The organism is Pannonibacter sp. Q-1, assembly GCF_054073275.1.
Genome location: NZ_JBSXNB010000002.1, coordinates 169996 through 225326 on the forward strand (window position 1 = coordinate 169996; position 55331 = coordinate 225326).

A 55331-nucleotide genomic window follows, 5' to 3' on the forward strand; every position below is an offset into this window, starting at 1 on the left:
CGCCCTACTCTGCCGGCTTTGACATGTGCCCGAGCCCGGACCTTGCCGCGGCTGCGGCCACGGCCTTTGACCGGGCGCTTGAGCTTGGCCGGCGCTTCGGCTGGCGCAATGCACAGGTCTCGCTGCTGGCCCCGACCGGAACAACCGGGCTGGTGATGGACTGCAGCACGACGGGCATCGAACCGGATTTTGCCCTCGTCAAGTTCAAGACGCTGGCGGGCGGCGGCTTCTTCAAGATCATCAATGCCATGGTGCCGCTGGCCTTGCGCAGCCTCGGCTATGGCGAGGATGCGATCACCCGTATCGTGCAGCATATCGTCGGACATGGGTCGCTCAAGGATGCGCCGGGTGTCAATCTGGACAGCCTGCGCCAGCGGGGGCTGACCGAAGCCTGTCTGACACGGATCGAGGCTGCTGTGCAGGGCGCAAGCCATATCCGCGATGCTGTGAGCCAATGGATCACCGGTCCGGAGGAACTGACCGGCTGCCTCGGGATCACGGCAGCAGAAATGGAGCAGCCGGGATTCGACCTGCTGAACTGGCTGGGCTACCTGCCGGAGGAGATCGAAGCGGCCAATGCCCATGCCTGCGGCGCGCTGACCATCGAGGGGGCTGCGGATCTGGACCCGCAGCATCTGCCGGTGTTTGACTGCGCGACGCCTTGCGGCCCCAGGGGCGTGCGCGCCCTCAGTCTGGAAGGCCACCTGACGATGATGGCTGCGGTGCAGCCCTTCCTCTCCGGTGCCATCTCCAAGACGGTCAACATGCCGCGCAATGCCTCTGTCGCCGATTGTTCCGCTGCGTTTCTCAAGGCGTGGGAACTGGGCCTCAAGGCCATTGCGATTTACCGGGATGGCTCCAAGCTGTCGCAGCCCCTGTCGGCGGGCAGCCTGGACCAGCTTCCGGCCGTCAACACAGGCGGCAGCAGGGTGGACCGGGTGGACCGGGCGGAAATGCCCCAGGAGCCCACAGCCCAGTCCCCACAGGATCAGGCCGCTTCTGCCGATTCCCCGGTTTCATCGCGCTCGCCCGTCAATGCCTGAGCGAGCTCGATATAGAGTTTGCCGGGCAGCGGCGGCGCAAAGAGATAGCCTTGTGCCGCCGTCACGCCCAGTTCCCGCAGGCGCTCCACCTGCTCGACCTTCTCAACGCCTTCGGCGATGATGCCCATGCCGAGATTGTCGGCGAGTTCCACCATCGAATCCACAATCGTGGTGGAGCTGTCATCCGTGCCGATGGCATCGATGAACATCTTGTCGATCTTGATGATGTCGATGCCCAGCTTCTGCAGATAGGCCATGCCGCCATGGCCGGTGCCCACGTCATCCAGCGCCACACGCACGCCAAGGGCCTGGATCTCCGCGATCAGCTTGCGGGCCAGCTCCAGATCCTCCAGCGGCATGCGCTCGGTCACTTCCACCACAAGCTGCTGATAGGCGATGGCGGAATTGCCGTAGATTTCCTTGATATCGTCGATGATCCGCCGGTCATTGAAGTGGCCCGCAAACAGGTTGACCGACAGCTTCAGATCCGGGTTTTCCGCATAGAGCGGCCCAACCTCACGGACGGTCTCACGCATCATGATGCGGGTCATTTCAAAGATATGCCCGGTGCTTTCGGCGTAAGGCATGAACTGCGCCGGCGGGATCAGGGTCCCGTCCCGGTTGCGCCAGCGCATCAGCACCTCGCAGCCGCGCAGGCTTCCGGTTTCGATATCCATGACCGGCTGATAATAGGGAATGAACTCCTTGCGCCGGATGGCGGCGGCAAATTCGTCATCCGCATCCTTGTCGGGCCGCCAGGAGAACCAGACGCCGATCGCAATGAAGATGATGGCCAGTCCTGCGCAGACCACGGCCACCATCATCTTCAGCCCGGCGACCAGACTGATGGCGGCAGAGCGCGGCACCGCGATGACGGATTTAAGCGGATAGCGGTCCGAGCGCACCTCGACCGTCAGAATCTCGTCGCTTTCCAGAAGCTCGGAGCTGAAGCCGCCGGTGGAGAACCAGGGCACATCATTGCCGAGGCGCAGTTCGGCACGCCGGAAGGCGCGCAGATACTCCGGCCCCGGATCGATCGACACCGCAGCCGGCGATATTTCGGCAAAGAGACGGGTCGAGTTCATCAGGTCCCAGCTGACGATGGCAACATGGGTGCCCAGAAACTGGACGCCCATGACGCCGATGCCCACCAGCGGCGCATCCGGCTTGGCGGCCGGCAGGATCGCCTCGCCGTTGATCTGACCGTCGGGAACAACACACATGCGCACGCCGTTGCGGTCGACAAGGCCGATGCGCTGCAGAAAGCCAAGCTGGCCGACGGCGGCCAGAAGCATCTGCCGGTCCTCGCGCGAGCAGCTGGTGGCAGAGCTGCGCTCAAGGCGCTGCAGCGTGGTCACCGCATCATTGATCGCGAACTCGCCGCGCATCACATAGCGCCTGGCCATCGCCTCCAGTTCGGTGCGGGCGTTGGTAATGGCATAATTGTCGAGGACGAAATTGGCTGCGACAAGGGGCGCCAGCGCCAGCATCAAGGCGACGCAGACAGCCCTGATAAAGATCATGTAGCGTCGTGTCATTGCGCGGCCTGATTCCCGAGGGGTTGCTAACCACCATGGTACAGGCCAGTAAAAAAGAACTGAACACTCCATATGCGGCCGAATGTGCCGGCCGCAGCGGATTTACTGCCGGGAGGCGGACACTATGAAGGCACTTTTCATCGGGCAGGCCTATATCGACATCACGTTCCTGGCCGATCAGATCCCCACCGGCGACGAAAAAGCCATCGCGCAGGACTATGCCGTGAGCTTCGGCGGCAATGCGGTCACGGCCGCCTTCTGCTGCGCGAAACTTGGGACCGCTCCCGATCTTCTGTGTTCACTTGCCGATGACTGGCTCGCCCGCATGTTCCTCGACATGGCCGCGCGCTACGGCATCTCCGTGCATGGGCGCAAGGTGCGCGAGTCGTCCCTCTCCTTCATCATGCCGCATGACGGCAAGCGCGCCATCGTGCGCTGCCGCGACAATGACTTCCTGCATCCTTTCCCGCCGCTGAACCTCAATGGCTGCAAGGCGCTGCATCTGGACGGGCACATGCCCGATGCCGCGCTCCACTATGCAAAGACCTGCCGTGAAGCGGGCATTCTCACTTCGCTCGATGGCGGTGCCGTGCGGCAGAACACCGATGAGCTCTTGCATTTCATCGACGTGCCCATCGTTTCGGAGCGGTTCTGCGAGCAGCTGAAGCTCGACATTCCCGGCACCCTCGCCTATCTGCGCGCCCATGGCTGCCCCGTGGGCGGCGTCACCGCCGGGCACCGTGGGCTCTACTGGTATGAGGGCGATGGCCCGGTGCAGCACATGCCGTCCCTCGCCGTGCCGAAGGAGAAGGTCGTCGACACCAACGGGGCCGGTGACACATTCCACGGCGCTTATGTGGCTTCCTATCTGCAGAACCCGGAAGGCAGCTGGGAAGACCACTTCCGCTTCGCCCGTGCCGCCTCGGCCCACGCCATCCAGCACCTTGGCAACGAGGCCAGCATGCCCACCCGCGAAGAAGTCCTCGCCGCCATGGCCACCTGGCCGGAGCGGGAAGAGTAAAGAAACGCAGCGCCCTCGCCCGTGCCAATCTGCAGCATGTCTCCGCACGGGCAGGCCTGTGCGGGGATGCGTTTGCGCCATCATGCAGCTGTTTCCGGCGGGCATCTGCAAGCTGCAGCCGGACATTTGCCGAGATCAGAATGGCGCTTCTGCCGGTGGTAGCTTGATCTTTTTTGTCTTAGATCATTGCACCCGCTCCGGCACTTCTGGACGTTTTCGTCAGGCGGGCTTCTTTCCCCTCCACGATGGAGGGTTTCGTCTCCCCCCGCCAGCGCCCATCAGAAGGCAATATGCCAGACAAGCAACACTGGCAAAACTCCGGAAGATGAAAAACGGACAAAGAATCCGGGCCGCAGCTTCAGCTGCTGCAGATCGAGGAAACGTCAATGAAATCTTTAGAAAACGCCGGACCAAGCACGTCAACAGCCGCAGCAGCGCAAGCGTCCATTCCCCTTCCCGGCCTTGCCCGGCGGCAGTTCCTTGCCGGAGCAGGCGCCTCCCTGGCGGCAGTTGGTACCGGCATTCAGCCAACCTGGGCCCGGGCAGCAGAGAACACAGGCATGCCCGGCATTGACCTGTCCTGCAGCGTAACCGCGCAGCGGCTGGACGCAGAGGTTGCCAGGGCCTTCTCATTGTTCAACACTCCAGCAATCCTCCCGGACTTTGACGCAGAAAAGGATGGTGCCCGGCACGACGTCGACCTCCACCGGATCGTCACTCACACGATTGTCCCCGAGACCGGGGAAAACCTGAAGGTCAGTGGCCTTCTTGCCGTTCCCGCCGGCGTCAAGGGCGAAATCCCCCTTGTCTCCTGGCAGCACGGGACGATCCTTTCTTTTGATCAAGTGCCATCGAATCTCACCAAGCTGGCCGATCCGGCCTATGAATTGACGGATGCAGCAGATTCTCTCGAGACACTGTTCAACATCCAGCGCTTTGCGGGCCGCGGCTTTGCCGTGATCGCTGCCGACTACGTGGGCAAAGGCCCCTTCCGGGACGGACGCGGTGAAGGCTATGGCGTCAAGGATGTGACCGTTCGGACTTGCCTCGACATTCTGGAAGCTGGGAAAACGTCCATGCAGTCCCTGGGTCTGACGCCATCCCGGCTTTTCCTGAATGGATGGTCTCAAGGTGCAATCAATACACAGTGGCTTCATCAAGCCTTGCAGGCTCAATCCACTCCGGCGGCTGCGGCGGCGGCTGCCAGCCCGTTCAATGACCTGAACGAGGCATGGAGCTTCTGGGCGGGGCAACTGGCCTTCGCACCGCCAGCAGGGACAAGCTCATACCCTGAGGTGCCGAACTGGGTTTCGCTCTGCATGATCATCGCGCTCGGCAGTTACGAGCTTCAGTATGGTTTGCCCGGACTGCTCCAAAGCGCCATCCGGCCTGAATTTCATGACATGGCGCTGAAATACTGGAAGACCTACGACAGCAATTTCGATCCGGCTCAGCCTTTCCCGTCCGCATCAAACCTTCTGGTTGATGGCTTCTTCGATCGTATGACGGATGACCGCAACAGCGCCTTCCTCCGCCATCTAGCTGCCAACCGGGCATCCTACTGGCCCTATGAAACGCCGATCCGCCTTTATTATGGACTGGCGGACGAGGCCATTCATCCTGCCATGGTCTACCGGGCCCTGTCTGCGGGAGGAAGTCAGATGGCAGGAATACCGGTCGCAGACGCAAGCCATAGGGGAACTTTCCTCGCCAGCCTTTATGGGGGTGGTTCGGCACTCGCGGGCACGGAGAACGTGCTGGATTGGTTCAACAGCCTCGCTTGAGCCGACAGCAGCTCATGCCGGCTGACAGGTTGTTCGTCCGGCATGAGCTGCCTTGTTGCGCAAGGTCAGGCTCCACCCTTGTATACGGAGAAATTAAACCAGCACCCAGCCGGCGCCGGCATTACCGCTCCGCGACGCTCCTCTCTTCTTCTTTTTTCTTCTTTTCTTGCGCTACAAAATAAAACCGGAGCCTTGATTTTTTCATTATTTTGGACCATATTGTTTTTGCTGATTTGATTGATATGGCTTTGCTATGCAAAAGCCTCGCTGTGTTTTCTCAAATTCCGGTGACTGGACGCGCCTTGTGACGCATTCCGAGAACCGGCTTCAGGACCGGAACATTTTTCTGCGCTGACCACGGATGTACTGGCAGACAGACTGCGTTCCGGCCTGGAATGGCACTCGCCAATCCGGCATCCGGGCCGTCCGGAAGCCTCGTCTTTCAGATAGACACTCTGCTCTGTGACCCGCGCCACTGCCGGACTGCGTCTTACGATGTGCACATATGCCTGCGTTCATTTGGTGCATGGCGGCGGCACAGGACTGACGCCTGTCACCGGGGAACGGCGCAGCTGAAAGCTTCTTCGGTTGCGGGGCAGCGCCGCGCGGCAAGCATGCCGTCAAGGCTCGATGCCTCAGCGCCTGATCCAGCTTCCGGCCAGATCCCGGAAAGCCTGACTGACCGGCACGTGTTCAAGCCCGTGAAGGACTCAAGCCCGCCAATGCCCTGCGGCGCAGAAACTGGCTCGCAAGGCGCGCAGGCGCTGACCTGAAGATAAACCGGACTTTTTGGAACTGTTCCTGCTGCCGTTCCGGATCACCTGACAAAGGACCCAACGACCCATGACCTCCACTGCCCGTCCCCGCCGTCCTGCGCCGCGCCCCGTCAGCCATGACGCGCCGGCCTATCTCTACAAGGTCGGGCAGGATGTCCGGCTGAACGGTGGCTCCATGGAGCGGCTGCATGCCGCGGGCGTCTATCGCATCACCGCCCGTCTGCCCATCGAGGGCGACACCCCGAAATACCGCATCCGCAGCGAGGACGAACGTCACGAGCGGGTCGCATCACAGGACACGCTCGTTCCGGCAGGCCCGGCCTCCGGCAGCGCAGACAGCTCTCTTCTCGAAAGGACATTCCGTCATGGCTAAGGGTCAGAAGCGCAGCACGCGCGAAATCAGAAAGCCGAAGCAGGACAAGACCGCCGCAAAGGCAGCCCCCGTCCCCTTCGCCAACAGCAACAAACCCGGCACCAGCCCCTTCCCGAAACTGGGCACCGGCAAGAGCTGATAACATCTCTCGATGAGCTTGGCTCATTGAGTGGTGGTCAGGCCCGTGCGGCGTCTGAGCAATTTCAAGGCGTAAGGCGTCAGCACCGGAAGGCTTGGTAAGAGAGTGATTGGGCGGGGCTGGATCAGCCGCCGCCTGGTCCTTCGGCTTTTGGCTTTTCTGCACCAGGTTCAGGCAGGTCAAGCGCCGACATCGGCACACCCTGCCCCCGGCGGTACAGCGTGGCATAGGCTGCTGTTTCCAGAAGATCGGGCCATGGCACGAAACCGGAAACGACCTTGTTGAAGGCAACGGCGCCACAGCCCGGCGTCTCGCAATCGGGCTTGCCCTTCGGGCATTGACTGAAACTGCAGAGCCGCCCGAGATACCGGTCCGTCTCCGGCTCGAACAGGAAGACCTCGGCCTGATGACCGGTGACGGCCAGCGGAAGCGGACCAAGCCCGTCGCGGAAAAGGTTCCGCCCTGCGGCCGCAAGAGACTGATCGCGGGCCTGCCGCATCTTCTCCAGCCGCTCACACGAGGTCACCCACACCGCAAGATCCAGATCGCCGCATTCATGCCAGATCATGATCTGCTTGCGCCGGAAGCCCCCGAACCGCGGCACTTCCTTCCACAATGGCCGGGCCACCGACCCGATAACCGCCACGGCCTCGACCTCGGCAAATTCCGACAGGGCCCCCGCGACAACATCGGCCGCCACGCGGAAGGCCTGTTGCCGGCGGACCATGCGGAAGTCCTCCTCCTCAATCCGGGAACGGCGCATGTTGTCGCTCAGTTGCCTGCGAGACAGCCTGATACTGCCTCTTCAACAAACTGATACATAACCACGCCCAGCGGCAACCCGCTTCAGATCACTCCCACTCGATCGTGCCGGGGGGTTTGGAGGTGATGTCGTAGGTGACGCGGTTGATGCCTTCGACTTCGTTGATGATGCGGGTCGCGGTTTCGCCGAGGAATTCGTGGGTGAAGGGGTAGTAATCCGCCGTCATCCCGTCCACGGAGGTCACCGCGCGCAGGGCGCAGGCGTAGTCGTAGGTGCGGCCATCGCCCATGACGCCGACGGTGCGCACCGGCAGGATGGCGACGAAGGCCTGCCAGATCTCGTCATAAAGGCCGTGCTTGCGGATCTGGTCGATATAGACCGCATCCGCCTTGCGCAGGATTTCCAGCTTGGCGCGGGAGATCTCGCCCGGGCAGCGGATGGCAAGGCCGGGACCGGGGAACGGATGGCGGCCGATGAACTTCGCCGGCAGGCCCAGTTCGCGGCCGAGGGCGCGCACTTCGTCCTTGAACAGTTCGCGCAGCGGCTCGACGAGCTTCAGGCCCATCTTTTCCGGCAGGCCGCCGACATTATGGTGGCTCTTGATCGTCACCGACGGGCCGCCGGAGAAGCTGACACTTTCGATCACATCCGGATAGAGCGTACCCTGTGCCAGGAACTCGGCGCCATCGATGCTGTTGGCGTGTTTCTGGAACACGTCGATGAACAGCTTGCCGATGGTCTTGCGCTTCACTTCCGGGTCGGTCACGCCTTCCAGCGCGCCCAGGAACAGCTCCTGCTCATCCGCATGGATCAGCGGGATGTTGTAATTGTCGCGGAACATGGTGACGACTTCTTCGGCCTCGCCCTGCCGCAGCAGGCCGTGGTCGACGAAGACGCAGGTGAGCTGGTCGCCAATCGCCTCGTGGATGAGAACGGCAGCCACCGAGCTGTCGACACCGCCGGACAGGCCGCAGATGACCTTCTTGTCACCCACCTGCGCACGGATCTTGGCAATGGCCTCGGCGCGGTAGGCGCCCATGGTCCAGTCGCCCTTGAAGCCGGCAAGGCGCACGAAATTCTCGTAAAGCGTCCGGCCATTCGGCGTGTGGTGCACTTCCGGGTGGAACTGCACCGCATAGAAATGCCGCTCCGGATCGGCCGTGATCGCAAAGGGCGCGTTCGGCGAGGTGCCATAGACCTTGAAGCCCGGCGCAATGCGGCTGACGTGGTCGCCGTGGCTCATCCACACCTGCTCGCGCCCTTCGGCGAACCATCCGGCGATGAAGGCATCGCTCTGATCGGACGGGGTCACATAGGCGCGGCCGAATTCTGCCGTACCGCCGCCGCCGGAAATCTTGCCGCCATCCACCTGGCCGCCCAGATCCTGCATCATCACCTGCTGGCCGTAGCAGATGCCAAGGACCGGCACGCCGAGGGTGTAGACCGACTTCGGCGGGCGGGGCGAGCCCTCGCGGGTGACCGAATCCGGTCCGCCGGAGAAGATCACCGCCTTCGGCTTGAAGGCCGCCAGAAAGTCATCCGTGACGTTCTGATAGGGGTGGATTTCGCAATAGACATTCAGCTCGCGCAGACGCCGGGCGATGAGCTGCGTCACCTGGGAGCCGAAGTCGATGATGAGAAGACGGTCGTGCTGGGTCATGAGCAGCTTCTAGCGGGTCAGAGGGTGGATTTGAACCGGAATCTTGCGCCTTGCAAAGCTTTTGTGAAGGGCAGCGCCCTGCCCTGTCCCGGCCCTTGAAACGGCAGCCTCAAGCGTCGCGGCGTCAGGCGTTTTCCTTGGTCTGCAGAGAGCCCAGAAGGCTGGCAAGGCGGATGCGGTCCGGCGTGCCGAGGCCTTTCATGATCTCCGCTTCCAGCGGCACCAGACGGGCATTGATCTCATCGGCAAGATCGCGCCCGGCTTTGGTGGGCTTCAGCACCACAAGGCGGCGGTCCTGCCGGTTTTCGCTCTTCTTCAGGAACTTCCGGTCAGTGAGGCGCATGGCAGCGCGGCTGATGGCCACCGCATCGAGCCCGGTCTTCGCCCCAAGATCTCGCACCGAGCCTTCGCCCGCCTCGATCAGTGCCGCCAGAACGAGCCATTCGGCCAGGGCCAGGCTGTGCTGGCTCTGCAGCGCCTTGACGAGGCGGCGTTCCACCAGCCGGGCAGCCGAAATGATCTTCAGCGGCAGAAAATTGTCGAGCCCGGTCTCCGGCACCGTGTCGAAAAGGCTGACCTGACCGGCCGCCTGCGCCGAGGCCGGCCTGGCTGCGGGTTTGGCTTTGGGCTCTTTGCCGCCTGACTGTTTCATGTTCCGTGCCCTTCCGGCGCAGGCCGCCGGTCTTTGTGAATATCCGTGAAGAGATCCGTGTGGCGGCCGGTGATGCAGCCACAGAAGGCCCCGAAGGCAGTTCTACGGCTTGCAGGCCGCCCGCTTAAAACAATTTCAGTTCATCTGAAAAGGCTTTGCCGCATGGCCCGCCGTGCTCCTCCACAGAATTCGCGCAAGCTGCATTTCACGCGCGCAGCAGCGGTCTTCTTCATGCCGGACAGGGAAAAGCCGCGCCATGACAGGCAGGCAGGCGCTCAAGGGATCACAAATGCGGGTGGGCAGGCACGCCTTGGCCGCGTTCCGCCTTTTGACCGCCTCAGAGTGAGTGCTTAGACTGAAGGCAGCTCATGCTTTTTGATTCGATGCGGAACGCATGGGGGTCAGGGGGCAGAAACAGGAATGGCAAGCAAACAGGAGCCAGACGGTGGCAGCACCGGTCAAGGCTCCGGAAATGGTCGTCTGACATGACGGATGCGGAGGACACCCGGCTGAAGGAAGGAACAGCCACCGGCAGTGATACCGGTGGACGGGAACCTGTGCCTGCAAACACGTCCTCCGCCGGCTCGCAAGGGGACGCGGCAGGCCTTGGCCCGATCAGCGCCAGCAGCATCGAGAGCGCCCACCGGCTGGCGCGCCGCCTGCTGCGCGAAGGCCAGTTCGAGGAAGCGGCCACGCACCTGCGCAAGATCGTCTTTGCCGAACCTGCCAACACGCGGGCGCGCGCCAGCCTTGGCAACTGCCAGCTGATGACCGGCGACCTCGTCAATGCCGAAGCCTCCTTCCGTACCGTGCTGGAGACCGACCCCAAGGACCAGAACGCGCTTTATGGCCTCGCCACGCTGCTTCTGCGCCGCGACGCCTATGACGAAGCGGCCATTCACGCGGCAAAGCTGGTCGAAGTGCTGCCGGACAGTGCGGCCGCGCTGTCATTGCTGGCCGAAACCGGCTCCCAGGATGCGCGCCCCGGCGCCGCCATCGCCAATTACCGCCATGCCCTGCGGTTTGATCCGGATTACCAGCCGGCTCTCCTTGGCCTTGCCAATCTTCTGTTGAAGCGCCACCGCTTTGATGAAGCGCGGGAACTGGCCGAGCGTGCCGCCCAGGGCGGCGCCGGACCGGTGGAAGCGCTTGTGGTGCTGGGTGACGTGATGGCTGCCCAGGGGGAGTTGGTCGGTGCCCGCCGCGCCTTTGAAGCTGCCCTTGGCCGCGATGCGCAGCATCATGCCGCGCGCGTCAAGCTCAGCTCGCTGGCGCGCCGCGCCGGTGACATCAAGATGGCCCTGCGGCAGGCGGATGATGCCTGGACCGAGGCTCCCGACTTCCGCGAGGCGGGCAATGCCGTGGGCGCGGCCCTTGCCGCGCTGGGCGAGCGGCAGGCGGCCCGCGAGGTGCTGACCAGCGTTGCCAATGGAAGGCAGGCACCCGACTGGGTGCGCCACGTCATCGAAACCCACCGCAAGGTGGACATGCCCTCCGTCGACTGGGTGGCCAGCGAGGAAGCGCTTCACGCAGCCAAGGCCAGCAAGACGGCGGCCATGGCCGCGCTGACGGCTGCCGCCGAAGCCGACAAGGCCGCCGCCATGGCCCGCGCTGCCGCAACGAAGGCACTGGCGAAAGGCGCCGTCATGGCCGCCAGCGCAGAGCCGGACGAAGGTCCTTTGCCGGCTGATGAAAATGATGAGCCGGCAAATGAACCTCCGGCAGAGACAGCCTTGGCCGGAGAAGCAGAGAGTGCTTCGGGCTCAGTCCATGGCGAAAACGGACCTGAGGAAAGTCCCGCAGAGCCCACGGCTGCCAGTGAAGCTGTCAGTGAAGCTACCAGTGAAACGGTAGCGGAAGCCTCAGCAGAGACCAGTAGCAACGGGCCGGACAGTCCGGATTCAATCCCTGCAGCGGAAGAGGAAGCAGAGCTGCCCTTCCCTGCCGCAAATGCCGGGTTTGAAGCGGAACCAGAACTTGAGCTTGAGCTCTTGCCTGTGTCCCCGCCGGAGACAGAGGCCGGGACGGACTCCACGGCTGACGATGAGGACCGGCTTGAGGCAAGTGCGGATCCTTCCGGCAGCGAGGCGCCCGTGCCTTCAGACGATGAGAGGCAAGCGGCTGATGTTGCGGGGGAAGAGACTGCTGACGGCAGCGCAGGCGCACCGGATGCGGCTGAGCCGCTTGTCCCCTCAGATGAAGTCCCGGAGAGCGAACTGGTCTATGAGCCGGAACCGGATGACAGCTGGACAGGCGAGGATGATCTGAACGACCTCAACCGTCTCGACGGCAGCAAGACCTGACGTTTGAGCACGGAGCCGTCCTGAAACAGCAAGGGCCGCCTGCAAAGCCATCGCAGGCGGCCTTTGTTTTAAGCCGAAGCTTCAGATCAGCGCCAGCGAGAAGGCCGGCACGAAGGTGACCAGCAGCAGCGCCAGCAGAAGCGTGGCGAGGAAGATCCAGCCGTCGCGCAGGAACTCGACCAGTTTGGCGCCCGTCAGGTTGCACACCATCAGCAGCACCGTTCCGACAGGCGGCGTCAGCGTGCCGATGGAGAGGTTGAGGATCATGACGATGCCGAAATGCACCGGATCGATGCCAAGCTGCATGACCACGGGCTTGAGCAGCGGCACGAGAATGATCATCAGCGCCGTGCCCTCGATGAACATGCCCAGCACCAGCAGCAGCACGTTGACGGCAATGAGGAAGACCCAGGGGTCGGTCGTCAGGCTGGTGATGATCTCCGCCATGGCAACACCGGCCCGCTCCACCGAGAAGATCCAGGCAAGGGCGGACGAGGTCATGATGACCAGCAGGATCGAGGCGGTCTGACGGCCGGTTTCGGCAAAGGCGCGGCCCACATCCGAAAGCTTCATTTCCCGGTAGATCAGGAAACCGATGGCGAGGGTGAAGACCGTCGCAACGGCACCGGCTTCCGTCGGCGTGAAGATCGACAGACGGATGCCGCCGACGATGACCAGCACGAGGAAGATGGCGGGCCATGCACCGATGAGCGTCGTTTTCGTTTCGGCGGCTGATGGCCAGCTTTCACGCGAAGGCTTCAGCCCCTTGCGGCGGGCGTTGATCCACACGGCCGTGATCAGCAGGGCGGCGCAAAGCAGGCCAGGAATGATGCCGGCGGTGAACATGGCGCCGATGGAGACATCGGCCACCAGCGCATAGATGATCAGCGCGATGCCGGGCGGAATGATCGGGGTGATCAGCGAGCCGCAGGCGGTGATGGCCGCGGCCGCACCGGCGCTGTAGCCCTGGCGGCGCATTTCCGGCACCAGAATGCGGCACATCATGGCAGCATCAGCAAGGTTCGAGGCCGAGATCCCGCCCATCAGGGTGGAGAGCATGACGTTGGTGTGGCCAAGGCCGCCGGTGAGCCGCCCGACCATCAGATCCGCCAGCTTCATCAGCCGCCCGGCAATGCCGGTGGTGCCCAGAAGCGTGCCAAGCAGCACGAAGAAGGGAATGGCCAGCAGCGAGGGGTTCTGCGTCGGCGCAATGATCCGCTGCACGGAGATCTGCAGGGGCACCGAGGAGAAGAACACGAAATAGGCGACCACAGCCGCGAACATGGCAAGATAGATGCGCATGTTCAGGGCAAAGAGCGCGAACATGAGAGCAATGATGATGAACCAGGTCATGGACGTCTTTCTGAACGCGAATACGTGGCCGTCAGGAAGGAAAGTGAGGGCGGGAGATCAGGCCTTGTGCTCAGGATCGGCGGGCGGGTTCGCCGCCGCATCAGGCCGGTAGAGACGCCAGGCCATGACCAGCGCGGTGCCGCCGGCGCCGATGACAATGGCCAGATCCAGCCAGAACCACGAAATGCCGAGGATCTGCGTCTTCTTGAAAGCCGTTGCCTTTGCCAGCGCCCAGCCCTGCCAGGACATGAAAGCCAGCAGGCCCACGGAAGCCAGATTGACGGCAAACACCAGCAGGCGGCGCGGCAGGCCCTTCAGCGCATTTTCCAGAAGATCGATGGTCAGATGCTGCCGGTTCGCCTCGCAGGCGATGGCGCCGATCATGACGATCCAGATCATCAGGATGCCCGAGACCTCTTCGGTCCAGGCAAAGGGCGTTCCCAGAAGATAGCGCGCGATGACGGCTGCAACGGTCATCAGCACAAGCAGGGCCACGCATACGGCCCCGAAGGCCGAGGCAGCACGGAAAATGAGGGACATGACAGTCTCCGCGAAGAGGGAGGACCGGCCGCTTGCGGGAAGCGGCCGGCCGGAAGGATCACTTGGCGAGTTCTGCCTGGATCATGTCATAGAGGCCCGGCGTCCATTCCGGGAACTGGGTGTAGAAGGGCATGGTCTTCTCACGGAAGGCCGCCACGTCCGGCTCGGTGACGTTGACGCCGGCCGCCTTCATCTCGGAGAGAATGCGCTCTTCTTCCTCGGCGGCAATCTCCTGGCTGTAGAGGCCGGCCTCGTAGCCGGTCTTGTGCAGCATTTCGAGAACCTGCGGGTCGAGGGTGGAGAAGAACTCTTCACCGCCCAGCCACAGGGCCGTGTTGGTGAGATAGCCGATCATGGAGAGTTCCTTGGCCGGCTCATGCAGCTTCTGGCCGTAGAGCACCGGCAGCGGGTTTTCCACGCCGTCGATCACGCCCTGCGTCAGGGCCGGATAGACTTCGCCCAGCGGCATCGGTGTCGGGGTGGCGCCCATCAGCTCGATGGCCTTGATCTGCATCGGGTTGTTCGGAACGCGGATCTTCAGGCCCTTCAGGTCTTCCGGCTTTTCGATCTTCTTCGTCGCCAGCAGCTGGCGCGTGCCATAGAGGTAGTTCGGAATGACGATGTGGATGCCCTTGGCGCGTAAGGCCGCATCCTTTTCCTTGAACCAGTCGCTCTCGTAGATCTTCAGCAGCTGCTGCGGATTGTCGGCCAGATACGGCCCGAACAGAATGCCCAGATCCGGATCGAAGTCGGTGAGGAAGCCGGCATCGGCAATCGTCACGACGTTCACGCCCAGCATAGCCTGCTCGATCACGTCCTTCTTCGCCCCCAGCTGCGAGGACGGGAACAGCTCCAGCGCCACCTTGCCGCCGGACGCTTCCTTCACGAGGTCGGCCCAGCGGTGCATCACCTTGTCGACCGGCTCGCCCGGATTGTTCTCATAGGCCACCTTGACGACCACTTCCTGCGCCGCTACCGGCAGAATGGCCGCGACGCCCATGAGCGCGGCAAGCGCAAGCGATTTCAATTTCATTGCAGATCCTCCACTTGGATGAGTTCAGACGGGATCGCCCGCCTGTTTTGCGAGGGCAGCGAAGACGGCGCCCGAATAGTCGAAATGGGTGTTGAGACTGGCCGTCAGCCCGGCGGCATCCCGCTCGCGCAGCTTGCCGATGATGGCCTGATGCTGGGCATGGGACTCGACCGTCTGCGCCGAGCGGGACTTGCCCACCTCCATGTAGAAGCGCAGCGGCACCGACAGCACCCGGTACATGCGGATGAGCACCGTGTTGCCCGTCGCCTCCACCATGGCCATGTGAAAGTCGTAGTCGTGCCCTGCGGCTTCCGAAACGGTCATGGCCCGGCGCATGCGCTCGTTGGCCTCGGTCATCTGGTCGAGATGGCTGTCCGTCACGCCAATCGCGGCCAGAGGCGCTGCGCCGGTTTCCACGATGCGGCGGAAGTTGAGCACGTCTTCCAGCGTCTTGGCGGAATTGTCGAAATGCTGGGCAAAGACGGAGAAGATCGGATCGAAATCCGGCTTGCGCACCCTGGCGCCGCGCCGCGTCTTCTCGATGAGGCCGAAGGCTTCCAGATGGATCATGGTCTCGCGCACCGTGTTGCGCGCGACGCCAAAGCGTTCGGCCAGATCCCGCTCGTTCGGCAGCAGATCCCCGACCTGCATGCGCTCCACGATCTCCCGGCGCAGAACCTCGCGAATGTCCTCGACTGCTGAAAGTCCCGCCATGGCCTCCCCTCCATTGGCTCTTGGTCCTATGGTTGGACCAAACTCGGCGCTATGAATTCACCGGCGCACGCCGGTTGTCAAGCCTTGTCAGACAAGCTGACCGGAGATTTCTGCAAGGACGCTCACGCCGGACCGGTGTCTTCCGGCCAGATCACCGAGGCCATCAGCGTGCGCCGGGCGGTGGCCAGATGGGCATCCAGCGCCGCCTCAGCCCGCTCTGCATCGCCTGCCTGAACCGCCTCGATAATGGCCACGTGCTCAGAAATTGCAGCGCGGTTGCGGTGCTGTTCGTCGCGCTTGTTCCAGCGGTAGTGGAAGTGCACGATGATGGAAATGGTGCGGCTGAAATCGATGATGAAGCGGTTGCCCGAAGAGGCGCAGAGCAGCTGATGGAAAGCTGCATCAAGCTGTGGAAAGGCATCGAGCCCCTCATCCGGCCCGGCCGCCAGAGCCTGATGCGCCAGCGACAGCGCCTGGAGCTCCCCTGCCCGCTCGCCGCCCGGTCCGCAGACGCTCATCATGCCGGCCAGCGCCTTGCGCTCGAACATCTCGCGCACGGTGAACATTTCCTCGGCAAAACCACGGGTGAAGCCCTTCAGCACCCAATGACGGTTCGGCTGCTTTTCGATCAGGCCAAAGGGCTCGAAACGGATCAGGAATTCGCGGACGGAGGCCACATTGACCCCGAAGCGGCGGGCAAGCCCCGCCTCGCTCAGCACCGTGTTGGGCCGCGGATCGCCGCGCAGCACCCAATCCAGAAACTGGCTCTCCACATGCGCCTGATGGGACAGGGTTTCTGATTCCTCGAACCAGTCGGCCGCTTCCGGCAGGCGGCGCAGGACCTTTTCGCGCCCCTCCCAGTCGAGAATCCCGGCCCCGGCCAGATGCGCCAGCACGGCGCGGACGGTGGTCCGGCTCACGCTGAGAGCCTCGGCCAGCTCTGCTTCCGAGCCCAGCCGTTCGCCGGGCGCCATTTGCTGCAAGCGATCCAGCATCAAATTCACATGCAGTTTGAAGAGGTTGCGGTTGCGCGCCACGGACAGGCCTCTGGTTTTCAACCGGGATCAACCGGATTCAGTTTGACGAAAACGGATCTTTTTCAATAAAAAACCGTAAGCGATCCAAACGCGCATTTCAAGAAACCCGGAAACTGTCCCATGTCCCTGATGAAGACCCTTGTGTGTGCCGAGCCTGGCAAGTTCGAACAAGCCCAGCGTCCGCGCCCCGAGGCAAAGCCCGGCCACGTGCGGGTAAAGATCGGCCATATCGGCATCTGCGGCACGGATTACCACATCTATGGCGGTCATCAGCCCTTCCTCGCCTATCCGCGCGTCATGGGCCACGAGCTTTCCGGCACGGCGGAGGAAGCCTCTTCCGATGGCCGGATTGCCAAGGGCGATCTCGTCGTGGTGAACCCCTACATCACCTGCGGCAAGTGCCACGCCTGCACCATCGGCAAGCCCAACTGCTGCGAGGCCATCGCGGTGCTGGGCGTCCACACGGACGGCGGCATGTGCGAGGAAATCGTGGTGCCAGAGGGCAATCTCTATCCGGCGGAAGGCCTGTCGCCAAAGGCTGCGGCCATGGTCGAGTTTCTGGCCATCGGCGCCCATGGCGTACGCCGGGGCGGCGTCAAGCGCGGCATGAGTGCGCTCATCGTCGGCGCTGGCCCCATCGGCCTTGGCGCTGCGACCTTTGCCGCCATTGAGGGCGCGGACGTCACCCTGCGCGACACGTCACAGTCGCGGCTGGATCTTGCCCGCAAGGCCCTCCCCTCCGCCCGCTATGAACTGGTGGGCGAGGAAACCCCGGGTGCCTATGACGTGGTCTTCGATGCCACCGGCAACATCAAGGCCATGAATGCAGGTCTTGCCCATGTCGCTCATGGCGGCGCCTATGTGCTGCTGTCCGTGGTCAAGGGCGATCTGGTCTTTGCCGACCCCGAGTTCCACAAGCGCGAGACGACGCTCTTCGCCAGCCGCAATGCGCTGAAGGAAGACTTCGAGCACGTGATTGCCAAGATCCGCAGCGGCGAGGTGCCGGTGGATGTGCTGGCGACTCACGAGACGAGCTTCGAGGATGCCGTGACCAACCTGCCGCTCTGGGCAGAGGACCGTGGCACGCTGATCAAGGCCATCATCAAAGTCTGAATCACAAACCGCTGCGCCGGATCAGCCTTGCGATCCGGCGCGCCGCTTCCGGCACCGGCTCGATGATGGGCACGGAAAACTGCCCCGCCAGAGCCCGTGCCGCAACGGCCAGCGGCCCGCCGCCGATGACAATGGCCTCGGCTGCATCTTCCGAAATGGCCAGATGAATGGCCTCTGCCAGCGCCGCTTCCAGCCGTGCCGGATCCGCCATCACCTGATGCACATCGCCCGCCGTCAACCGCACGGAGGTGAGATTGTCTCCAAGGCCATAGGCCTGCGCCCGCGCCTTGATCGGGGCGGCCAGATCCGGTGTCGTCGTCACCACGCAGAACCGCCGCCCGCCCTCAGCCGCTGCCAGCATGCCCGCTTCGGCAATGCCGGTGACGGGCACGGCGAGCGCTGCACGCAACGCCTCCAGCCCCGGATCGCCGAAGGCTGCCGTGATGACGCCGGAAATCCCCTCCGGCAGATGATCCGCCAGCGCCGCCACATGCGCCGCCGCTTCCGCCAGAGCCTTTGGCTCCGTGATCACCGGCGGGCCTTTCGCAACGGTCACGGGCAGAAATTCAATCTCCGGCACCGCTTCTGCCGCAAGCCGCACCATGGCCAGCGTCGTCGCCACGGTGGTGTTGGGGTTGATCAGCGCGACGCGCGGCTTCATGCCAGCCTCCTTATGCGGCAGACATGCGGCGGGTAAAGTCGAGGATCATCTCCTCCCCGCCCCTTGCCGCCACCAGAGACAGGCCGACGGGCGCGCCGTCCACGCTGGCACCGGGAATTGTCAACTCCGGCAGGCCACTGAGACCGGCAATGCAGGTGATGGGCATGGTGGCCCTGCGGTAAAGCTCCAGATCGGATTGGCTGGCATCGCGCAAAGGCGCTGGGCCGGGAGCCGTTGGCAGCAGCAGGATCACGCCGCCGGAAAGCGCCTCATCCATGGCCGCGCGGATGGCAGACCGGTCCTGTGAGACCTTGGCAAACGTTTCTTCCGAAACGGCCTTGGCCGCCGCCAGCCGCTCGCCGACGCCGGGGCCGAAGTCCGGCTGTTCTGCCTCGATCCAGTCCCCCAGCGCGCCCCAGGCCTCATAAGCCTGATGCAGGCGGAAAGTCTCGAACCAGTCGATCTCCCCATAGAGCGGGATGGCATGGGTGAGCGCAGACCCCAGCAGGCTTTCAGCCCGGGCAATACCCGGCGCGAGCGCGCTGCGCATTGCAGCATCCATCCCGCCCCAGATGGTGTCCGGCATCCACAGCCGCACCGGGGCTGTTGCATTATCCGCCTCAAGGCCGAAGACCGCGCTGATCCGCAGCATCAGATCCATCTCCCGGGCAAACCAGCCCGGCACATCGAAGCTGGGGGCGAGCGGTTTCAGCCCCGTGCCGTCAATGCGGCCATGGCCGGGACGCAAGCCGTAGAGCCCGCAGAAGGACGCAGGAATGCGCACCGAGCCGCCCGTGTCGCTGCCAAGGGCAAAGTCCACGAGGCCTGCGGCCACCGCAGAGGCCGACCCGGACGACGAGCCGCCCGGCACCCGCAGCGGCGCAGCGCTGTTCAGCGGCGTGCCCGTATGGGCATTGCTGCCGATCATGCTGTAGGCAAGCTCATCCATTTTCGTGAATCCGGCGAGCGCCGCCCCCGCATTCAGCACCGTTTGCAGCGATGGCGCCGTCACAGTGTCCGGCGCATGGCTCGCCTTCCAGGCAGGGCTCCCGTTACCAGCAACGCGGCCCGCGAAGGCGTAATTGTCCTTGGCGGCGAAGGTGAGGCCGTTCAGCGCGCCTTGGCCCGCCACCAGCGGCGTCTCCAGAACCTCGATGAAGGATTCAGCCGTATCATTGATCATGAAATCATCTTCCTCACGAGGTCAGGTCTATTCCGGCGCGCCGGGCGGCGCCCTGAATGTGGGCAGCCATGGCGCGGCAGGCGGCATCCCCGTCCAGCCGGTCCACCGCCTCCATGATGGCCAGATGCTCGGCTGCGGTTTCCACCATGCTTTCCATACGCACCATGGGCACCCACTGGCTGCTCTGGAACTCCCGCGCCATCAACCGGTGCATGGACTGGAAGATGCGGTTGCCGCAAGCCTCGACGATCAGATCATGGAACAGGGTGTCCTGCGCCGCCGCCTCGACACTGCGGCCGGTGCGGGCCGCCGCCATCAGCGCCTCGACCGAGCGCCACAGCCGCCATTTCACATCACCGGTGAGCGCAGGCATGGCCAGGCGCAGCACCTGCGGCTCCATCGCCATGCGGAATTGATAGGTCTCTTCAAGCGAATAGCCTCTGCCATGCGACCACAGATCGGCCGGCTGCAGGCCGGATGCGCCCGCAACAAAAAGCCCGCGCCGCTGCTCCACCCGCACCAGCCCCAGCGCTTCGAGCATGGAAATCGCCTCGCGCACCGATGGCCGCGATGCGCCCAGAATGCCGGCAAGATCGCGCTGGGACGGCAGGGCATCGCCCTCTTCCAGCCCTTCATCCGCAATCATCGCCTGGATCGCCCGGGCCACGCGCGCCGGAACCGAGGCGGACGCGTCCTCCTCCGGCAGCGCCAGTGTGCCGTCTGCGTCATGTGGTGAAAGAGCGGTCATGTCTGCCTAAATCTTCGCCTTGCATCAAAAATGCGCTGTTCATACGCTCATCTGGTCAGACCAGAAGGATTTGGTAGCGCACGAAAACCTGACCTTCAAGTCAAAAATTCAAATGACTTTCAGATCCTGCAAGCTCCGCAAGTCATGAAAAGTCATTCAATAAAAAACAGATTACACCTCTCAGAGAAGGAAGACATTGATGGCGTTGAAGACATTCCGAAGCGCAGCACTTGCCGCTCTTTCGCTTGCCGCCCTTGCCGGCACGTCAATGCATGCTTTGGCAGCAGGCACGCTGCGCATCGGCATGACCGCGTCGGATATCCCTCTCACCACCGGCCAGGTCGATCAGGGCGGCGAAGGCATGCGCTTCATCGGCTACACGGTCTACAATTCGCTGGTCGAATGGGATCTTTCGAGCGCCGACAAGCCTTCCGTCCTGACGCCGGGCCTTGCCACCGAATGGAGCGCCGATCCGGCCGACACCAAGAAGTGGACTTTCAAGATCCGCGAAGGCGTGAAGTTCCATGACGGCTCGGACTTCACCGCCCATGACGTGGTGTGGAACCTCGACAAGCTGCTGAAGACCGATGCGGAACAGTATGACCCGCGTCAGGCCGCACAGGGCAAGTCGCGCATTCCTGCTGTCGACACCTACCGCGCCATCGATGACTACACGCTGGAAGTCGTCACCAAGGCTCCCGATGCGACCCTGCCCTATCAGCTCGCCTGGATCTTCATGAGCTCCAAGGCCAACTGGGAAGCCAAGGGCAAGAACTGGGAAGAAGTTGCCAAGGAGCCGTCCGGCACCGGCCCGTGGAAGCTTGCCAGCTTCGTCCCGCGCGAGCGTGCAGAACTGGTGCCCAACACCGGTTACTGGGACGAAGCCCGCATCCCGAAACTCGACAAGATGGTGCTGGTGCCCCTGCCCGAGCCGAATGCCCGCACCGCGGCGCTCCTCTCCGGTCAGGTGGACTGGATCGAGGCGCCTGCCCCGGACACGATCCCGGCCATCAAGGCACAGGGCATGACGATCACCTCCAATGCCTTCCCGCACAACTGGACCTGGCACCTGTCGCGCGCCGAAGGCTCGCCCTGGAACGACATCAACGTGCGCAAGGCCGCAAACCTTGCCATCGACCGCGATGGCCTGTCCGAATTGCTGGGCGGGCTGATGATCCCGGCCAAGGGCTTCGTGCCGCCGTCCAACCAGTGGTTCGGCAAGCCCACCTTCGATGTGAAGTATGACCCGGAAGAGGCCAAGCGCCTGCTGGCGGAAGCCGGTTACGGCCCGGACAAGCCGCTGAAGGTGAAGGCGCTGATCTCGCCCTCCGGCTCCGGCCAGATGCTGCCGCTGCCCATGAACGAATACATCCAGCAGAGCCTCGCGGAAGTGGGCATCGAGGTGGAGTTCATGGTGGTGGAATGGAACCAGATGATCAACCTGTGGCGCGCCGGTGCCAAGGACCCGAGCGTCGAGGGCTCCCATTCGATCAACTTCACCTATTTCATCCAGGACCCGTTCACCGGCTTCCTGCGGCACCTGAGCTGCGACCTCGTGGCGCCGAACGGCACCAACTGGGGCCACTACTGCGACCCGGAGATGGAAGACCTGTTCAAGCAGATCAAGACCACCTTCGACCCGGAAAAGCAGGATGAGGTGATCCGCAGGACCCACGAGAAGTTCGTCAATGACGCACTGTTCCTGATGGTCACCCATGACGTTGCCCCGCGCGCCATGACCGGCAAGGTGAAGGGCTTCGTCCAGCCGCAGAACTGGTACCTGAACTTCTCCTCCATCACGATGGAATGAGGCCTTCTGCCCGGCGGGGACCTCTCCGCCGGGCAGGCTCTCCCGAGCATTTGCCACGATCCCGGCCGCAAGAGCCGGGACGCAAAAGACACCGGTTTCCCGAGAAGAGCGGCCCCCGCCCATGTTCATCTATCTTCTGCGCCGTCTGATCTATGTGCTGCCGGTCGCCATCGGCGTCAGCCTGATCTGCTTCCTCCTGGTGCATATCGCCCCCGGCGACCCGCTGACGGCGATCATGCCCGTGGATGCAACACAGGAACAGCAGGCGGCCATGCGCTCGGCCTACGGGCTCGACAAGCCCCTGCCCGTGCAATACGGCATCTGGGTCGGCAAGGTCGTGACCGGTGATCTCGGCAAGTCCATCGCCACGGGCCGTCCGGTGGCGCAGGAGGTGTTCGGCGCGGTCAAGAACTCCATGCTGCTCGCCTTCATGGCCAGCCTGATTGCCTTTCCCATCGGCCTGACGCTGGGCTTCCTTGCCGGATACTGGCGCGGCACCGCCTTTGACCGGCTGGTGACGGGCGTTGCCATCACCGGCGTCTCCGTGCCCAATTACTGGCTCGGCATCGTGCTGGTGATCATTTTCTCCGTCCAGCTCGGCTGGCTTCCGGCCATGGGCGCAGGGCCAGGCGGTTCGGGCGAGTGGGTCTGGGACCTTGAGCACCTGAAATATCTGATCCTGCCCTCGGTCACGCTTGCGGTCGTGCCCATCGGGCTGGTGGCCCGCACCGTGCGGGCGCTGGTGGGCGACATCCTCACCATGGATTTCGTGCAGGCGCTCTATGCCAAGGGCATGCGCCACCGCGAGGTGCTGCGCCACGTGCTGTGGAATGCCGCCCCCACCGCGCTCTCCGTCATGGGCCTGCAGCTTGGCTATCTGCTCGGCGGCTCGATCCTGATCGAGACCGTGTTCAACTGGCCCGGCTCCGGCTTTCTCCTGTCCAACGCCATCTTCCAGCGCGATCTGCCGCTGCTGCAGGGCACGATCCTGGTGCTCGCCATGTTCTTCGTCACCATGAACCTCCTCGTCGACGTGGCACAGGCCGCCATCGACCCGCGCATCAAGAGGGCCTGAGCCATGACCGTGACAAGCCCTGCCACCACTCCAGCCGTGACCGCCGCACCCGTTGTACAGTCCGCTCCCGGTTACTGGTCCGGCGTCGCCCGCCGCTTCCTGCGCGACCGGCTGGCCGTCATCTGCCTCGTCATCCTGATGACGCTCATTCTGGCCGCCATCTTCGCCCCGTATCTGGGCCTTGCCGACCCCTACAAGGCCAGCATGATCCGCCGCCTCAAGCCCATCGGCTTCGACGGTCATCCGCTCGGCACCGACGAACAGGGCCGCGACATGCTGGCCCGGCTCATCTACGGCGGCCGCCTCACCCTGTTTGTCGGGCTGATGCCGGTCGTCTTCGCCTTCTTCATCGGCTCGGCGCTAGGCATCATCGCCGGCTATGCGGGCGGCTGGCTCAACACGGTGATCATGCGCACCGTGGACGTCTTCTTCGCGTTTCCCTCCGTGCTGCTGGCCATCGCCATTTCCAGCGCGCTGGGCGCGGGCATCGTCAACAGCCTGGTGTCGCTCACCATCGTCTTCATTCCGCCCATCGCCCGCGTTGCCGAAAGCGCCACCGCCAGCGTGCGCTCGCTCGACTATATCGATGCGGCAAGAGCGAGCGGCGGCGGGGCGCTGACCATCATCCGCGCCCATGTGATCAGCAACGTCATCGGCCCGATCTTCGTCTATGCCACCAGCCTCACCAGCGTGTGCATGATCCTCGCCGCCGGCCTCTCCTTCCTCGGCATCGGCGTGCGCCCGCCCGAACCGGAATGGGGCCTGATGCTCAACACCCTGCGCACGGCGATCTACGTGAACCCCTATGTCGCCGCCCTGCCCGGCCTGATGATCTTTGCCACCTCCCTCTGCCTCAACCTGCTCAGCGACGGCCTGCGCAGCGCCATGAACGTCAAGGACTGAGGAGCACGCAAATGACAGCCACCAACGCCTTGAACGCAGAAACTCTTGCGCAGACCGAAGACAGGGGTGGCCCGGCCCAGCCCCTGCTGATGGCGCAGAACTTGACCAAGCACTTCCCCATCCGCTCCGGCCTTCTCAACCGGCGCACCGGCACGGTGCATGCGGTGGATGACGTTTCATTCCATGTGAAAAAAGGCGAGACGCTCGGCATCGTCGGCGAGTCCGGCTGCGGCAAGTCCACCACCGCCCGCCTCTTGATCGGACTCATCCCGCATGATGCCGGGCAGATCGTCTTTGACGGCGAGGCGCTAGGCGCGGAACTGGCGCTGAAGGACCTGCGGCGCGGCGTGCAGATGGTGTTTCAGGACAGCTACGCCTCGCTCAACCCGCGCCTCACCATCCTCGACTCCATCGCCTTCGGCCCGAAACTGCATGGCATGGACGATCCGGAGGGGCGCGCCCGCAGCCTGATGGAAAAGGTGGGGCTTGATCCTGCCCGCTTTGCCCACCGCTACCCGCACGAACTCTCCGGCGGCCAGCGTCAGCGCATCAACATAGCCCGGGCACTGGCCATGGCCCCGCGCCTCGTGATCCTCGACGAGGCCGTCTCCGCCCTCGACAAGTCGGTGGAAGCGCAGGTGCTGAACCTGCTCAACGACCTCAAGGCAGAGCTGGGCCTCACCTATGTTTTCATTTCCCATGATCTGAATGTGGTGCGCTACATTTCCGACCGGGTGATGGTGATGTATCTGGGCGAAGTGGTGGAAATCGGACCTGCAGAGAGCATCTACGAGCGGCAGGCCCACCCCTATACCGCCTCGCTCTTTGCCGCCATGCCCTCCATGGACCCGGACAACCGCACCATGGAACCGCCGCTTGCAGGCGATCCGCCCAACCCGATCAACCCGCCCACCGGCTGCCGTTTCCACACCCGCTGCCGCTTTGCCGAAGGCGTCTGCGCTGCGGCCAAACCTGCCCTTGCCGCCCTTCCTGGCGCGGAAGACCACATGGCCGCCTGCCACATGCTGGAGCCCGCCTCCGGCCACAGCCTTGCCGTGAAGGAGGCCGCAGAATGACGAGCACAGTGACCGGCACAGCGACTGGCACAATGACCACCGCCGCCCCCCTGATGGAATTCGACAATCTCACCGTCCGCTTCAAGGGTGAGCGTACGGTCCATGCCATCAACGGCGTCAGCCTGACCCTGCAGCAGGGCGAAACGCTTGGGCTGCTGGGCGAATCCGGCTCCGGCAAGAGCGTGACGCTGAAGACGCTGCTGCGTCTGCTGCCGCCGCGCCGGACGGACATCGAAGGCAGCGTGCGGGTGAATGGCACCGACGTGATGAAGCTGCAGGGCGCAGCCCTTTCCGCCTTCCGGGGCAGCGAAGTCTCCATGGTGTTCCAGGAACCGGCGCTGGCGCTCGATCCGGTCTTCACCATCGGCGACCAGATCGCCGAAACCGTGATGCGCCACAAGGGCGTGAGCAAACTGGCCGCCATGGATGTGGCGCTGGACATGCTCACCCGCGTGCGCATTCCCTCGCCCGAGCGGCGGCTGAAGAACTATCCGCATGAAATGTCCGGCGGCATGCGCCAGCGCGCCATGATCGCCCTCGCCCTCGCCTGCCGCCCGAAGCTGCTGCTGGCCGACGAGCCGACCACCGCCCTTGATGCCACCGTGCAGATCCAGATCCTGCTGCTGCTGCGCGAATTGCAGAAGGAATTCGGCATGGGCGTCATTTTCGTCACCCATGACATCGGCGTTGCCATCGAGGTGTCGGACCGGATCGCGGTCATGTATGCGGGCAATATCGTGGAGATGGGCCCGGCGCGCGAGATCATCCGCAACCCGCAGCATCCCTACACGCGCGGCCTTCTGGCGGCAAACCTGCATGATGTGGTCAAGGGCCAGCGGCTTGACGCCATTCCCGGCTCCCCGCCCGCGCTGGAGACGAAACCCGTCTCCTGCTCCTTCGCCCCGCGCTGTGCTTTTGCAACCGACATCTGCCGGGCGCAGAAGCCGGAGCTTGTCCCGGCCAATGGCCTACCCACCCACGTCTCCGCCTGCTTCCACCCGCAGGCGGCAAACGTGGCAGCTTGAGCCCTCCTCCCGAGCCGTCCCCGCCGTGTGCGGGGACCTGTCGGAGAGGCAAGGCATTGCGCCCCTCTCAGGCGTCGCCCCAGCCTTCGAGCCGGGGCCCACTCGCTCGTGGAGAGCTGCCGCGTTTGAAGTCGAGCGGCAGCGGGACGGTGTCAGCCTCTGCCTTGCGTTTTATCCGCACCTCTCTGGAAGCGAGTAGACCCCGGATCTGCGCTCCGCTCCGTCCGGGGCGACGCCTGAGTATGCGGCGCGGTTGGGCTTCCAGCTGCTACTGCGCGTTCTCCATGATCAGATCGGTCATTTCAAAACGGATGACATCAACGAGCCCGAGATCGGAAATGCGCAGTTCGGGGATCACGACAAGCGCCAGCAGCGAGTGCTGCATGTAGGCGTTGTTGAGGGTGCAACCGCAGGCCGCCATGGCCTCCACCATCGCCGCCGCCTTCGCAGCAACATCCACGGCGGGGCAGTCAGACATGAGCCCGGCGATGGGCAGTTCCACCAGCGCCAGTTCCTTGCCGTCCTTCCAGACGGTGACACCGCCGCCTACCTCGCCCAGACGGTTGGCCGCCTTTGCCATCATCTGCCGGCTGGTGCCGACGACGATCATGTGATGGCTGTCATGAGCAACGGTCGAGGCAATCGCCATGTCTCCCGTGTAGCCAAAGCCGGAAACAAAGCCGTTGACCACCTTGCCCGTGGCACGGTGGCGCTCCACCAGCGCGATCTGGCAGACTTCGCCTTCCGCTTCCACCAGCCCGCCGGAGACGGGAAGCTCCGCCGTCAGGGCCTTGGTGGGGGCCTGATTTTCGACGACACCGATGACGCGGGCCTTCACCGCAATAGCTCCGGCAGGCGCGGGAATGGCGAAATCGGCAGCCTCCAGCACCTTGCCGAGCCGCACGGTCTCGCGGGCGCTTTGCGGCCAGTCATAATGCGGGCACTCCGCCAGCAGCTTGCCCCCCTGCGCCACCAGAACGCCGCGGGCATAGACATCCTCGATGGGCAGATCGGTAAGACTGGAGGTGAGGATCACATCCGCCCGCCGGCCCGGCGCGATGGAGCCAAGCTCCCGCTCCAGGCCGAAGTGGGAGGCCGTGTTGATCGTGGCCATCTGCAGCGCGATCACCGGATCGCAGCCGCAGGCGATCGCATGGCGCACCACCCGGTTCATGTGGCCATCATTGACCAAGGTCCCGGAGTGGCAGTCATCGGTGCACAGGATGAAGTTGCGCGGATCGAGCCCCTTCTGCGTCACCGCCGTGATCTGGCTTTCCACGTCGTACCAGGCCGAGCCCAGCCTCATCATGGAGCGCATGCCCTGACGAACGCGGGCTATGGCATCGGATTCCGCCGTGCCCTCATGATCATCCGCCGCGCCGCCCGCCACATAGGCGTGGAAGGGAATGCCCCGGTCGGGGCTGGCATAATGGCCGCCAACCGTCTTTCCGGCGGCCATGGTCGCGGCCATTTCCGCCAGCATCTGCGGGTCGCCGTTGATGACGCCCGGATAGTTCATCATCTCGCCAAGGCCGATGATGCCGGGCCAGCTCATGGCCTCCGCCACGTCTTCGGCGGAAATCTCGAAGCCCGTCGTCTCCAACCCCGGAGCCGACGGCGCGCAGGAGGGCATCTGCGTGAACATGTTGATGGGCTGGAGCAGCGATTCGTCATGCATCATCTTCACGCCCGCCAGCCCCAGCACATTCGCGATCTCGTGCGGGTCGTGAAAGATCGTCGTGGTGCCATGGGGAATGACAGCGGCGGCGAACTCCGCCGGGGTCAGCATGCCGCTCTCCACATGCATGTGGCCATCGAGCAGCCCGGGAAGAAGGAAGCGCCCGTCCGCTTCCACCACCTTCGTGCCTTCGCCGATGCAGTGCGAGGCATCAGGGCCCACATAGGCAAAACGGCCCTCGCTGACCGCCACCTGCCAGCCGTCGAGGATTTCCCGGCTCTGCACGTTGACGAGCCGCCCGCCCCGGATGACGAGATCCGCAGGCGCCCGCCCCGCCGCCACCGCCACGAGCTTCGGAGCCGTTTCGGCCCAGGATTTGAAGGTGGACTGGCTCATGGCGGCAAACTCCTGAAAGAACTGACTGTTGCGCCATGGTTCGGTGCGGCGCCCCGGCTGTCAAGCCACAGACCGGCCCAAGAAACAACCGGCAATTGATCTGGCGCAAGGATGATACCGCCTCATCGCTGGCACCTTCTTGGCAAGCCGCTGCCCGGGAACTCCTGTTTCCGCGCGGTGCAGCCATTTCCTGCTGGACGGAAGGAGACAGCACATGTCTGCAAAGATGAAAGCAGCCGTCGTCAGGGCTTTCGGAGCCCCGCTCGACATCAGCGAGGTGCAGAAGCCGGAAGCAACGGCGGGCAAGATCGTCGTCAAGATGATGGCGAGCGGCGTCTGCCACACTGATCTTCATGCCGCCGAAGGCGACTGGCCGGTGAAGCCCAATCCCCCGTTCATTCCGGGCCATGAAGGCGTCGGCTACATCTGCGAGGTCGGCTCCGGCGTCAAGGGCGTCAAGGAAGGCGACCGGGTGGGCGTGCCCTGGCTGCATTCGGCCTGCGGCCATTGCAAGCATTGCATGGGCGGCTGGGAAACCCTGTGCCACGACCAGCACAACACCGGCTACAGCGTCAACGGCGGCTTTGCCGAATATGTGCTGGCCGATCCGGACTATGTGGGCCACCTGCCCGACGGCCTCGAATTTGCCCCCGCAGCGCCCGTGCTCTGTGCCGGTGTCACGGTCTACAAGGGCCTGAAGGAAACCGAGACAAAGCCCGGCGAAACCGTGGTCATCGTCGGTGTCGGCGGCCTTGGCCACATGGCCGTGCAATATGCCCGGGCCATGGGCATGAAGGTGATTGCCGTCGATATCAGCGACGACAAGCTGAAGCTCGCCAGCAGCCTTGGCGCCGATCTGACGATCAACGCACTGACCACCGATCCAGTGGCCGAGGTACAGAAGCTGGGCGGCGCGGAAGGCGTGCTCGTCACTGCCGTCTCCACCAAGTCCTTTGCGCAAGGCTTCGGCATGCTGGCCCGGCGCGGCACCATGGCCCTGTGCGGCCTGCCCCCCGGCGATTTCCCGCTGCCGATCTTCGACACGGTGCTCAACCGCAAGACCATTCGCGGCTCCATCGTCGGCACGCGCAATGACCTTGCCGAATCCCTCGCCTTTGCTGCCGACGGCAAGGTGAAGGCGCATTACGCCATGGACAAGCTCGACAACATCAATGCGATCTTTGACAAGATGCGCGCCGGACAGATCGACGGCCGCATTGTCATGGACATTTCCTGAAGACCCCAACCTTCAGGAGATCCCTCCGGCCGCGGGGCCGGTGCATGAAGGACAGGCAACCGGGTTGTCTCACGGCAACAAGCTGCCTATAGTCCCGCGTGCACCGGGGCCGGAGGGTTTCTTTTCAGAAGCGAGGCTGCGGTGCGCCTCCGCCGTGACGTTCCCCGACCCGCAGCACCCCCGTGTCCCGACCAGACCCTGCCCCTGAACAGACAGGCCCGGAAGCCTCCGGCACAGAAAATGCGCGCGCCCTGACGCCGGACGTGCTGCGCCGCATTGCCTTTGGCGCGCTGCTCGGGGCTGCGGGCGGCATCCTGTTCTGGCTGGCCCATATGCCGCTGCCGTGGATGCTGGGCTCCATGCTCTTCACCATGGTGGCATCGATCTTTGGCGCACCGATCCTGCCGCCGAACCGCATCCGCCCTGCTCTTGTGGCGGTCATCGGCGTGCTGCTCGGCTCCGGCTTTTCGCCCGCCCTCATGGGACAGCTCGGCGACTGGGCCATCTCGCTTGGCCTGCTGGCGCTTTATCTCGTTGTCTCCGGCGTGCTGGCCGTTCCCTTCTACATGAAGGTGGGCGGCTTTGACCGCATCACCGCCTTCTGCTCCGGCATGCCGGGCGGGCTGATGGAAATGGTCAGCCTCGGCAAGGATCTGGGCGGCGACGAGCGCAAGATCATTCTGGCGCATGCGGCCCGCATCGTCGTCACCATCAGCCTTATTTCCTTCTGGTTCCGCATCATCGAGGGCCAGAACGTGGGCACAGCCATCACCAAGGGCGGCAGCCCGTCCTGGCAGGACCTTGCCATCCTCGCGGCCTGCGGCGTCATCGGCGCCTTCGTGGCACTGAAACTGCGCCTGCCTGCTGCCACCCTCGTCGGCCCCATGCTGCTGAGTGCCGCCGTCCATGTCACCGGCATCACCACCAGCGCCCCGCCGCAGGGACTGGTGATCGCCTGTCAGGTGCTGATGGGCACCATCATGGGCTGCCGGTTTCTGGGAGCCGGGCGGCGCGAGGTGATCCACGCCGTCTCCCTCAGCTTCGGCGCCACCTTGATGACCCTGCTGGTGACCTTGCTGTTTGCGCTCGTTTTCGGCGCCTTCATCGGCCAGACCACCTCGCAGATCGTGCTGGCCTATGCGCCCGGCGGCCTCACCGAGATGAGCCTCATCGCCCTCGCCATGAAGGCAGAAGTCGCCTATGTGGCCAGCCACCACATCACCCGCATCGTGCTGCTGATTTCCTTCGCGCCGCTGGTTCTCTCCCTCATCGACCGCCGCCCGCCCGGCCGCATCAAGCCTCGGGACTGATCCCTTCTGCCTGGCGGTCCGGGCCTGAATTGAGGAGGGCCGGCCAGACACCGGAATGCGGACGCAGCAAGCCGGTTCCTGACGGCAAAACGGGCTGGGTAAAAATTGGCGGCCCAAAAGCCTCCGCGTCACGGCCCTGTCACCTAAAGCAGCTATCACGCAATTCATTCGAATGAATTGGAGGCCTTGATGGCGCGTGAAACGTGGCAATCGATCCGGGACCGGCTTGCTGCTGATATTCTGTCTGGCAGCCTCGCGCCGGGAGCGCAACTGCCGACCGAACCGGAACTCTGTGCCGAATTTGGAGCAGGCCGCCATTCCGTGCGCCGCGCCATCGCTGCGCTGGCCGTTGAAGGCAAGCTGCGGGTTGAGCAGGGACGCGGGACCTTCGTCGAGAGCGCACCGCTCATCAACTACCAGATCGGCCACCGGACCCGTTTCCGCCAGAACCTCCTGAGCCAGGGCGTCACGCCCGCAGGCGAACAGGTCTCCGATGACGTGATCCCTGCGCCGCGCCGGGTTGCCGAAGCCCTTGAACTGCCGGCAGGCACGCCGGTCCACCGTATGATGCGCCTTGGCCTTGCCGATGGCGTGCCGCTCAGTCTTGGTGTTGTCTATCATTCGCAGGCGCTTTTCCCCGATATGGCCGGGCAGCGCCGCGCCGGGCAATCCGTGACGGATGTCTACCGCGCCCATGGCATCACGGACTATCTGCGCAAGCGCACCACCATCTACGCCCGCCGCCCGACGGCCGAAGAAGCGCGCCTGTTGAAGCAGCACCCGGATCAGCCGGTTCTGGCCGTGACCAAGACCGATGTGGATCTGACCGGACGGCCCATCGGTTACTCGCAGGCCATCTGGGCCGCCAACCGCGTGCAATTCACCTTCGATCTTCCACCCGAAACCGGGAGCCCGGACCAGGATGACTGACACTGCCATAAACGCTGGCATTGAGACTGGCATGAGTGAGGGCATGAGTGAGGGCATGGGCCCGGCTCTTGCCTCCCCTGACGCCGCCGCACCCGCCGGTCACGGCGCCATGCTGACCGCCCTGTCCCACGGCTGTGCGGACAAGGTGAAAGGTTTCGCCGAAAGCCTTCTGCCCTCTCTCGGCGCCATTGACGTGCTGTGCAGCCGCACCGGCCTCGTCATGCTGCCCTTCCGCGACACGGTCAAGGGCACCGACTTCCACCTCGGCGAGGTTCTGGTGGCCGAAGCCGAGGTCCGCCTGACCGCCCACGGCTCGACCGGCTATGGCATGGTCACCGGCCGTGATCTTGAATGGGCCATGGCCATGGCCCTCATCGACGCTGCAGCCTCTGCCGGGATCGAGCCCGCAGCCATCAGCGCCTTCGTTGCCGAAACCATCGCCACCAATGCCGCCCGCGACCGGCAAAGCCTTTGCGCCATCGAGGCGACACGCGTCGACATGGAAACCTTCTGATCCCCCTATCCCTCAAGGAGGCCCGGTCATGGGTGCCCTGCCCGCCAGTTCACATGCCCTCATCACCGCGCCGTTGCGGGGTGAGGATGAAATCCGCGACAATGCCGCCTTCGAGGCGATCCTCTGGGCGCTGAGCCGCCCCGGTGACGTGCGCCATCTGCCCGAACCCGGTACGCGCACCATCCTTCTCGCGCTCATCGACCGGGAATGCCGGGTCCATGCCGATGATCCGGTGATTGCCGGGCTCGCAGTGCAGACGGGTGCAACGCTTGCCCCGCTGCATGAGGCCTGCCACGTGTTCCTGCAACTGGGCCCTGACGCAAATGCGGCCCGGCTTGCCGCCCTGAAGACCGGCTCCACGCTCTACCCGGACGAGGGCGCAACCGTTGTCACCGAAGCCCGCCTGGGCGAAGGCCGGCGCCTGCGCCTGTCGGGTCCAGGCATCGAAACCACGCGCGAGATCGCCGTCGCTGGCCTGCCGCAGGGCTTTTTTGCCCTGCGCAATGACCTGTGCCGCTACCCGCTCGGCTTTGATCTCTTCATTGCCGATGGCAGCAAGGTGATGGGCCTGCCGCGCTCAACCCGGATCGAGGTGCTCTGATGGCTTATGTCGCAACCCGTGGCGGGGAAAGGGCTATTGACCAGTCCGAGAGGCTCTACAGGGCCGGAATGGGCACCATTGGCGCGGAGCGCGTCGCGGAGATCCGCCAGTCCCTGCCCTGGCTGATCGGCCGGGTCATGGGCGAGGCCTCGCTTTATGAGGAAGATCTGGCCGCGCTGGCGCTGGCCCAGTCCGGCGGCGACCTTTATGAGGCCGTGCTGCTGCTGCGGGCCTGGCGCACCACGCAGCCGCGCCTTGCCATTGCCGAAACGGTGGCGCAGGATCAGCTCTTCACCCACCGCCGCATCTCTGCCGCCTTCAAGGATATTCCCGGCGGCCAGATCCTTGGGCCTTCGCTCGACTATTCCCACCGCCTGCTGGCCACCGGCGTGCTGGAAGGCCGGCCCCTTGTGCCGGAGCCGGTTGAGCCGGCGCCTCTGCCCGCTCCCGCCCGCCAGCCGTCTCTGGCCGCCTGGCAGAAGGCGCAGGGCCTCGTCGCCGATCCGGCGCGCGAAGAGGTGGCACCGGACGATATTCCCGACCTGACGCGCGAGCCGCTGCTGTTCCCGGCCAAACGCGCCCACACGCTGCAGAGTCTCGCCCGGGCCGACACCGGCGGCGTTCTGGCGCTGGGCTATTCCGCCATGCGCGGCTACGGCAACGCGCATCCGACGGTCAACGAACTGCGCCTTGCGGAAGCGGAGGTGAGCGTCCGTCATCCGTGCGGCACCCTGTTCAGCGCCGGACGGGTCAAGGTCTCTCAGGCCGAAGTCACCTCCAAGGGCAAGTCGGGCCAGCTCGACCTTGGCTTCTGCGCCACGCTGGGCTGGAACGAGATCAAGGTCATCGCCGGAGCGACCCTCGACCTCAACGCCCCGGATGCGCCGCAGAATTCGCCGGTGAACGAGGAATTCTTCCTCTATCACACCGAGCCGGTGGAGGCCTCCGGCTTCTGCATCCACTTCAAGCTGCCCCACTATGTCACCTTCCAGTCGGCGCTGGATGCCCTGCGCGACGCCAAGTCGAAGGCCACCGGGGGGAATGCTGCCGGGGCGAAGACGGCACCCGATCCCGTATCTGCCGCCGTATCTGGCGCCGCACCGGAGCCGGCCATCACCGGGGAGATTTCCGCATGACCAGCCTTGCCAGCCTGACCAAACCCTGGGAGGCGTTCTCCTACGGCTTCCTGGATGCCTCCGCCAAGCGTGAACTGCGCCGCAAGATGCTGAAGGCCGTCGCCGTGCCCGGCTGCCAGATGCCCTATGCCAGCCGCGAGGTGCCCATTGCCCGCGGCTGGGGAACCGGCGGCCTGCAGGTGACGCTGACGCTGCTGAAGCCGTCATCCGTCGTCAAGGTCATCGACCAGGGCGCCGATGACAGCGTCAACGCCGCTTCGATCCGTAAGTTCCTCGCCCGCGTCTCGGGCGCTGGTGAGACCTGGGACACGGGCGAAGCCACCATCCTGCAGTCCCGCCACAGGGTGCCGGAGGAAATCCTGCGGGAGGACCAGATCCTCGTCCTGCAGGTGCCGAACCCGGAACCCTTGCGCCCCGTCGAGCCGAACATGTCGGTGGCCCGGCAGATGCACGCCGATGCCGACTATGGCCGCCTCTGGCTGACACTTTACGAGCAGATGGTCCGCTCCGGCCGCATCATGCAGGGCGCGGCCTATCCCAGCCTTGTCAACGGCCGCCATGTGATGACGCCCTCGCCGGTCCCGCGCTGGGATGTGCCGAAGCTTCACATGGCGCGGCATCTGACCTTCCTTTCCGCCGGCCGCGAGAAGCGCCTTTATGCCGTGCCGCCCTATACGAGGGTGGAGCCGCTGGTCTTCTCGGATGTGCCCTACAAGGTCGAGGAGCACCAGCCGCTCACCTGCCACCGCTCCGGCGTGACAGGCTATTTCATGAACGAGATCCCGCAGGACGATGGCGGCTCATCCTTCGAGGTGTCCGACAGCCATTTCGGCATCAAGGCCATCCGCCGCAGCGAAGGCGAAGCCGTCCCGGACATCGGGACCTGGTACAAGAACGGGGAGTTCCGCCCATGACCGTCCAAAGCCCCGCTCAGCGCATCGAGGCCGCGCCCCGGCTGATGACCGTTCCCCCGCTCCTCACCATGCGCGGCATTACCCGCCGCTTTGGCGGGGTCACCGCCCTCGACGGCGTTGATGCCACCGTCTATCCGGGCGAAGTTCTGGGCATCGTCGGCGAGAGCGGCTCGGGCAAGTCGACGCTGCTGCGCATGATGAACCTCGAGGACACGCCCGGCAGCGGCACCTATCACCTCAATCTGCCTGGCCCCGCCGGAGCGGATCTGACCGGCAACCTGTTCGACCTCGGCCGGTTCGAGCGCCGGATGCTCTGCGCCCGCAACATCGGCATCGTCTACCAGAACCCGCACCTCGGCCTGCTGATGCGCCACTCCTCATCGGGCAATGTGGCCGAACGGCTGCTGGTGGCCGGGGAGCGCAGCTTCAAGGTGCTGCGCGGCAAGGCAAGGGATGCACTCGACGCCTCGGAATTCCCGCTGGAGCGCATGGATGCCCGGCCCATCGAACTGTCCGGCGGCATGCAGCAGCGCGTCCAGCTCGCCAAGGCCATCGCGCTGGAACCCTCGCTGCTGCTGCTCGACGAGCCCACCACCGGCCTCGATGTCTCGGTGCAGGCGCTGGTGCTGGACACGCTGAAGCGGCTTCAGCGTGACCGCGCCATCACCATGGTCATCGTCTCGCATGATCTGGGCGTCATCCACACCATGGCAGACCGCGTCATGGTGATGCGCCGTGGCAAGGTGGTGGAACAGGGGCTAGTCGACCAGGTGTTCCAGGATCCGCAGCACGAGTACACCCAGCAGCTCGTGCAGGCCAAACTTTGACAACAAGGAACCAGTCCGCATGACCCCGCTTCTCGACGTGGAAGGTTTGTCAAAGCGCTTCCACATGTATCACCTCGACCAGGAACTGCACGCCTTCAGCGGCATTTCCTTCCGCCTTCATGCCGGTGAGTTCCTGCTGCTGCGGGGCGAAAACGGGGCTGGCAAATCCACCCTGTTGCGCACGCTCTACCGCAGCTACCTGCCGCAGGCCGGGCACATCTGGTACGCGGCCGGCGAAGGCCGCATCGACCTTGCAACAGCCGCCGATGTCGACATCACCCTGCTGCGGCGCCGTGACATCGGCTTCGTCACCCAGTTCCTGACCGCGCGCCCGCGCGTTGCCGCCGACGAGATCGTCGCCGAACCGCTGCGCCGGGCGGGCATGGCCAGAGCCGAGGCCCTTGACGAGGCACACCGCAGGCTTGAAGAATTCGGCGTGAAACGCGATCTGTGGCGCGCCTATCCCACCACGTTTTCCGGCGGCGAACAGCAGAAGGTCAACCTTGCCCGTGCGCTGATCCTGCCGCAGAAGCTCCTGCTTCTGGACGAGCCAACCGCCTCGCTCGATGCCGGCGCCCGCGCTGCCCTGGTACGGCGGCTGGCGGATCTGAAGGCCGGCGGTGTCGCCATGATCGGTGTTTTCCATCACCCGGGTGATGTGGCGGGCCTGATCGACCGGGAAATCCTCCTCACCACCCAGACTGTGCCGGAAACGGCAGTCCCCTACGCGCCTGCGGCAACCGGAGAACTTGATCATGTGGCTGTCTGACTTTCGCATTGTCACCCCGAACGAGGTGATCGAACACGGCTCCCTGCGGATCGAGGATGGCTGCATCGCCGAGTTGCGCGATACTCCGGTTGCGGGCGCAGAGCTTGAGGGGAACGACCTGCTGCTGCTGCCCGGCTTTGTCGACATGCATGGCGACATGGTGGAACGCGAGGTCGAGCCGCGCCCGAATGTACCGATGCCGCTGGAACTGGGGCTGCGCGATCTTGACCGGCGCCTCGCCGGATCCGGTTTCACCACTGCCTATGCCGCCCTCTCCTTCAGCCCCATGTCCACCTACGGGCATCTGCGCAGCTATGAACACACCAGCGCCGTGATCCGCAAGCTGAAGGCCATGCGGCACATGCTCAATGTCGATCACCGCGTCCATGCCCGTTTCGAGATCACCTTCCCCAAGGCACTCAGCGTCATCGAGGAACTGATCACGGAGGGGACCGTCGATCTCATTTCGCTCACCGACCACACGCCCGGCCAGGGCCAGTACCGCGACATCGAGCGGCACGTGCAGAAGATGGCCCGGGAAAGGGGCCTGAGCCGCGAAGAAGCGGCCGAGGCCATCGCCCGCCGCATCGAAGAGCGGACGCAGCCGGCAAGCGTTCTGGCCGAAACGCTCGAAGCCATTTCCAGCCTGTGCAGGGCGCATGGTGTCGCCCTTGCCAGCCATGACGACGACACAACGGACAAGGTGGAACTGATGCATGGCCTCGGCGTGGTCATCAGCGAATTCCCGGTGACGCTGGAGGCTGCGGCCGAAGCGCGCCGCCGCGGGCTGGCCACGGCCATGGGTGCCCCCAACGCCCTGCGCGGCCAGTCCTACTCCGGCAATCTCTCGGCCCGCGAAGCCCATGCCGCGGGTCTTCTCGACATGCTGGCCTCCGACTATCACCCCTCGGCCATGCTTCCGGCCCTGCTGGAACTCGCCGGAACAGACCGGGATGGCCTTCCCGGCGCCGTGCGTCTGGCAACCCTCAACCCCGCAAAAGCCCTCGGCCTCGACGATCGCGGCAGCATCGAAACCGGCCGCCTGGCAGACCTTGTCATTGCAGATGATGCAGGTATTGGCCATGTGCGGGCCACGCTGCGCCAGGGCCGGTTCATCTACTCCGGCGGCCATCTCGGGGCATGCGCAAAGGCGGCTTGAGCCGCGCCTGCGGTGCCGCCACCTGCGGCGGCACCGTTCCTCTCATACCAAGGCTTTCGATGCTGACGCATCACGCCTTGAAAATGCTCAAGCGCCGCACGGGCTTAACCAATGCTCGATGAGTCAAGCTTATCGAGCATTGGTTAAGCCCGTTCTTGCCGGACGGGCCCGGCGCTGCGTCCAGCGCACCAGCGTGTCGAAGTGCATGTCCATCCGCGTCTCGCCCGAAAGGCCATGGGACGCGCAGATGTCCCGAAAATCCGCCATCACCCGCGACAGGCCAAGACGGCGGACAACAGTCCAGACCACTGCCCGCGTCAGATAGAAATCGATCAGTTCCCGCGCTGTAAAGGCGCGGGACCAGGGCCAGCGCCGGCTGTGCGCGGTCAGGAAACCGTCCAGTCCCGACAGTTCCTCATGGCTCGGCTCCTTGCGCTGCTCCCGGGCTTCCAGCTCCGCACTGTTGGGATAGTGTTTCCAAACATAAGCGTCGAACCCGTCAAAGATCTGCCCCGGCCTGCGCCGGTTGCGCACAACCGCCAGAATGCCGCCCGGCGACAGGATCCGCGCCGCCTCGGCGTAGAATTTCGGCCGGTCGAACCAATGCACGGCCGAACAGGCCACCACCAGCGAGGCAAAATCCGGCGGCAGGCTCAGCTGCTCGGCCGGGGCACCGATGATCTGCACCTGCGGCGTATTGCGGAACCGGCGCATGAGCACGTGGCGCATGTCCTCTCCCGGCTCTGCCGCAATGACGCTCCAGCCATCACCAAGGCCGGTGAGCAGATCGCCCGTCGAATTGCCCGGCCCCGCCCCCACATCCACGGCCACCTTCAGCCCGGAGCGGGCCGGACAGATCCGCGCCAGATGCGCAAACACCGCAGGTGGATACCCGGGACGGCCGGCCTCATAGAACTCGGCCAGTCCCTCGAACTGATGCGCTGTCTCGATCATTGCCTTTTCCTGACGCACCGGCCCGGCAAATGGCATGGAGCCGGCGGACAGTGTGAAAATTGGTTCGAATGACTTTCCGCCGTTTACATGACAGTTCAGCGAAGGACAGATGAACCTTTCATTGCAGCAAGCCCCCGCCGTCAGCCCGGCGCACGGTCTAACCTATTGGATTGATGAGTTTAAACCGGGCTTCAGCCACCGCCTGAAAGACTTTCCGCGGCGGGAGCAACGTCCCTTACCCGTAAAAGCTGCATGTCCGTCACGGATACGTCACAAAGGCCCAGATGAAAATTCATTCGGATGACGTGGCGCTGTTACAGAGGGCGGGCAGTCTTCCCGTCATGGAACAGAACATCCTTTCCCTCTCCGGCCTCGGCCGCTCCTTCGGCGCCACGCGCGCCGTCGACAACGTCACGCTCTCCATTGCCCCGGGCCAGTTCGTCGGGGTGATCGGACGCTCAGGCGCAGGCAAATCCACGCTGCTGCGCCTGATCAACCGGCTGATCGACCCGAGTGAAGGGACGATCCATTTCGGCGGTCTCAATGTCGGTGCGCTGAAGGGCAAGGCCCTGCGCAGCTGGCGCCGGGACTGCGCCATGATCTTCCAGCAGTTCAATCTGGTGGAGCGGCTCGACGTCCTCACCAATGTGCTGGTCGGCCGTCTTTCCGCCCACGGTTTCCTCAGTTCCATGGCGATGCAGTTCTCGGACGAGGAGCGCACGCTCGCCATCCACGCCCTTGACCGGCTTGATCTTGCCCCGCAGGCGCTGCAGCGGGCCGGAACGCTTTCCGGCGGCCAGCAGCAGCGTGTCGCCATTGCCCGCGCCCTCGTGCAGAACCCGCGCATCCTGCTTGCCGACGAGCCGATCGCAAGCCTTGACCCGGGCAATGCGACCCGCGTGATGGATGCCCTGCGCACCATCAACCGAGAGGATGGCATCACCATCCTCGTCAACCTTCACACCCTCGACACCGCCCGCACCTACTGCGACCGGATCATCGCCATGCGCTCCGGCCGGGTGATGTTCGACGGCGCGCCGCGGCTGCTCACCTGCGAGGTGATGCGCAGCATCTACGGCAGCGAGGACCTCGAGGACTTCACCGAATCCGTGACATCGACGAGCCTCAGGGTCGCGATGCCGGCCTGACCTCTCAAGGGAGACTGACATGCGTATCATTGCCGCCGCCACCGTGCTTGCCCTCGGCCTCGGTGCAACCACCGCCCACGCCCAGGACTGGAAGAACGACTACAAGGTCGTCAAGTTCGGCATTCTCTCGGGCGAGAACGAAAGCGACCGCGTCTCCCGCTACACCCCCTTCAAGGACTACCTGAAGCGGACGGTGGGCGTGGATGTGGAGATCTTCACGGCCGGAAACTACGATGGCGTGATCCAGGCGCTCGCGGCCAACCAGATCGAATTCGCCTTCCTCGGCTCCTCCGCCTATGCGGCCGCCTACACGGAGTCCGAAGGCGGCATGATCCCGCTTCTGACACAGGTGCAGCAGGACGGTTCCACCGGCTACTTCTCGGTCATCGCCGTGCGCTGTGACAGCCCTTACAAGAAGATCGAGGACCTGAAGGGCAAGACGCTCGCCTTTGCCGATCCGGACAGCACCTCGGGCTACAACGTGCCCTACTACAATCTCGACAACCAGGGCTTCAAGCCGTCCGAATTCTTTGGCGCAACGCCCTTCTCCGGCAGCCATGAAGCGGGAGTTGCCGGTGTTGCCAACGGCCAGTTCGACGCGGCCGCCACCTATATCAACAACGAGATCAACGGCATTCCGCAGCGCATGGAAGCCAAGGGCATGATCCAGAAGGGCGAGATCTGCTGGATCTGGCAGTCACCGGAAATCACCTCCGGTCCTTTTGCGGCCCGCGCCAATCTGCCGGAAGGCCTGATCACCGCAATGAAGGACGCGGTCAAGAACGTCCCCACGGCCGATCCGGTGGCCTTCAAGGAAATGTCCGGCGCCGAAAAATCCACGGCCAAGGGCTATGTCGAGGTCGACCATGACCGCTACCAGTGGATCATCGACATGCGCGACTGGTTCAAGAAGCAGCGCCGGAGCTGACATCAGCTCTGCGTGAATACGACCAGCTCCCGGTGGGCCTTGCTCACCGGGAGCTGGCCAAGCCCATGCCGCGCTTGAGCAATGTCAGGGCGTGATGCGTCAGCATTGCAAGACCTGGGGCGGTGACGCTGGGCATTGGCAGAAAATACGCAGCAACGGACAGCTTATGACCCTTGTATCCCCGACAGTAGCGGCCTTCGAGCGGGACTATGCCGCGCAACGCAGCCGCGCCCGGCTGACTTTCCTTGTGGTCCTCGCCCTTCTTCTGGTGCTGTTTCTGGTTACGGCCGGATTTTCCGACTTCTTCAAGGTCAGCCAGATCACGCTTGCCGACGGCAGCCGCGCCGAGCGCTGGGTGCTGCTGGCCGGTCTGCCCCGGCTTGGCGAATATCTGTACAAGACCATCCCCTCCCTCTCGCCCGAAAGCCTCGGTGAAGACCTGGCCGAATGGTTCTGGCGCTGGAAGGTGTGGCTCTGGCTGCTGCTGGAAACGATCCTCATCGCCTTCATGGCTACCGTTCTGGGCCTTGCCGGCGGTTTCCTGCTGTCCTTCTTCGCTGCCCGCAACCTGACACCGGGCCCCGTCACGCTGTGGGTTTCGCGGCGGGTGCTGGAAATTGCCCGGACCGTGCCGGATCTGGTTTTTGCACTGATCTTCGTCTTCTGCTTCGGCGCAGGACCGCTGGCCGGCATGCTCGCTATCGCCTTCCACACCACGGGCTCGCTCGGAAAACTCTATTCCGAGGTGAACGAAAACATCGACATGCGCCCGCTGGAAGGTGTGAAGGCGTCCGGCGGCAGCTGGTTCGACCAGATCCGCTATGGCGCGGTGCCGCAGGTCATGCCGAATATCATCAGCTACACGCTGCTGCGCTTCGAGATCAACGTCCGCTCCTCCTCGATCATCGGCTATGTGGGTGCCGGCGGTCTTGGACAGGAGTTCCGCACCGCCCTGTCCTATCAGGAATACACCGACCTTTCGGCCCTGTTCCTGATCATCCTGGTCACCGTCACCGTGATCGACTGGCTGTCGGAAAAGCTCCGCCATCACATCATCGGCCTGGAAAGGAACGCGTGATGCAGCGCGACACCGCATATCGTCACGGCCCGGCTGCCGCCCCAGCCATCACCGCAGCCGAAATCGCCCGTGCCAGAGCCCGCCTGCCGCATGCCTTCCGCCGCCCTCCGCTGCAGCGGCTCGCCCGGCTGTGCTTCTGGCTGGCTTTCACGGCCCTGTTTGCCTGGTGCCTCTATGATTTCGATGCGTCACCCGAACGGCTCTGGAACGGGCTGCAACGGCTTGGCCGGGTGCTGTCCTTCATGTTCCCGCCCCATGTCTGGACGTCCTGGCGGGAAATGTCGGAGATCCTGACCGGCCTTGCCCAAACCCTGTCGATGGCCTTCCTCGGCACCGTGCTGGGCGCCGTCATCGCATTTCCCCTCTCCTTCCTTGGCGCCCAGAACATCAACCGCTTCCCGTTCCTGCGCTTCGGCGTGCGGCGCGGCTTTGATGTTATCCGCGCCTTCGAAACGCTGATCCTGGCGCTGATCTTCATCCGTGCCTTCGGCCTTGGCCCTCTGGCCGGTGTTCTGGCGATCGCCGTCAGCGAGATCGGCGTGCTGGCGAAACTTTACGCCGAAGCCATCGAAAACACCTCGAAGAAGCCTGTCGAAGGCGTCATCGCCTCGGGCGGCGCACCGCTGCAATCCGTCCGCTTTGGCATTCTGCCGCAGGTCCTGCCCGTGCTTCTGTCGATCACGCTCTACAATTTTGAATCCAATGTCCGCTCCGGCACGATTCTCGGCATCGTCGGCGCGGGCGGCATCGGCTTCCTGCTTTCCGACCGCATCGGCGCCTACCGCTGGGATGAGGCCTGGTCGATCATCTTCCTGATCATCGCCATGGTCTATGTCATCGACGCCCTATCTGCAGTCATCCGCACCCGTTTCATCGGCACATACGACGGTACAAGATAATGAAGACGCTCTCCGAAGCCCCCAGCATCCACGAAACCGCAACGGTGGTTGATTGCCAGATCGGCAAATGGACCGAGATCATGGCGCATGTTTCCATGCGGGAATCGAGCCTTGGTGATTATTCCTACATCGTGAAAGGCGGCAATATCGTCTGGTCGACCATCGGCAAGTTCTGTTCGATTGCCGAAGGCGTGCGCATCAATCCGGGCAACCATGCCACCTGGCGCGCCAGCCAGCACCACTTCACCTACCGCGCTGCCCAATACGGCCTCGGCGAGGACGATGCTGAATTTTTCCAATGGCGCAAGGATCATTGGGTCACCATCGGCCACGATGTCTGGATCGGTCATGGGGTCACGGTTCTGGCCGGGGTCACCGTGGGCACGGGTGCGGTCATTGGCGCAGGCGCCGTGGTCTCCAAGGATGTGCCGCCTTACACCATTGTCGGCGGCGTTCCGGCCCGTCCGATCAAGCGGCGTTTTTCCGAAGCTCAGGCCGAAGCCCTGCAGGCCATTGCCTGGTGGGACTGGAGCCATGACGCCCTGCGCGAAGCCCTCCCCGATATCCGCAAGCTGTCCATCGATGAATTCATCGAAAAATACCGCTGACACCATTCCACGATGAACGCACCGGACCGGGTAGTCAGGGCACGCAATCCCGGCATGCGGCGGCAGAACAGGAGGCAGGAGGCGCGCCTTCAGCCCGGGGGGATCTTGCGCCGCCGCGCGTGCCGGGGCACAAGCAGTGCGGAGCTGATTTGATCCGGAAACCGGGAGGAACGCGGATGATCTTGTGTTGCGGCGAAGCGCTGATGGACATGCTGCCAAGGACTGTTGGCACGGAAGGCACAGCCTTTCTGCCGGTGCCGGGCGGCGCCATCTTCAACACGGCCCTTGCGCTTGGCCGCCTCGGCAACCGTGCAGGCTTCCTCTGCGGTGTCTCGACGGATCTCTTCGGCGAGCAGCTTCTGGCCCATCTTGCCGCCTCCGGCGTCACGTCGGACCTGTGCATCCGCTCTGCCCGCCCGACGACGCTTGCCTTCGTGCGGCTGGTCAATGGGGACGCCACCTACACCTTTTATGACGAAAACTCGGCCGGGCGGCTGATCACGCCGGAAGACCTGCCGGTGCTGCCGGACGGGACAAGCGCCCTGCATTTCGGTGCCATCAGCCTGATCGGCGAGCCCTGCGGCACCGCCTATGAGGCCCTGCTGACGCGCGAGGCCCCCGCCCGCGTGATCTCGCTCGATCCCAACATTCGCCCAGGTTTCATCACCGATGAAGCCGCCTACCGTGCCCGTCTTTCCCGCATCATTCCGCAGGCGGACATCATCAAGGTCTCGCATGAGGATCTGGACTGGCTGGCCCCCGGCGAGCCGTTCGAGGCTCTTGCACAGGACTGGATCGCCAGCGGCGCGAAGATCGTCATCCTCACCCTTGGCAAGGATGGCGCAAGGGCTCTGACCCGCACGCTCGACGTGACCGTTCCGGCCCGCAAGGTCGAGGTGGTGGATACGGTCGGCGCCGGCGACACGTTCAACGCCGGCTTCCTGTCGGCGCTGGAGGATGCCGGTCTCCTGACCAAGGAGGCGATTGCAGGCATCTCGGACCAGAGCCTTACAGCCGCGCTGGCCCGTGCGGTGGCGGTCGCCGCCATCACGGTTTCGCGCGCGGGCGCCAATCCGCCTTTCCGCAGCGAACTTTCCGGCATCTGATACCAAGGCTTTCGATGCTGATGCATCACGCCTTGAAATTGCTCAAGCGCCGCACGGGCTTAACCAACGCTCGACAAGTCAAGCTCATCGAGCATTGGTATGAGACCGCTGCTCGCCGCCTGAAGAAGGAATCAGTTGCCCGCAGGGCGGCTGATTTCTTGTGCGCCGCAAAATAAAACCGGAAGACCTCCCGCCCCACATTCGGCAACCGAAGATTTTACCGGAAGAACTACGTGCAATCTCAAATTACAAAGAAGCCGGACCACCTGTCCTCAACGTCACCCAGCTGTCATCTTCATTTAAAGCTTCAGTAATCACCACATCCTATCGTTACGGCCAGATTCTTCCGCTTCGGCAGAAAGGCCTTACCGATGGCACTCAAGCATATTCCGATCGTTCAGAAGATTCTGGCGGTCCTCATTCTCATGGGACTTTGCGCGACCGGAATCGCGGCCGTCGCCTGGACGCAGATCAACGCTCTCAGTCATTCCTTCACGGAAGTCGGCGCTTCGGAAGAAGCGGCCCGCGAAGCAATGGACCTGCGGATCGACATCATCGCCATCAGCCGCATGACCTATCAGCTGGCCCTCGCGCCGGAAAAAGCCTCCGACTTCCGAGCCGAAACAGACCGCCGCTCCAAGGAAATGCTGGACCGCCTACCGGTTCTCGAAGCGGTGGCCGACACGGCGCAGAAGCAGCAGCTGGCCGATGTGCGCAAGGCAATGGATGCCTATTTCAAGACCATCATTGCCATGGTGGACGTGGCCGCCAAGGATCCGGCAAATGAGGAAGCCATCACTGGCGCCCTTGCAACCGCCCTTTCCGGCCAGAAAAACGTAACGGATGCGGTCAAGGTCTACAGCACCTACTCCGATGGCATGATGAAGACGCAGCGCGAGACTGCCTCCAGTTCCGCCATCTCCGCCGCAACCACCATGGTGGTCACAGCTGTCATTGCCATCATCGCTGGCATCGGCATCGGCCTCTATGTCAGCCAGTATGGCGTGGCCAAGCCGATTTCCGCGATGGTCGAAACACTGACCCGGCTTGCGGATGGCGACAACACGGTCGCTGTGGAGGGCACGGACCGCCGCGATGAAATCGGTGCAGTTGCCAAGGCTACGCTGATCTTCAAGGAAAACAGCATCGAGAAGGAACGCCTGCAGCGGGAAGCCGATGCAGAGAAGGCCAGCGCAGAAGCCCGCCAGAGGGAAATGATGGCGCGCATTGCCAAGGAATTTGAAGATGCCGTTGGCGGCATCGTCAGCAATGTGACGGTGGCCGCGAACCGTCTCGAAAAGGCGGCGCAGGCCATGTCCTCCAACGCGGAACACACGTCCCAGCAGTCCATCACCGTGGCAGCGGCCGCCGAGCAGGCTTCGGCCAACGTCCAGACCGTGGCAGCTGCGACCGAGGAACTGACCGCTTCCGTGCGCGAGATCGCCGGTCAGGTCGACCAGTCCAACCGCATGTCGAATGTGGCCGTGACAGATGCCGATACGGCCGCCCGCAAGGTTCACAGCCTGTCGGATGCGGCCCAGAAGATTGGCGACATCGTCGAGCTGATCAACGGCATCGCCAGCCAGACCAACCTGCTCGCCCTCAACGCCACCATCGAGGCGGCCCGTGCGGGCGAAGCCGGCAAGGGCTTTGCAGTGGTTGCCGCCGAAGTGAAGCAGCTCGCCGACCAGACGGCCAAGGCCACCACGGAGATCGCCTCGCAGGTGGCCTCCATCCAGCTCTCGACCACGGACTCAGCCGCAGCCATCACGGACATCGCCGAATCCATCCGCAAGATGAGCCAGATCAGCGGCGCGGTTGCCGCCTCGGTGGAAGAGCAGTCCTCCGCCACCCAGGAAATTGCCCGCAACGTGCAGCAGGCTTCCAGCGGCACCGCGGAAGTGTCCGGTGCCATCACCACGGTGACCCGTGCGGCACAGGAATCCAGCTCCGCCTCGACGGACGTGCTGCATTTCTCGGCCGATCTTGCCAAGCAGGCCGATCAGCTCAACCGCGAGCTCTCCCGCTTCCTCGGCACCATCCGCGCCGCCTGACAGCCGGACATGCCGGAACAGGAACGGGCGGGATGGTGACCATCCCGCCCGTTGTTTTTTTTCCTGGCAGCCAAGGTTCTGGGTTCAGATCGTGGGATCCTGGCGCTTTTCCTTGAAGATCAGCCACAGGTTCCGGATATAGATGATCAGGCCAAGGGCCTGTCCGGCGATGAACACCGGGTCCTGACGCTGGATCGAGTAGATCAGCAGCAATGTGCCGCCGCCGATGGAGAAGAACCAGAAGGCCACCGGCACGATGGACCGCCCTACCCGCTCCGATGCAATCCACTGCACCACAAAGCGCATCGAGAACATGAACTGGGCGACGAAGCCCAGGATGATCCAAACATCCAGCTGCTGCACGAAAACCGTATGCAGCCAGTCAAGCAAAGCGTTCATCTGAATTGCGGCTCCTGTGATCCGCTCCGGCGTGGTCTCAACGGGGTCCGGCGGCCGGTTCGATGGCCGAAACCTCGGGGATGGATTTGCGGCGGCGGCGCAGCCACCACACACCGAGCAGATCGAGTGCGCCGATCAGGGCCCGGTCGAAAATGCCATATTTGGACGTGCCGTGGCGGCGGTGCCGGTCCAGCACATCCACATGCACCACGCCGTAGCCCTCGCGGATCACCAGCGCGGGCAGGAAGCGGTGCCAGCTGTCAAAATACGGCAGCTGCAGGAAGACCTCGCGGCGCAGCGCCTTGAGGCCGCAGCCGCTGTCACGGGTGTTGTCCTTCAGCAGCGCGCCGCGCAGGCGGTTGGCAAGCCGCGAGGCAATGCGCTTGGCACGGCTTGCCTTGCGCCCCACCCGCTGCCCGGCGGCGAGCGCCACGGACGGGCCGCCCGCTTCCAGCGCAGCCATCAGCTCCGGGATATAGGCCGGGTTGTTTTCACCATCACCATCGATCGTGGCAACAATCCGCCCGCGTGCATGGCGCAGCCCGGTGCGCACGGCGCAGGACTGGCCGCCGGACCGGGCATGGCGCAGAGGGCGCAGCCAGGGATGGGAAGCGGCATAACCGGCGAGAACCTGATCGGTGCCATCGGTCGAGCCATCGTCGATCACCAGCACCTCGAAGGCGCGGCCCTGCAGCGCCTCGGCAATTTCGTCCAGCAGGATGGGCAGGTTGTCGCGCTCGTCCTTGGCCGGCACGATCACGCTCACCTCAAGTCCGGCCTCTGCCATGCCCTGCTCTGTACCGTTCATCGGCATCTCACTTTTCATCCTGTGCAGCGGCTGGATGCGCGGTCATAGACCGGCGCCCAAGGGCCGCATTCCAAAGCGCCCGGAAGGCTGCCCGCGCCGAGAAGGCATTGGCAATGGGACGGATCCGTCCACCGGGGCGCAGCACGAAGCCGATCCGGCGCTTCGCCATCCAGCGGGCGCAGTATAGCGTTGTCGCGGCCCCGAGCAGCAACCCCGCCACAACGTCCGAAGGGTAATGCGCCCCGACCATCACACGGCTGAAAGCTGCCCAGAAGGCCACGGCGGCGATCAGCCAGCGCCAGGCCGGGAAAATCAGCGCCAGTGCCAGCGCGAAAGCGGCGACCGTGGTCGAGTGGCCCGAGGGAAAGCTGGTGTAGGTGCTGTTAAAGGCGAAGAGGCTGAACTCGACCGGGCCCGCCACCTCATACAGCTTCGGCCGGGCGCGGCCGATGCTCCACTTCAGGATCACCACCAGGAGGCCGCTGAGCGCGACGGAATAGAAGACGAAGGCCGCATAGGTCCAGATCATGGCTCCGGCCATGCGCACCCGCACAGCAAGAACCTGCGCATTCACGAGAGCCAGACAGGCGAGGCAGAACAGTCCGGTAGACCACAGGATCCAGTTGGACTTGCCCAGATCCGTGACCCAGGAGAACACCACGCCATATTCCGGTGGCAGTGCCCGCACCCATGGAATGGCGGGAATGTCCAGCATCACCACGCCGAAACCTGCTGCCAGCAGCAGGATGGCCAGAAAGTCCTGCGGGCGCTGGCCGGCAGGCAGTGGCTCATGCGGGCCCTTCGCCCGGGCACGCCGGTTTGCAAGAATGGTGCGGATGCTGGCCACATTTGCCACAAAACGCTGCCGCACCTTGGAAAAACGTCCGGATGCCATCAGGGGCCTTACCTCTTGCTCGCTCATCTTGCAGACGCTCCGGGCACATAAATCCCCAGATCGAGCTGCCGCCCCCCGTTGATATTCAGGCCCTGTACCCTGCCTGCCAGCACGGGCACAAGCCCATCCTTGCTGGCGGCGTCCAGAAACGCCTGTTCCTGACGGCTTTCCACCACGGCGGCACGGCAAGGGGCCGGGTCCTGCGCCAAGAAGGCTGCGGACTGTTCCACGCCGCCCAGCAAAGTGTCCGTGCCTTGCAGGAACACAAAACTTGGCTCGCTGAAGCCGGTTGAGGCCACTTTCACAGGGGCGCAGCCTGCGCCTTCGGAAATCGCGGCCACAAGGCGCGGACTGACCCAGATCGTCGACAGTCCTGGCCCCACAAAGCCCCAGAAGCCGGTGGTCATGGCAACCGCAGCCGCGCAGGAGCGCCAGAGCGCACCCGTCATGTCGCCGCGCAGCAGGCGCATGGAGGCCCAGACGCTGATCACGGCCGCGATGACACAGAAGACCACGCCCGGAGGAGACGGCCAGTCGCCAAGGAACAGCGGCCCGGCAACGGAGGCCGCGGCAATCGCCACCGGCAGCAGCGCCAGCAGCACCGCCGCAATCCAGCGCAGCACACGGCCGGTGGCCGGCCGCTCGTCCACGATCACCAGGGCAACGGGCAGCGCAAGGGCGGGCAGCAGCGGCATGGTGTAATGGGGCAGCTTGGTCGCCACCAGTTCAAACACCACCCAGGCCGGGAAGAACCAGGCCGCACAGAACTGCACCAGCGGCAGGGAGCGCAGCGCCCAGATGCGCGGGGCTGCCAGCGCCAGAAAAGCCGGCAGCGGCCAGAACACCACAAGCATGGCTGCAAGATGGGTCAGCGGCGGTGCGCCGTGGCTTTCCTGGCCCTCGGCCACCTTGCCCATCAGATCGCGGCCGATGGCCTCTTCAAAGAATGTGCCCTTGGAGGCAATCCAGATCGCCACAAACCACGGCAGCACCAGCAGGAGCGTCAGGACGGCACCCGGCAGCGGCGCGGCGGCGCGGAACCAACCGATCCGGCGGCGCATCAAGGCGAGCGCGGCAACTGTCAGGCCAACGATCATCGGTGCCACCGGCCCCTTGACCAGAATGCCAAGCGCCAGCGCCACCCAGAAGACCAGTGCCAGCCCCCAATGGCGGCGGGTGGCGTCATCCGCCAGATAGATCCGCGCCAGAGCCCCTTGCGCCAGAACGATGGAGGCGAAAAGCGTAGCATCCGTCTTGCCGAGGCGGCTTTCCACACCAAGGATCAGCGCCAGAGCCACCAGCATGGCAGCCACCAGCGCGGCTGGCGGCCCGGTGAAGGCGCGTGCCGTCCAATAGACCGCCAGCACCACCGTCAATGCCGCCAGCAGGGACGGCAGCCGGTAGACCCACAAGGGTGCGGAAGCGTCATGTCCCGTGATCTTCACGGCAGCGGCCTGCAGCCAGTAGATGCCGATCGGCTTCTTGTAGCGCGGCTCCTCCTGCAGGCGGATGTCCATATAGTCGCCGGTTTCCAGCATCTGCTTGGTGGCCTGGGTGAAGCGCGGCTCATCCCGGTCGAGCGGTGGAACGGCAGACTGGCCCGGCACAAACATGAACAGCGCCAGAAGAAGCAGCAATGCGGGCGCAAAAAGGTCATGCCCGAGCAGCTTCAACCAGGCCGTATGCGGCCGGGGATCGCGCGCCTGTGCCATGCCGGCTGCGCCGCCGTCGATGCTCTCGCCTGTCTGCTGCTCGGTCTCATGCATGTGACTGTTCCGGAACCGTTTGCACCTGCCATGTGATGCTGCACCGCTTCCTACAGGAGAGCAATCCAAAGGGGAACCTGAGACTTGCGCGAAACGCGGTTTCCACTATCGTCCTCCCGCCCTTTCCATGGAGCTGACCCCAAGGCCGATGACCCTGATTGTCCAGATAACCGACCTGCACCTGCGCCCGCGCGGCCTTGCCTGTTACAGGGTGAGTGACACGAACATGCTGGCGGCCCGTGCGTTCCGCGCCATCGCCGCCCTGCCGCAGAAGCCCGATGCCGTTGTCATCACCGGCGACCTGACGGACGGCGCCGATGAGCGGGAATATGCCCTGCTGCGCCAGCTCTGCCGCCAGCTGCCCTGCCCGGTCTATGTGATGCCCGGCAACCACGACCTGACAGGCGCCATGCGCAGCGAACTGGCGGATTTTCCGGGTGTGGGGGATGCGCCCGCCGGAGACAAGCTGCATTATGCGGTCACCATCGGCGGCCTGCGCCTCGTGGTGCTGGACAGCAGCGTTGCGGGCAAGCCCTATGGCCGGCTGGGTGGGGAACAGATCGCCTGGCTTGACCAGACGCTTGCAGCCGATCACACGCCCACCCTCGTTGCCCTTCATCACCCGCCCAAGGTGACCGGCATCGCCCATATGGACGTGATCGGCCTTGCGGACACCGAGGCGCTCGCCGCCATCCTCTCACGCCACCATCATGTGGAGCGGCTGATCTGCGGTCATGTGCACCGGACAATCATCGCGCGCTTTGCCGGAACGGTCATGACCCTGTGCCCCAGCACAGCCCATGCCTGTGTTCTGGACTTTTCGCCGGACGCTCCTGCCGAATTTGTGATGGAACCGCCTGCGTTTTTTGTGCACCGGCTCGACCCGGAGGCTGGTTTGTCCAGCCATCTTCACTATGTAGAGGCATATCCGGGGCCCTATCCCTTCTTCGCGGACAAGGGTGTGAGTTGGCCTGGCGCAAAATAATCTTTTTTTCAATATCCTGAGGGACGATGCTGAGACAGAACCTTACCCGACGCGACGCCCTGCGCCTGACTTTGCTTGGTGCAGCCGTTCTTCCCCTTGCGGCCTGCGGCGGAGGATCAGGCAGCCAGTTCGACCGCAATGTGCCCATTGAACCGGTTTCGGTAAACCGGGATGAGATGCTGCAGAGGCTGAACAGCTTCCGTGCAGAAAACGGCTTGCCGCCGCTGCGCGCTGACGGACGCCTGAATGAAATCTCGGCATGGATGGCCAATCACATTGCCCGCTGGGACAGCATGGATACCCGCGAGCACCGGGCCATCGCCCTCGCCCGCCGCCTGGATGGGCATGGCTACGAACATTACGCCGCTGCAGAAAACCTCGGTGCCGGCTATGACAGCCTCGATGCCGCCATGGCCGGGTGGAAGGGCTCTGCCGGCCACCGCCGCAACCTGCTCAATCCCTATGTGACCCGGGTCGGCATTTCGCGGGTGCGCCGCCCGACCGGCAAGTGGCGCCATTTCTGGGTGCTGACGCTCGCCCGGCCCAAGGAAGATGGCCGCCCGGGCTGACAGCGCCCAAAAGCTGAAATAAAAAAGAGGCGGGCAAAAAGCCCGCCTTTAAAGTCTGGTTTCCAGAGACCCCAAGAGGGGAACCGGCACGAAGCCGGTGAGAGCGCCGCTCCAAAAGTGGAGTATCAGTCTCATGTTTTTTCTATGCGGTCAGGACGGGCCTGTCAAGCACCCTGCCCTCCGGTATTTCACGGATCTGACCGCAGAGAACCGGCCGGACTTCAGACATGGTGGCATGCGGCAGATCAGAACGGATAGTGCCGTCCGGAAAATTCACCCTCTTCTGCAGGCAAAGGCCTCAGTCCCCACCGGACCGGAGACGTGAAGAGCCGCAGGTTGCCGAAGCGGGGGAGCCAGGAGCACAGATCCGGGCTGACCGCCTTCACGCAAGCAAGCCCGGTCTCCGCTCTTGAGCAATCCGCCAGCCAGATCCGGGTTTTCTGCGCCATCAGCGAGGCTTCGAACTCCTGCCAGGAAAACTCCCGTTCAAGATCCTGCACCACGGCGGCAGTTGCCGCCTCCAGCCGCAGGTCCTGCCGCACGTCCCTGGCTGCATAGGACTGCAACGCAGAGCCAGTTCCCCCCTCTTTGCCGGACGCAGACCTCCGGCCTGCAAGCTCCAGCGCAAATTCACCTTGTACGAGTTCTCCGATTGCAGACTGAAGCACAGCCCCTGCCTCCAGCCCGCCAGCCACCCCGATCACGCCGGATTTCCCGTCTTCACCGTGGGAAACGGCGGCTATCACATGCAGCGAAAAGTCAACTGGCAAGTAAAGAAAATGAGTGACGCGCGCGCGCGCAGTGAGCCAATCAGCACATATTTTAGGCAGAAACTCCCTCGCCTGAGCCCAGGGTAAGGGGGTTATCCCCAGCCGGTTGTGCCACCAGATGCCGGCGGCGTCCCGTTCGGCAAGTTCCAGCACCGCCCGCCGGGCCGCCGTTTCCCGATCCGTCCAGACGGCTGCCCCCAGCGTCGATCCAAGCGCCGACCCAAGCGGGAGCTGCGGTATCCCTGCATTCCGTCCTTCGCCAAGGAGAACGGCAAAGGCGGGAATCAGCGCTGTCTCATCCGAGAAGGCAGAGGTAACACGCATCCGCCGCCGGGACAGCCGGTTCCAGCCGATCCTCTCATCTTCCCACACCGCGGCAAGCGCGGGAACGCGGGCGGCCAGCTCCTTCTCCTGAGCGGCGCTGAACTGCAAGAAGGCCCCGGCCGGCAGATCCTCGTCATCTTCACCTTGCCGCTCCAGCACGAGCGGATCCTCTGGCCCTTGCGCGATCAGACTGAGCCTTTCCGCCAGTTCGCCGAGGCAGCCGAGCACGGCCCGGTGCCGTTCCAGCCCCTGCCCGCCACAGGCCAGCTGCGCCAGAAGAGGCTGGAGCGCCTCCCGACGCCAGCCCTCAGGCAGCGGACCTGGCATGGCCGTACAAACATGGACCGGACAGTCCGCCAGCGGTGCAAAGGCGATCCGGGGGGCAAAACGGTCCAGAAACCCGGCAAACAGGCGCAGGGTCTCAGGCGGGACGCCCTCAGCGGCCCGCAAACTGCCGCCGCGCTGCTCCAGAAGGCCGCAGGACAGGAGGAAGGCCAGAGCCTGCGCCGTCCCGTCTGTCCCGCCATTTCCCTGCGCCGCAGATCTGAATGCCCCATGAGGGTCCGCTTCTGCCGTTTCGGCAGCCCGCAGAAATGCCCCTTTTTGTGCCACTGCCTTGTCCACAAGCCTTCACCGCTCAAGAGTTGCATTGCTGGGGAGCCCCGGTCCGCCTCTTGCCGAAGAGCTCCGTCCGGCGCAGCCTGATTGAGCAACGGCACCCCGGCCAGATCATCTGACGGGAACACGTGACACCAGCATCAGGCAAGGCCCTTTGACCCTGGAACATAACAGTTTCCAGGAGCAGCTTCGCTTTACCCGGTGCCAGCAATTCCAACACCAGACTGAAGAGGTTCGTCATGAAGCAGGAAGCCATTCTCGACAGCAAGCTCTCCCTTGGCGCGCTCATCGGCAAGACCGTGAATGACGCGGCCACTGCCAGCGAAGCTGCGGCCGCTGCCGCAAAGCACCTCTCCGGCGTCACCGTCCATGCGGACAGCGCTGACACCGTGCATCTGGTGGTTCCGGCCGCGGTTGATACGGCCCGCCTCGCCGCTGCCGACGAGAGCTATTTCGAAGAGCTCGGCCGCAAGGCTCTGGGTGCGTGCTACTACGACATCCTGCCGGAATAAGACCGGAGGGCTACAGGACAGCCCGCCGACAGGGGGGCTGTCCTGTCCATCCCGCATTCAGCAGCTCTTGCAAGGACAGGTGCCATGGCGCGATTTCCCCTGCCCGCCTCCAAGATCCCGGTGCTTGGCCGCATTCTGGCTGAAGCGGCAGCCGACCCGGACAAGCGTGAAGCGCTCTGCCGGAACCCGGCCGCTGTCCTTGCCGCTGCCGGTTTGCCCGCCAACCTGACAGCGCTGTTTGACTTCAAGATTCTCGTGGAGACGGCAGAGACTCGTCAGGTGGTGCTTCCGTTCCGCTACAATGCCGAAAAGCTGGCACGCGGCGATGCCGCCTATCTGCAGGAAATCGAAAGCGGCCTTGGCCAGAGCGCCGCGGCAGGTCCGCTGCATTGATGCCAACCGGCAGCATCCCGGCCGGGCATCAGGCGTGCCGCGCCAGCCCGACAGTTTCCCGCAGGCTGTTCATGGCCAGATCAAACGAGGCCCGCGCCTCCGGATCCTGAAACAGGTTCACGCTGTCCAGCCATTGCCGCAGCTGCAGGGAAGTCTGCCAGCGGGTACTCGCCCCGAGCTGCCGCTCCATGCATTGCAGCAGCAGCGCGCGTGCTGCTTCCGCATCCTGCATATGTCCGGCCCGGTACAGCGCGGCAAAACGGGTGGCCAGGCCATGCAAATTGTCGAAGGGGCCGCGCCTTGCGTAGTCAGCCGACCGTTCATAATCGCCGAGCGCAAAGAACACATTCGCCAGATATCCATAGACGATGCGCGGCGTGACAATCAGCCCGTCAAATCCCCTCTCGGCCGTCTTCAGTGCCTGTTCTCTTTCGCCGATATAGGCCAGGGCCTCGGCCGCAGAGATCGTGTTCATCGGATCAAGCGGGTTCAGCTTCAACGCCTGGACAAAGGAGCGGCGGGCATCATCGGGCCGACGCGAGTGGATCAAGGCCCAGCCGTTCACACGGTGGTTGACCACCTGCCACGGATCCAGAGCCACGGCCTTTTCCGTCAGCGACAGCACATGTTCGGCATCAGCCAGCGGCGTCTCGGCCGTTGGATAGAACAGGGCCTGTTTCAGCAGGATGGAGGCCTGCCCGGCATAGGTGAGACTGAAGGACG

Annotated in this window: 53 protein-coding genes (2 of these 53 only partly in view); 33 read left to right on the plus strand and 20 right to left on the minus strand. The window is 64.1% G+C overall.

The features are described from left to right. Positions 1-1043, plus strand: partial view of an adenosylcobalamin-dependent ribonucleoside-diphosphate reductase gene (locus ACVNHC_RS04745; RefSeq protein WP_457166574.1) — the end only. The gene continues 1900 nt to the left of window position 1, outside the view; the window shows 1043 of its 2943 coding nt (coding positions 1901-2943); the start codon falls outside the window, past its left edge; its stop codon occupies positions 1041-1043. Here ACVNHC_RS04745 and ACVNHC_RS04750 read toward each other — a convergent pair. Then, entirely contained in the window at positions 989-2581 is a 1593-nt protein-coding gene (locus ACVNHC_RS04750; RefSeq protein WP_208999584.1) for an EAL domain-containing protein, read from the minus strand. The two genes, ACVNHC_RS04745 and ACVNHC_RS04750, sit on opposite strands and share 55 nt — an antisense overlap. Before the next feature lie 124 nt (positions 2582-2705). On the opposite strand from ACVNHC_RS04750, the gene ACVNHC_RS04755 reads away from it, so the two are divergent. From ACVNHC_RS04755 to ACVNHC_RS04770, 4 genes are all read left to right on the plus strand, one after another. Beyond that, positions 2706-3602: a sugar kinase gene (locus tag ACVNHC_RS04755; RefSeq protein ID WP_050471573.1), complete on the plus strand. Its 897-nt coding sequence runs from the start codon at positions 2706-2708 to the stop codon at positions 3600-3602. Between the two features lie 560 nt (positions 3603-4162). After that, the gene (locus tag ACVNHC_RS04760; RefSeq protein WP_457166575.1) at positions 4163-5386 is read left to right on the plus strand and encodes an alpha/beta hydrolase family protein; all 1224 of its coding nucleotides are present in this window, start codon (positions 4163-4165) and stop codon (positions 5384-5386) included. An 843-nt stretch (positions 5387-6229) separates the two neighbouring features. Beyond that, positions 6230-6535, plus strand: coding sequence for a hypothetical protein (locus ACVNHC_RS04765; RefSeq protein WP_094461703.1), 306 nt, complete (start codon positions 6230-6232; stop codon positions 6533-6535). Further along, positions 6528-6674 (plus strand): hypothetical protein, encoded by a 147-nt coding sequence (locus ACVNHC_RS04770; protein ID WP_162936354.1) that lies wholly within the window; start codon positions 6528-6530, stop codon positions 6672-6674. The genes ACVNHC_RS04765 and ACVNHC_RS04770 overlap by 8 nt, the downstream gene beginning before the upstream one ends. Before the next feature lie 124 nt (positions 6675-6798). On the opposite strand, the gene ACVNHC_RS04775 is transcribed toward ACVNHC_RS04770, so the two are convergent. From ACVNHC_RS04775 to ACVNHC_RS04785, 3 genes are all read right to left on the minus strand, one after another. Beyond that, positions 6799-7437, minus strand: a complete 639-nt coding sequence (locus tag ACVNHC_RS04775; protein WP_457166576.1) for a hypothetical protein — start codon at positions 7435-7437, stop codon at positions 6799-6801. Positions 7438-7525: 88 nt separating this feature from the next. Beyond that, positions 7526-9097: a glutamine-hydrolyzing GMP synthase gene (gene guaA, locus ACVNHC_RS04780; RefSeq protein WP_457166577.1), complete on the minus strand. Its 1572-nt coding sequence runs from the start codon at positions 9095-9097 to the stop codon at positions 7526-7528. Between the two features lie 124 nt (positions 9098-9221). Beyond that, complete coding sequence (locus ACVNHC_RS04785) at positions 9222-9749, minus strand: MarR family winged helix-turn-helix transcriptional regulator (RefSeq protein WP_058899909.1); 528 nt, start codon at positions 9747-9749, stop codon at positions 9222-9224. 485 nt (positions 9750-10234) lie between these two features. On the opposite strand from ACVNHC_RS04785, the gene ACVNHC_RS04790 reads away from it, so the two are divergent. Beyond that, positions 10235-12052 (plus strand): tetratricopeptide repeat protein, encoded by a 1818-nt coding sequence (locus ACVNHC_RS04790; RefSeq protein ID WP_457166578.1) that lies wholly within the window; start codon positions 10235-10237, stop codon positions 12050-12052. Between the two features lie 81 nt (positions 12053-12133). On the opposite strand, the gene ACVNHC_RS04795 is transcribed toward ACVNHC_RS04790, so the two are convergent. The 5 genes from ACVNHC_RS04795 to ACVNHC_RS04815 all read right to left on the minus strand — a co-directional run bounded on the left by ACVNHC_RS04795 (position 12134) and on the right by ACVNHC_RS04815 (position 16687). Then, positions 12134-13405: a TRAP transporter large permease gene (locus ACVNHC_RS04795; RefSeq protein ID WP_457166579.1), complete on the minus strand. Its 1272-nt coding sequence runs from the start codon at positions 13403-13405 to the stop codon at positions 12134-12136. 57 nt (positions 13406-13462) lie between these two features. After that, positions 13463-13945 carry a TRAP transporter small permease gene (locus ACVNHC_RS04800; protein ID WP_457166580.1) on the minus strand — a complete coding sequence of 161 codons (483 nt, stop codon included), beginning with the start codon at positions 13943-13945 and terminating at the stop codon, positions 13463-13465. Between the two features lie 58 nt (positions 13946-14003). Beyond that, on the minus strand, positions 14004-14978 hold the full coding sequence (locus tag ACVNHC_RS04805; RefSeq protein WP_050471582.1) for a C4-dicarboxylate TRAP transporter substrate-binding protein: 975 nt from the start codon (positions 14976-14978) through the stop codon (positions 14004-14006). 24 nt (positions 14979-15002) lie between these two features. Further along, positions 15003-15692, minus strand: coding sequence for a FadR/GntR family transcriptional regulator (locus ACVNHC_RS04810; protein ID WP_457166581.1), 690 nt, complete (start codon positions 15690-15692; stop codon positions 15003-15005). Positions 15693-15814: 122 nt separating this feature from the next. Continuing rightward, positions 15815-16687: a GntR family transcriptional regulator gene (locus ACVNHC_RS04815; RefSeq protein WP_457166582.1), complete on the minus strand. Its 873-nt coding sequence runs from the start codon at positions 16685-16687 to the stop codon at positions 15815-15817. 171 nt (positions 16688-16858) lie between these two features. Here ACVNHC_RS04815 and ACVNHC_RS04820 point away from each other — a divergent pair, with 171 nt between their 5' ends. Beyond that, positions 16859-17842 carry a zinc-binding alcohol dehydrogenase family protein gene (locus tag ACVNHC_RS04820; protein WP_457166908.1) on the plus strand — a complete coding sequence of 328 codons (984 nt, stop codon included), beginning with the start codon at positions 16859-16861 and terminating at the stop codon, positions 17840-17842. 1 nt (position 17843) lies between these two features. Here the strand turns inward: ACVNHC_RS04820 and ACVNHC_RS04825 are convergent, their stop codons facing one another. The 3 genes from ACVNHC_RS04825 to ACVNHC_RS04835 are packed head-to-tail and all read right to left on the minus strand — an operon-like array spanning position 17844 to position 20434. Then, entirely contained in the window at positions 17844-18503 is a 660-nt protein-coding gene (locus tag ACVNHC_RS04825; protein WP_457166583.1) for an aspartate/glutamate racemase family protein, read from the minus strand. A gap of 10 nt (positions 18504-18513) precedes the next feature. Then, positions 18514-19686: an amidase gene (locus ACVNHC_RS04830; protein WP_457166584.1), complete on the minus strand. Its 1173-nt coding sequence runs from the start codon at positions 19684-19686 to the stop codon at positions 18514-18516. A gap of 13 nt (positions 19687-19699) precedes the next feature. After that, entirely contained in the window at positions 19700-20434 is a 735-nt protein-coding gene (locus ACVNHC_RS04835) for a FadR/GntR family transcriptional regulator (RefSeq protein WP_058899917.1), read from the minus strand. Positions 20435-20633: 199 nt separating this feature from the next. Here ACVNHC_RS04835 and ACVNHC_RS04840 point away from each other — a divergent pair, with 199 nt between their 5' ends. The 5 genes from ACVNHC_RS04840 to ACVNHC_RS04860 all read left to right on the plus strand — a co-directional run bounded on the left by ACVNHC_RS04840 (position 20634) and on the right by ACVNHC_RS04860 (position 26323). After that, positions 20634-22244, plus strand: coding sequence for an ABC transporter substrate-binding protein (locus ACVNHC_RS04840; RefSeq protein WP_457166585.1), 1611 nt, complete (start codon positions 20634-20636; stop codon positions 22242-22244). Between the two features lie 121 nt (positions 22245-22365). Beyond that, positions 22366-23319, plus strand: coding sequence for an ABC transporter permease (locus tag ACVNHC_RS04845; RefSeq protein WP_058899919.1), 954 nt, complete (start codon positions 22366-22368; stop codon positions 23317-23319). Between the two features lie 3 nt (positions 23320-23322). After that, positions 23323-24222, plus strand: a complete 900-nt coding sequence (locus ACVNHC_RS04850; protein ID WP_457166586.1) for an ABC transporter permease — start codon at positions 23323-23325, stop codon at positions 24220-24222. Positions 24223-24233: 11 nt separating this feature from the next. Further along, on the plus strand, positions 24234-25298 hold the full coding sequence (locus ACVNHC_RS04855; RefSeq protein ID WP_457166587.1) for an ABC transporter ATP-binding protein: 1065 nt from the start codon (positions 24234-24236) through the stop codon (positions 25296-25298). Then, positions 25295-26323 carry an ABC transporter ATP-binding protein gene (locus ACVNHC_RS04860; protein WP_247653330.1) on the plus strand — a complete coding sequence of 343 codons (1029 nt, stop codon included), beginning with the start codon at positions 25295-25297 and terminating at the stop codon, positions 26321-26323. Before ACVNHC_RS04855 ends, ACVNHC_RS04860 begins: the two co-directional genes overlap by 4 nt. Before the next feature lie 268 nt (positions 26324-26591). Here ACVNHC_RS04860 and ACVNHC_RS04865 read toward each other — a convergent pair whose 3' ends face one another. After that, entirely contained in the window at positions 26592-28397 is a 1806-nt protein-coding gene (locus ACVNHC_RS04865; protein ID WP_457166588.1) for an adenine deaminase, read from the minus strand. 214 nt (positions 28398-28611) lie between these two features. Between ACVNHC_RS04865 and ACVNHC_RS04870 the strand changes: the two genes are divergently transcribed. From ACVNHC_RS04870 to ACVNHC_RS04915, 10 genes are all read left to right on the plus strand, one after another. After that, complete coding sequence (locus tag ACVNHC_RS04870; protein ID WP_457166589.1) at positions 28612-29634, plus strand: zinc-dependent alcohol dehydrogenase; 1023 nt, start codon at positions 28612-28614, stop codon at positions 29632-29634. 182 nt (positions 29635-29816) lie between these two features. Continuing rightward, a complete protein-coding gene (locus ACVNHC_RS04875; protein ID WP_208982570.1) occupies positions 29817-30944 on the plus strand; it encodes an AbrB family transcriptional regulator in 1128 nt (375 codons plus the stop codon). A 189-nt stretch (positions 30945-31133) separates the two neighbouring features. Continuing rightward, positions 31134-31874, plus strand: a complete 741-nt coding sequence (phnF, locus tag ACVNHC_RS04880; RefSeq protein ID WP_050471595.1) for a phosphonate metabolism transcriptional regulator PhnF — start codon at positions 31134-31136, stop codon at positions 31872-31874. Between the two features lie 31 nt (positions 31875-31905). After that, a complete protein-coding gene (locus ACVNHC_RS04885) occupies positions 31906-32388 on the plus strand; it encodes a phosphonate C-P lyase system protein PhnG (protein ID WP_457166590.1) in 483 nt (160 codons plus the stop codon). 28 nt (positions 32389-32416) lie between these two features. Beyond that, entirely contained in the window at positions 32417-32989 is a 573-nt protein-coding gene (gene phnH / locus ACVNHC_RS04890) for a phosphonate C-P lyase system protein PhnH (RefSeq protein WP_457166591.1), read from the plus strand. Continuing rightward, positions 32989-34125 carry a carbon-phosphorus lyase complex subunit PhnI gene (locus ACVNHC_RS04895; RefSeq protein ID WP_457166592.1) on the plus strand — a complete coding sequence of 379 codons (1137 nt, stop codon included), beginning with the start codon at positions 32989-32991 and terminating at the stop codon, positions 34123-34125. Before phnH ends, ACVNHC_RS04895 begins: the two co-directional genes overlap by 1 nt. Beyond that, positions 34122-35039, plus strand: coding sequence for an alpha-D-ribose 1-methylphosphonate 5-phosphate C-P-lyase PhnJ (locus ACVNHC_RS04900; protein ID WP_457166593.1), 918 nt, complete (start codon positions 34122-34124; stop codon positions 35037-35039). Before ACVNHC_RS04895 ends, ACVNHC_RS04900 begins: the two co-directional genes overlap by 4 nt. Then, complete coding sequence (locus ACVNHC_RS04905; RefSeq protein WP_457166594.1) at positions 35036-35866, plus strand: ATP-binding cassette domain-containing protein; 831 nt, start codon at positions 35036-35038, stop codon at positions 35864-35866. Before ACVNHC_RS04900 ends, ACVNHC_RS04905 begins: the two co-directional genes overlap by 4 nt. Before the next feature lie 19 nt (positions 35867-35885). Further along, complete coding sequence (locus ACVNHC_RS04910; RefSeq protein ID WP_457166595.1) at positions 35886-36635, plus strand: phosphonate C-P lyase system protein PhnL; 750 nt, start codon at positions 35886-35888, stop codon at positions 36633-36635. Next, positions 36622-37794 (plus strand): alpha-D-ribose 1-methylphosphonate 5-triphosphate diphosphatase, encoded by a 1173-nt coding sequence (locus tag ACVNHC_RS04915; protein WP_457166596.1) that lies wholly within the window; start codon positions 36622-36624, stop codon positions 37792-37794. Before ACVNHC_RS04910 ends, ACVNHC_RS04915 begins: the two co-directional genes overlap by 14 nt. A 129-nt stretch (positions 37795-37923) precedes the next feature. Here ACVNHC_RS04915 and ACVNHC_RS04920 read toward each other — a convergent pair whose 3' ends face one another. Next, positions 37924-38748, minus strand: coding sequence for a class I SAM-dependent methyltransferase (locus tag ACVNHC_RS04920; RefSeq protein WP_457166597.1), 825 nt, complete (start codon positions 38746-38748; stop codon positions 37924-37926). A 341-nt stretch (positions 38749-39089) separates the two neighbouring features. On the opposite strand from ACVNHC_RS04920, the gene phnC reads away from it, so the two are divergent. The 7 genes from phnC to ACVNHC_RS04955 all read left to right on the plus strand — a co-directional run bounded on the left by phnC (position 39090) and on the right by ACVNHC_RS04955 (position 46569). Continuing rightward, the gene (gene phnC / locus ACVNHC_RS04925) at positions 39090-39896 is read left to right on the plus strand and encodes a phosphonate ABC transporter ATP-binding protein (protein ID WP_050471604.1); all 807 of its coding nucleotides are present in this window, start codon (positions 39090-39092) and stop codon (positions 39894-39896) included. Positions 39897-39915: 19 nt separating this feature from the next. Continuing rightward, entirely contained in the window at positions 39916-40824 is a 909-nt protein-coding gene (gene phnD, locus ACVNHC_RS04930) for a phosphonate ABC transporter substrate-binding protein (RefSeq protein ID WP_457166598.1), read from the plus strand. Positions 40825-40990: 166 nt separating this feature from the next. After that, positions 40991-41902 (plus strand): phosphonate ABC transporter, permease protein PhnE, encoded by a 912-nt coding sequence (phnE, locus tag ACVNHC_RS04935; protein WP_058899932.1) that lies wholly within the window; start codon positions 40991-40993, stop codon positions 41900-41902. Then, positions 41902-42801, plus strand: a complete 900-nt coding sequence (phnE, locus tag ACVNHC_RS04940) for a phosphonate ABC transporter, permease protein PhnE (RefSeq protein ID WP_457166599.1) — start codon at positions 41902-41904, stop codon at positions 42799-42801. The genes phnE (ACVNHC_RS04935) and phnE (ACVNHC_RS04940) overlap by 1 nt, the downstream gene beginning before the upstream one ends. Continuing rightward, a complete protein-coding gene (locus ACVNHC_RS04945) occupies positions 42801-43409 on the plus strand; it encodes a DapH/DapD/GlmU-related protein (RefSeq protein ID WP_058899934.1) in 609 nt (202 codons plus the stop codon). The genes phnE (ACVNHC_RS04940) and ACVNHC_RS04945 overlap by 1 nt, the downstream gene beginning before the upstream one ends. Positions 43410-43585: 176 nt before the next feature. After that, a complete protein-coding gene (locus ACVNHC_RS04950) occupies positions 43586-44515 on the plus strand; it encodes a carbohydrate kinase family protein (protein WP_119396625.1) in 930 nt (309 codons plus the stop codon). 371 nt (positions 44516-44886) lie between these two features. Continuing rightward, positions 44887-46569: a methyl-accepting chemotaxis protein gene (locus ACVNHC_RS04955; RefSeq protein WP_050471609.1), complete on the plus strand. Its 1683-nt coding sequence runs from the start codon at positions 44887-44889 to the stop codon at positions 46567-46569. Between the two features lie 84 nt (positions 46570-46653). Here ACVNHC_RS04955 and ACVNHC_RS04960 read toward each other — a convergent pair whose 3' ends face one another. Genes ACVNHC_RS04960 through ACVNHC_RS04975 form a run of 4 tightly spaced genes read right to left on the minus strand, consistent with a single transcriptional unit; the run spans position 46654 to position 50437 of the window. Then, positions 46654-46968: a lipid-A-disaccharide synthase N-terminal domain-containing protein gene (locus ACVNHC_RS04960; protein ID WP_050471610.1), complete on the minus strand. Its 315-nt coding sequence runs from the start codon at positions 46966-46968 to the stop codon at positions 46654-46656. A 37-nt stretch (positions 46969-47005) separates the two neighbouring features. Beyond that, positions 47006-47776, minus strand: a complete 771-nt coding sequence (locus ACVNHC_RS04965) for a glycosyltransferase family 2 protein (RefSeq protein ID WP_082205824.1) — start codon at positions 47774-47776, stop codon at positions 47006-47008. 7 nt (positions 47777-47783) lie between these two features. Next, positions 47784-48671: a phosphatase PAP2 family protein gene (locus tag ACVNHC_RS04970; protein ID WP_457166600.1), complete on the minus strand. Its 888-nt coding sequence runs from the start codon at positions 48669-48671 to the stop codon at positions 47784-47786. Between the two features lie 23 nt (positions 48672-48694). After that, the gene (locus ACVNHC_RS04975; protein WP_457166601.1) at positions 48695-50437 is read right to left on the minus strand and encodes an ArnT family glycosyltransferase; all 1743 of its coding nucleotides are present in this window, start codon (positions 50435-50437) and stop codon (positions 48695-48697) included. Positions 50438-50585: 148 nt separating this feature from the next. On the opposite strand from ACVNHC_RS04975, the gene ACVNHC_RS04980 reads away from it, so the two are divergent. Then, positions 50586-51422 (plus strand): phosphodiesterase, encoded by an 837-nt coding sequence (locus ACVNHC_RS04980; protein WP_457166602.1) that lies wholly within the window; start codon positions 50586-50588, stop codon positions 51420-51422. Between the two features lie 26 nt (positions 51423-51448). Continuing rightward, on the plus strand, positions 51449-51991 hold the full coding sequence (locus ACVNHC_RS04985) for a CAP domain-containing protein (protein WP_208977405.1): 543 nt from the start codon (positions 51449-51451) through the stop codon (positions 51989-51991). A gap of 245 nt (positions 51992-52236) precedes the next feature. On the opposite strand, the gene ACVNHC_RS04990 is transcribed toward ACVNHC_RS04985, so the two are convergent. Next, the gene (locus ACVNHC_RS04990) at positions 52237-53697 is read right to left on the minus strand and encodes a YcaO-like family protein (protein ID WP_457166603.1); all 1461 of its coding nucleotides are present in this window, start codon (positions 53695-53697) and stop codon (positions 52237-52239) included. 245 nt (positions 53698-53942) lie between these two features. Between ACVNHC_RS04990 and ACVNHC_RS04995 the strand changes: the two genes are divergently transcribed. Together ACVNHC_RS04995 and ACVNHC_RS05000 are read left to right on the plus strand one after the other, a co-directional pair. Beyond that, positions 53943-54215 (plus strand): hypothetical protein, encoded by a 273-nt coding sequence (locus ACVNHC_RS04995; protein WP_050471615.1) that lies wholly within the window; start codon positions 53943-53945, stop codon positions 54213-54215. Between the two features lie 84 nt (positions 54216-54299). Then, a complete protein-coding gene (locus ACVNHC_RS05000) occupies positions 54300-54608 on the plus strand; it encodes a hypothetical protein (protein ID WP_122520012.1) in 309 nt (102 codons plus the stop codon). 28 nt (positions 54609-54636) lie between these two features. Here ACVNHC_RS05000 and ACVNHC_RS05005 read toward each other — a convergent pair whose 3' ends face one another. After that, positions 54637-55331, minus strand: the 3' end of a protein-coding gene (locus ACVNHC_RS05005) for a BTAD domain-containing putative transcriptional regulator (protein ID WP_457166604.1). It continues 1438 nt past the right edge of the window; only the last 695 of its 2133 coding nucleotides appear in the window; its start codon lies off the right edge, out of view; its stop codon occupies positions 54637-54639.

What these genes read in the sequence shown, in the direction of transcription:
- ACVNHC_RS04750 (WP_208999584.1), bottom strand. Translation starts at nt 2,581, where the DNA reads ATGACACGACGCTACATGATCTTTATCAGGGCTGTCTGCGTCGCCTTG.
- ACVNHC_RS04755 (WP_050471573.1), top strand. Translation starts at nt 2,706, where the DNA reads ATGAAGGCACTTTTCATCGGGCAGGCCTATATCGACATCACGTTCCTG.
- ACVNHC_RS04760 (WP_457166575.1), top strand. Translation starts at nt 4,163, where the DNA reads ATGCCCGGCATTGACCTGTCCTGCAGCGTAACCGCGCAGCGGCTGGAC.
- ACVNHC_RS04765 (WP_094461703.1), top strand. Translation starts at nt 6,230, where the DNA reads ATGACCTCCACTGCCCGTCCCCGCCGTCCTGCGCCGCGCCCCGTCAGC.
- ACVNHC_RS04770 (WP_162936354.1), top strand. Translation starts at nt 6,528, where the DNA reads ATGGCTAAGGGTCAGAAGCGCAGCACGCGCGAAATCAGAAAGCCGAAG.
- ACVNHC_RS04775 (WP_457166576.1), bottom strand. Translation starts at nt 7,437, where the DNA reads ATGCGCCGTTCCCGGATTGAGGAGGAGGACTTCCGCATGGTCCGCCGG.
- guaA (WP_457166577.1), bottom strand. Translation starts at nt 9,097, where the DNA reads ATGACCCAGCACGACCGTCTTCTCATCATCGACTTCGGCTCCCAGGTG.
- ACVNHC_RS04785 (WP_058899909.1), bottom strand. Translation starts at nt 9,749, where the DNA reads ATGAAACAGTCAGGCGGCAAAGAGCCCAAAGCCAAACCCGCAGCCAGG.
- ACVNHC_RS04790 (WP_457166578.1), top strand. Translation starts at nt 10,235, where the DNA reads ATGACGGATGCGGAGGACACCCGGCTGAAGGAAGGAACAGCCACCGGC.
- ACVNHC_RS04795 (WP_457166579.1), bottom strand. Translation starts at nt 13,405, where the DNA reads ATGACCTGGTTCATCATCATTGCTCTCATGTTCGCGCTCTTTGCCCTG.
- ACVNHC_RS04800 (WP_457166580.1), bottom strand. Translation starts at nt 13,945, where the DNA reads ATGTCCCTCATTTTCCGTGCTGCCTCGGCCTTCGGGGCCGTATGCGTG.
- ACVNHC_RS04805 (WP_050471582.1), bottom strand. Translation starts at nt 14,978, where the DNA reads ATGAAATTGAAATCGCTTGCGCTTGCCGCGCTCATGGGCGTCGCGGCC.
- ACVNHC_RS04810 (WP_457166581.1), bottom strand. Translation starts at nt 15,692, where the DNA reads ATGGCGGGACTTTCAGCAGTCGAGGACATTCGCGAGGTTCTGCGCCGG.
- ACVNHC_RS04815 (WP_457166582.1), bottom strand. Translation starts at nt 16,687, where the DNA reads ATGCTGGATCGCTTGCAGCAAATGGCGCCCGGCGAACGGCTGGGCTCG.
- ACVNHC_RS04820 (WP_457166908.1), top strand. Translation starts at nt 16,859, where the DNA reads ATGAAGACCCTTGTGTGTGCCGAGCCTGGCAAGTTCGAACAAGCCCAG.
- ACVNHC_RS04825 (WP_457166583.1), bottom strand. Translation starts at nt 18,503, where the DNA reads ATGAAGCCGCGCGTCGCGCTGATCAACCCCAACACCACCGTGGCGACG.
- ACVNHC_RS04830 (WP_457166584.1), bottom strand. Translation starts at nt 19,686, where the DNA reads ATGATCAATGATACGGCTGAATCCTTCATCGAGGTTCTGGAGACGCCG.
- ACVNHC_RS04835 (WP_058899917.1), bottom strand. Translation starts at nt 20,434, where the DNA reads ATGACCGCTCTTTCACCACATGACGCAGACGGCACACTGGCGCTGCCG.
- ACVNHC_RS04840 (WP_457166585.1), top strand. Translation starts at nt 20,634, where the DNA reads ATGGCGTTGAAGACATTCCGAAGCGCAGCACTTGCCGCTCTTTCGCTT.
- ACVNHC_RS04845 (WP_058899919.1), top strand. Translation starts at nt 22,366, where the DNA reads ATGTTCATCTATCTTCTGCGCCGTCTGATCTATGTGCTGCCGGTCGCC.
- ACVNHC_RS04850 (WP_457166586.1), top strand. Translation starts at nt 23,323, where the DNA reads ATGACCGTGACAAGCCCTGCCACCACTCCAGCCGTGACCGCCGCACCC.
- ACVNHC_RS04855 (WP_457166587.1), top strand. Translation starts at nt 24,234, where the DNA reads ATGACAGCCACCAACGCCTTGAACGCAGAAACTCTTGCGCAGACCGAA.
- ACVNHC_RS04860 (WP_247653330.1), top strand. Translation starts at nt 25,295, where the DNA reads ATGACGAGCACAGTGACCGGCACAGCGACTGGCACAATGACCACCGCC.
- ACVNHC_RS04865 (WP_457166588.1), bottom strand. Translation starts at nt 28,397, where the DNA reads ATGAGCCAGTCCACCTTCAAATCCTGGGCCGAAACGGCTCCGAAGCTC.
- ACVNHC_RS04870 (WP_457166589.1), top strand. Translation starts at nt 28,612, where the DNA reads ATGTCTGCAAAGATGAAAGCAGCCGTCGTCAGGGCTTTCGGAGCCCCG.
- phnF (WP_050471595.1), top strand. Translation starts at nt 31,134, where the DNA reads ATGGCGCGTGAAACGTGGCAATCGATCCGGGACCGGCTTGCTGCTGAT.
- ACVNHC_RS04885 (WP_457166590.1), top strand. Translation starts at nt 31,906, where the DNA reads ATGAGTGAGGGCATGAGTGAGGGCATGGGCCCGGCTCTTGCCTCCCCT.
- phnH (WP_457166591.1), top strand. Translation starts at nt 32,417, where the DNA reads ATGGGTGCCCTGCCCGCCAGTTCACATGCCCTCATCACCGCGCCGTTG.
- ACVNHC_RS04895 (WP_457166592.1), top strand. Translation starts at nt 32,989, where the DNA reads ATGGCTTATGTCGCAACCCGTGGCGGGGAAAGGGCTATTGACCAGTCC.
- ACVNHC_RS04900 (WP_457166593.1), top strand. Translation starts at nt 34,122, where the DNA reads ATGACCAGCCTTGCCAGCCTGACCAAACCCTGGGAGGCGTTCTCCTAC.
- ACVNHC_RS04905 (WP_457166594.1), top strand. Translation starts at nt 35,036, where the DNA reads ATGACCGTCCAAAGCCCCGCTCAGCGCATCGAGGCCGCGCCCCGGCTG.
- ACVNHC_RS04910 (WP_457166595.1), top strand. Translation starts at nt 35,886, where the DNA reads ATGACCCCGCTTCTCGACGTGGAAGGTTTGTCAAAGCGCTTCCACATG.
- ACVNHC_RS04915 (WP_457166596.1), top strand. Translation starts at nt 36,622, where the DNA reads ATGTGGCTGTCTGACTTTCGCATTGTCACCCCGAACGAGGTGATCGAA.
- ACVNHC_RS04920 (WP_457166597.1), bottom strand. Translation starts at nt 38,748, where the DNA reads ATGATCGAGACAGCGCATCAGTTCGAGGGACTGGCCGAGTTCTATGAG.
- phnC (WP_050471604.1), top strand. Translation starts at nt 39,090, where the DNA reads ATGGAACAGAACATCCTTTCCCTCTCCGGCCTCGGCCGCTCCTTCGGC.
- phnD (WP_457166598.1), top strand. Translation starts at nt 39,916, where the DNA reads ATGCGTATCATTGCCGCCGCCACCGTGCTTGCCCTCGGCCTCGGTGCA.
- phnE (WP_058899932.1), top strand. Translation starts at nt 40,991, where the DNA reads ATGACCCTTGTATCCCCGACAGTAGCGGCCTTCGAGCGGGACTATGCC.
- phnE (WP_457166599.1), top strand. Translation starts at nt 41,902, where the DNA reads ATGCAGCGCGACACCGCATATCGTCACGGCCCGGCTGCCGCCCCAGCC.
- ACVNHC_RS04945 (WP_058899934.1), top strand. Translation starts at nt 42,801, where the DNA reads ATGAAGACGCTCTCCGAAGCCCCCAGCATCCACGAAACCGCAACGGTG.
- ACVNHC_RS04950 (WP_119396625.1), top strand. Translation starts at nt 43,586, where the DNA reads ATGATCTTGTGTTGCGGCGAAGCGCTGATGGACATGCTGCCAAGGACT.
- ACVNHC_RS04955 (WP_050471609.1), top strand. Translation starts at nt 44,887, where the DNA reads ATGGCACTCAAGCATATTCCGATCGTTCAGAAGATTCTGGCGGTCCTC.
- ACVNHC_RS04960 (WP_050471610.1), bottom strand. Translation starts at nt 46,968, where the DNA reads ATGAACGCTTTGCTTGACTGGCTGCATACGGTTTTCGTGCAGCAGCTG.
- ACVNHC_RS04965 (WP_082205824.1), bottom strand. Translation starts at nt 47,776, where the DNA reads ATGAACGGTACAGAGCAGGGCATGGCAGAGGCCGGACTTGAGGTGAGC.
- ACVNHC_RS04970 (WP_457166600.1), bottom strand. Translation starts at nt 48,671, where the DNA reads ATGGCATCCGGACGTTTTTCCAAGGTGCGGCAGCGTTTTGTGGCAAAT.
- ACVNHC_RS04975 (WP_457166601.1), bottom strand. Translation starts at nt 50,437, where the DNA reads ATGCATGAGACCGAGCAGCAGACAGGCGAGAGCATCGACGGCGGCGCA.
- ACVNHC_RS04980 (WP_457166602.1), top strand. Translation starts at nt 50,586, where the DNA reads ATGACCCTGATTGTCCAGATAACCGACCTGCACCTGCGCCCGCGCGGC.
- ACVNHC_RS04985 (WP_208977405.1), top strand. Translation starts at nt 51,449, where the DNA reads ATGCTGAGACAGAACCTTACCCGACGCGACGCCCTGCGCCTGACTTTG.
- ACVNHC_RS04995 (WP_050471615.1), top strand. Translation starts at nt 53,943, where the DNA reads ATGAAGCAGGAAGCCATTCTCGACAGCAAGCTCTCCCTTGGCGCGCTC.
- ACVNHC_RS05000 (WP_122520012.1), top strand. Translation starts at nt 54,300, where the DNA reads ATGGCGCGATTTCCCCTGCCCGCCTCCAAGATCCCGGTGCTTGGCCGC.